Annotated in this window: 51 protein-coding genes, 2 tRNA genes and 3 pseudogenes (1 of these 56 running past the window's edge); 35 read left to right on the forward strand and 21 right to left on the reverse strand. The window is 51.7% G+C overall.

All coding sequences use genetic code 11. The features are described from left to right. Positions 1–161: 161 nt before the first annotated feature. The 3 genes and pseudogenes from ABZJ92_RS02455 to gltB form a co-directional block, all read right to left on the reverse strand. Positions 162–566, reverse strand: a pseudogene (locus ABZJ92_RS02455) (DUF1016 N-terminal domain-containing protein); the annotation flags it as partial. 183 nt (positions 567–749) lie between these two features. Beyond that, entirely contained in the window at positions 750–2168 is a 1419-nt protein-coding gene (gene gltD, locus ABZJ92_RS02460; protein ID WP_000081672.1) for a glutamate synthase subunit GltD, read from the reverse strand. Between the two features lie 12 nt (positions 2169–2180). Next, complete coding sequence (gene gltB / locus ABZJ92_RS02465; protein ID WP_005105927.1) at positions 2181–6641, reverse strand: glutamate synthase large subunit; 4461 nt, start codon at positions 6639–6641, stop codon at positions 2181–2183. A gap of 674 nt (positions 6642–7315) precedes the next feature. Between gltB and ABZJ92_RS02470 the strand changes: the two genes are divergently transcribed. The 4 genes and pseudogenes from ABZJ92_RS02470 to mtgA all read left to right on the forward strand — a co-directional run bounded on the left by ABZJ92_RS02470 (position 7316) and on the right by mtgA (position 12284). After that, complete coding sequence (locus ABZJ92_RS02470) at positions 7316–8245, forward strand: TIGR01212 family radical SAM protein (protein ID WP_005050728.1); 930 nt, start codon at positions 7316–7318, stop codon at positions 8243–8245. 95 nt (positions 8246–8340) lie between these two features. Then, positions 8341–10677: an aerobic respiration two-component sensor histidine kinase ArcB gene (gene arcB / locus ABZJ92_RS02475; RefSeq protein WP_000809774.1), complete on the forward strand. Its 2337-nt coding sequence runs from the start codon at positions 8341–8343 to the stop codon at positions 10675–10677. Positions 10678–10906: 229 nt separating this feature from the next. Then, on the forward strand, positions 10907–11560 hold the full coding sequence (gene elbB / locus ABZJ92_RS02480; RefSeq protein WP_001300411.1) for an isoprenoid biosynthesis glyoxalase ElbB: 654 nt from the start codon (positions 10907–10909) through the stop codon (positions 11558–11560). Then, positions 11557–12284: pseudogene (gene mtgA / locus ABZJ92_RS02485) on the forward strand (monofunctional biosynthetic peptidoglycan transglycosylase). Before elbB ends, mtgA begins: the two are co-directional and overlap by 4 nt. Here the strand turns inward: mtgA and yrbL are convergent. From yrbL to ABZJ92_RS02545, 12 genes are all read right to left on the reverse strand, one after another. Next, positions 12281–12913, reverse strand: coding sequence for a PhoP regulatory network protein YrbL (gene yrbL, locus ABZJ92_RS02490; RefSeq protein WP_000620405.1), 633 nt, complete (start codon positions 12911–12913; stop codon positions 12281–12283). The pseudogene mtgA and the gene yrbL sit on opposite strands and share 4 nt — an antisense overlap. 212 nt (positions 12914–13125) lie before the next feature. Beyond that, positions 13126–13398 (reverse strand): PTS phosphocarrier protein NPr, encoded by a 273-nt coding sequence (npr, locus tag ABZJ92_RS02495; protein ID WP_000216791.1) that lies wholly within the window; start codon positions 13396–13398, stop codon positions 13126–13128. Beyond that, a complete protein-coding gene (gene rapZ / locus ABZJ92_RS02500) occupies positions 13395–14249 on the reverse strand; it encodes an RNase adapter RapZ (protein WP_000243741.1) in 855 nt (284 codons plus the stop codon). Before rapZ ends, npr begins: the two co-directional genes overlap by 4 nt. A gap of 45 nt (positions 14250–14294) precedes the next feature. Then, positions 14295–14786: a PTS IIA-like nitrogen regulatory protein PtsN gene (ptsN, locus tag ABZJ92_RS02505; protein WP_000183676.1), complete on the reverse strand. Its 492-nt coding sequence runs from the start codon at positions 14784–14786 to the stop codon at positions 14295–14297. Between the two features lie 117 nt (positions 14787–14903). Beyond that, positions 14904–15191: a ribosome hibernation promoting factor gene (gene hpf / locus ABZJ92_RS02510; RefSeq protein WP_001176599.1), complete on the reverse strand. Its 288-nt coding sequence runs from the start codon at positions 15189–15191 to the stop codon at positions 14904–14906. A gap of 22 nt (positions 15192–15213) precedes the next feature. After that, positions 15214–16647, reverse strand: coding sequence for an RNA polymerase factor sigma-54 (gene rpoN / locus ABZJ92_RS02515; protein ID WP_000809059.1), 1434 nt, complete (start codon positions 16645–16647; stop codon positions 15214–15216). Positions 16648–16694: 47 nt separating this feature from the next. After that, a complete protein-coding gene (gene lptB, locus ABZJ92_RS02520; RefSeq protein WP_000224099.1) occupies positions 16695–17420 on the reverse strand; it encodes an LPS export ABC transporter ATP-binding protein in 726 nt (241 codons plus the stop codon). A 6-nt stretch (positions 17421–17426) separates the two neighbouring features. Then, positions 17427–17984, reverse strand: a complete 558-nt coding sequence (gene lptA / locus ABZJ92_RS02525) for a lipopolysaccharide ABC transporter substrate-binding protein LptA (protein WP_000669785.1) — start codon at positions 17982–17984, stop codon at positions 17427–17429. Beyond that, the gene (gene lptC / locus ABZJ92_RS02530) at positions 17953–18528 is read right to left on the reverse strand and encodes an LPS export ABC transporter periplasmic protein LptC (RefSeq protein WP_000030537.1); all 576 of its coding nucleotides are present in this window, start codon (positions 18526–18528) and stop codon (positions 17953–17955) included. The genes lptA and lptC overlap by 32 nt, the downstream gene beginning before the upstream one ends. Beyond that, positions 18525–19091 (reverse strand): 3-deoxy-manno-octulosonate-8-phosphatase KdsC, encoded by a 567-nt coding sequence (kdsC, locus tag ABZJ92_RS02535; RefSeq protein ID WP_000030016.1) that lies wholly within the window; start codon positions 19089–19091, stop codon positions 18525–18527. The genes lptC and kdsC overlap by 4 nt, the downstream gene beginning before the upstream one ends. A 20-nt stretch (positions 19092–19111) precedes the next feature. Beyond that, entirely contained in the window at positions 19112–20098 is a 987-nt protein-coding gene (kdsD, locus tag ABZJ92_RS02540; protein WP_005050755.1) for an arabinose-5-phosphate isomerase KdsD, read from the reverse strand. 13 nt (positions 20099–20111) lie between these two features. Continuing rightward, the gene (locus tag ABZJ92_RS02545) at positions 20112–21077 is read right to left on the reverse strand and encodes a calcium/sodium antiporter (RefSeq protein WP_000922884.1); all 966 of its coding nucleotides are present in this window, start codon (positions 21075–21077) and stop codon (positions 20112–20114) included. A 209-nt stretch (positions 21078–21286) separates the two neighbouring features. Here ABZJ92_RS02545 and mlaF point away from each other — a divergent pair, with 209 nt between their 5' ends. From mlaF to murA, 7 genes are all read left to right on the forward strand, one after another. Then, positions 21287–22096: a phospholipid ABC transporter ATP-binding protein MlaF gene (gene mlaF / locus ABZJ92_RS02550; protein WP_000438248.1), complete on the forward strand. Its 810-nt coding sequence runs from the start codon at positions 21287–21289 to the stop codon at positions 22094–22096. 7 nt (positions 22097–22103) lie between these two features. Then, positions 22104–22886 carry a lipid asymmetry maintenance ABC transporter permease subunit MlaE gene (mlaE, locus tag ABZJ92_RS02555; RefSeq protein ID WP_000925795.1) on the forward strand — a complete coding sequence of 261 codons (783 nt, stop codon included), beginning with the start codon at positions 22104–22106 and terminating at the stop codon, positions 22884–22886. Between the two features lie 4 nt (positions 22887–22890). Beyond that, complete coding sequence (gene mlaD / locus ABZJ92_RS02560) at positions 22891–23442, forward strand: outer membrane lipid asymmetry maintenance protein MlaD (protein WP_005050758.1); 552 nt, start codon at positions 22891–22893, stop codon at positions 23440–23442. 18 nt (positions 23443–23460) lie between these two features. After that, a complete protein-coding gene (gene mlaC, locus ABZJ92_RS02565) occupies positions 23461–24096 on the forward strand; it encodes a phospholipid-binding protein MlaC (protein WP_000476487.1) in 636 nt (211 codons plus the stop codon). Next, positions 24096–24389 (forward strand): lipid asymmetry maintenance protein MlaB, encoded by a 294-nt coding sequence (mlaB, locus tag ABZJ92_RS02570; protein WP_000004488.1) that lies wholly within the window; start codon positions 24096–24098, stop codon positions 24387–24389. The genes mlaC and mlaB overlap by 1 nt, the downstream gene beginning before the upstream one ends. 159 nt (positions 24390–24548) lie before the next feature. After that, entirely contained in the window at positions 24549–24803 is a 255-nt protein-coding gene (gene ibaG / locus ABZJ92_RS02575) for a BolA family iron metabolism protein IbaG (protein ID WP_000429656.1), read from the forward strand. A gap of 54 nt (positions 24804–24857) precedes the next feature. After that, positions 24858–26117, forward strand: coding sequence for a UDP-N-acetylglucosamine 1-carboxyvinyltransferase (gene murA, locus ABZJ92_RS02580; protein WP_000357259.1), 1260 nt, complete (start codon positions 24858–24860; stop codon positions 26115–26117). Positions 26118–26164: 47 nt separating this feature from the next. Here murA and sfsB read toward each other — a convergent pair whose 3' ends face one another. Continuing rightward, the gene (sfsB, locus tag ABZJ92_RS02585; RefSeq protein WP_000445413.1) at positions 26165–26443 is read right to left on the reverse strand and encodes a DNA-binding transcriptional regulator SfsB; all 279 of its coding nucleotides are present in this window, start codon (positions 26441–26443) and stop codon (positions 26165–26167) included. Positions 26444–26669: 226 nt separating this feature from the next. After that, the gene (ispB, locus tag ABZJ92_RS02590; RefSeq protein WP_001047336.1) at positions 26670–27641 is read right to left on the reverse strand and encodes an octaprenyl diphosphate synthase; all 972 of its coding nucleotides are present in this window, start codon (positions 27639–27641) and stop codon (positions 26670–26672) included. Between the two features lie 257 nt (positions 27642–27898). Between ispB and rplU the strand changes: the two genes are divergently transcribed. The 4 genes from rplU to cgtA all read left to right on the forward strand — a co-directional run bounded on the left by rplU (position 27899) and on the right by cgtA (position 30768). Then, a complete protein-coding gene (rplU, locus tag ABZJ92_RS02595) occupies positions 27899–28210 on the forward strand; it encodes a 50S ribosomal protein L21 (RefSeq protein WP_000271401.1) in 312 nt (103 codons plus the stop codon). Positions 28211–28230: 20 nt separating this feature from the next. Next, a complete protein-coding gene (rpmA, locus tag ABZJ92_RS02600; RefSeq protein ID WP_000940595.1) occupies positions 28231–28488 on the forward strand; it encodes a 50S ribosomal protein L27 in 258 nt (85 codons plus the stop codon). Positions 28489–28614: 126 nt separating this feature from the next. After that, entirely contained in the window at positions 28615–29580 is a 966-nt protein-coding gene (locus tag ABZJ92_RS02605; RefSeq protein WP_000813037.1) for a DMT family transporter, read from the forward strand. 15 nt (positions 29581–29595) lie between these two features. Then, positions 29596–30768 (forward strand): Obg family GTPase CgtA, encoded by a 1173-nt coding sequence (gene cgtA, locus ABZJ92_RS02610; RefSeq protein WP_000673561.1) that lies wholly within the window; start codon positions 29596–29598, stop codon positions 30766–30768. A gap of 185 nt (positions 30769–30953) precedes the next feature. On the opposite strand, the gene dacB is transcribed toward cgtA, so the two are convergent. After that, positions 30954–32387 (reverse strand): serine-type D-Ala-D-Ala carboxypeptidase, encoded by a 1434-nt coding sequence (gene dacB / locus ABZJ92_RS02620; RefSeq protein WP_001212661.1) that lies wholly within the window; start codon positions 32385–32387, stop codon positions 30954–30956. A gap of 247 nt (positions 32388–32634) precedes the next feature. Here dacB and greA point away from each other — a divergent pair, with 247 nt between their 5' ends. Further along, positions 32635–33111 carry a transcription elongation factor GreA gene (gene greA, locus ABZJ92_RS02625; protein WP_001148001.1) on the forward strand — a complete coding sequence of 159 codons (477 nt, stop codon included), beginning with the start codon at positions 32635–32637 and terminating at the stop codon, positions 33109–33111. Positions 33112–33266: 155 nt separating this feature from the next. Here greA and yhbY read toward each other — a convergent pair whose 3' ends face one another. After that, entirely contained in the window at positions 33267–33560 is a 294-nt protein-coding gene (gene yhbY / locus ABZJ92_RS02630) for a ribosome assembly RNA-binding protein YhbY (RefSeq protein ID WP_001054420.1), read from the reverse strand. A gap of 125 nt (positions 33561–33685) precedes the next feature. On the opposite strand from yhbY, the gene rlmE reads away from it, so the two are divergent. The 7 genes and pseudogenes from rlmE to ABZJ92_RS02665 all read left to right on the forward strand — a co-directional run bounded on the left by rlmE (position 33686) and on the right by ABZJ92_RS02665 (position 41363). Beyond that, a complete protein-coding gene (gene rlmE / locus ABZJ92_RS02635; RefSeq protein ID WP_000145975.1) occupies positions 33686–34315 on the forward strand; it encodes a 23S rRNA (uridine(2552)-2'-O)-methyltransferase RlmE in 630 nt (209 codons plus the stop codon). Positions 34316–34414: 99 nt separating this feature from the next. Next, the gene (ftsH, locus tag ABZJ92_RS02640; protein ID WP_001107467.1) at positions 34415–36349 is read left to right on the forward strand and encodes an ATP-dependent zinc metalloprotease FtsH; all 1935 of its coding nucleotides are present in this window, start codon (positions 34415–34417) and stop codon (positions 36347–36349) included. Between the two features lie 89 nt (positions 36350–36438). Beyond that, positions 36439–37287 (forward strand): dihydropteroate synthase, encoded by an 849-nt coding sequence (gene folP, locus ABZJ92_RS02645; RefSeq protein WP_000764731.1) that lies wholly within the window; start codon positions 36439–36441, stop codon positions 37285–37287. Further along, positions 37280–38617, forward strand: coding sequence for a phosphoglucosamine mutase (gene glmM / locus ABZJ92_RS02650; protein WP_000071134.1), 1338 nt, complete (start codon positions 37280–37282; stop codon positions 38615–38617). The genes folP and glmM overlap by 8 nt, the downstream gene beginning before the upstream one ends. Before the next feature lie 227 nt (positions 38618–38844). After that, positions 38845–39177, forward strand: a complete 333-nt coding sequence (gene secG / locus ABZJ92_RS02655) for a preprotein translocase subunit SecG (protein ID WP_005050778.1) — start codon at positions 38845–38847, stop codon at positions 39175–39177. A gap of 14 nt (positions 39178–39191) precedes the next feature. After that, positions 39192–39278: transfer RNA gene (locus tag ABZJ92_RS02660), tRNA-Leu, on the forward strand. Positions 39279–39736: 458 nt separating this feature from the next. Continuing rightward, positions 39737–41363, forward strand: a pseudogene (locus tag ABZJ92_RS02665) (phosphoethanolamine transferase). Positions 41364–41370: 7 nt separating this feature from the next. On the opposite strand, the gene argG reads toward ABZJ92_RS02665, so the two are convergent. After that, positions 41371–42714: an argininosuccinate synthase gene (argG, locus tag ABZJ92_RS02670; protein ID WP_000207682.1), complete on the reverse strand. Its 1344-nt coding sequence runs from the start codon at positions 42712–42714 to the stop codon at positions 41371–41373. A 347-nt stretch (positions 42715–43061) separates the two neighbouring features. Here argG and ABZJ92_RS02675 point away from each other — a divergent pair. The 12 genes from ABZJ92_RS02675 to mtr all read left to right on the forward strand — a co-directional run bounded on the left by ABZJ92_RS02675 (position 43062) and on the right by mtr (position 56754). Next, positions 43062–43138, forward strand: a tRNA-Met gene (locus tag ABZJ92_RS02675). 206 nt (positions 43139–43344) lie between these two features. Then, the gene (rimP, locus tag ABZJ92_RS02680; protein WP_001300397.1) at positions 43345–43797 is read left to right on the forward strand and encodes a ribosome maturation factor RimP; all 453 of its coding nucleotides are present in this window, start codon (positions 43345–43347) and stop codon (positions 43795–43797) included. Between the two features lie 27 nt (positions 43798–43824). Beyond that, a complete protein-coding gene (gene nusA / locus ABZJ92_RS02685) occupies positions 43825–45312 on the forward strand; it encodes a transcription termination factor NusA (RefSeq protein ID WP_001031057.1) in 1488 nt (495 codons plus the stop codon). 24 nt (positions 45313–45336) lie between these two features. Further along, a complete protein-coding gene (gene infB / locus ABZJ92_RS02690; RefSeq protein ID WP_000133055.1) occupies positions 45337–47985 on the forward strand; it encodes a translation initiation factor IF-2 in 2649 nt (882 codons plus the stop codon). Between the two features lie 163 nt (positions 47986–48148). Then, complete coding sequence (rbfA, locus tag ABZJ92_RS02695; protein WP_001040205.1) at positions 48149–48550, forward strand: 30S ribosome-binding factor RbfA; 402 nt, start codon at positions 48149–48151, stop codon at positions 48548–48550. Next, positions 48550–49494, forward strand: coding sequence for a tRNA pseudouridine(55) synthase TruB (truB, locus tag ABZJ92_RS02700; protein ID WP_000089695.1), 945 nt, complete (start codon positions 48550–48552; stop codon positions 49492–49494). The genes rbfA and truB overlap by 1 nt, the downstream gene beginning before the upstream one ends. A 148-nt stretch (positions 49495–49642) precedes the next feature. Further along, on the forward strand, positions 49643–49912 hold the full coding sequence (rpsO, locus tag ABZJ92_RS02705; protein ID WP_000059466.1) for a 30S ribosomal protein S15: 270 nt from the start codon (positions 49643–49645) through the stop codon (positions 49910–49912). Between the two features lie 246 nt (positions 49913–50158). Continuing rightward, complete coding sequence (gene pnp / locus ABZJ92_RS02710; protein WP_001297425.1) at positions 50159–52294, forward strand: polyribonucleotide nucleotidyltransferase; 2136 nt, start codon at positions 50159–50161, stop codon at positions 52292–52294. Between the two features lie 108 nt (positions 52295–52402). Then, on the forward strand, positions 52403–53287 hold the full coding sequence (gene nlpI, locus ABZJ92_RS02715) for a lipoprotein NlpI (RefSeq protein WP_000802080.1): 885 nt from the start codon (positions 52403–52405) through the stop codon (positions 53285–53287). Positions 53288–53393: 106 nt separating this feature from the next. After that, entirely contained in the window at positions 53394–53474 is an 81-nt protein-coding gene (yrbN, locus tag ABZJ92_RS02720) for a protein YrbN (RefSeq protein ID WP_010723222.1), read from the forward strand. Beyond that, positions 53467–55356 carry an ATP-dependent RNA helicase DeaD gene (gene deaD, locus ABZJ92_RS02725; RefSeq protein ID WP_001295553.1) on the forward strand — a complete coding sequence of 630 codons (1890 nt, stop codon included), beginning with the start codon at positions 53467–53469 and terminating at the stop codon, positions 55354–55356. Before yrbN ends, deaD begins: the two co-directional genes overlap by 8 nt. Positions 55357–55509: 153 nt before the next feature. After that, positions 55510–56754 carry a tryptophan permease gene (mtr, locus tag ABZJ92_RS02730; RefSeq protein WP_000224351.1) on the forward strand — a complete coding sequence of 415 codons (1245 nt, stop codon included), beginning with the start codon at positions 55510–55512 and terminating at the stop codon, positions 56752–56754. Positions 56755–56871: 117 nt separating this feature from the next. Here the strand turns inward: mtr and ABZJ92_RS02735 are convergent, their stop codons facing one another. Continuing rightward, a protein-coding gene (locus ABZJ92_RS02735; protein WP_000130369.1) for a luciferase-like monooxygenase crosses the window boundary here: on the reverse strand, positions 56872–57671 show its 3' portion. 208 nt of this gene lie beyond the right edge of the window; the window shows 800 of its 1008 coding nt (coding positions 209–1008); its start codon lies beyond the right edge, outside the window; it ends in the stop codon at positions 56872–56874.

Genomic DNA, 57671 nt, shown 5'->3' on the forward strand with positions numbered 1-57671 from the left:
TTTTCTGCTCATTATTAGCTCCTTCTGATGCCATTCTATTTCAGGAAGGAGTGTCCGTTAAACTCAGGCTACCTCATTTCCTTCGTTTATTTGCATGAATATACAAACCGAAAATAGGAGATGCAATACAAAAGCTGTGGAAATATCAAACAGCCTCTCAATTTGGCAGACAGCGTCTGCCAAATCTTTGCCGATGGGAATTCTGCAGATGGTGTCTGCGGAATTCCCAATGGTGTTAATTCGCCAGACACTGTCTGGCGAATTTCAACATGTTGAAAAAAGAGGTAAAAAAGCCTCATTTGGCGTAAGTTTTTTGCAGAGACCCCACGTTTATACCGTCGACTTAAATCCTTCGATAGCCGATCAATCAACTGTGCACCATAAGCTGCTCTGGCCTCACCACCTTGTTCAAATTCGACAATCCGTCGGCCAATTTCCCAGTACGTCGCGGTCATCAGCGCGTTAACGCTACGTACCGTTTCCGTTCGGGCGCTATCGACCAGATGAATAATGCCGTTGTGGATTTGCTGGTAGCCTGTTGAGGTTCTCTCTGAGAGCGATTCCATTATCTGTCCCTTTATATGGCGCTGCGTTGAATAATGGAATCAGCTATACGCCGGGCATCTACCGGTAACAATCCAGATGAGCGTATTACATTGGTTTTCTTCAGATTATGCGAGGCGATTTCCAGAAAGAAAGGAGAATTTCAGCGCCGACTCTTTTCTGAGGAGGCGGCGCTGGGACAGAGCTTAAACTTCCAGCCAGTTCATAATGCCGTCTGCCGCTTTGCGACCTTCGGCGATGGCGGTAACGACCAGATCGGAACCACGGACGATATCGCCGCCAGCAAAGATTTTCGGGTTGCTGGTCTGGAAAGCGTTGTCGTTGCCTTCCGGAGCGATGATGCGGCCTTGTGAATCCAGCTCGACGCTGTGTTTTGCCAGCCATTCCATGTTGTGTGGACGGAAACCAAACGCCATGATCACCGCATCTGCCGGAACGATATGTTCGGAACCTGCAACGATCTCCGCGCGGCGACGGCCTTTGGCATCCGGTTCGCCCATTTCGGTACGTACCATTTTTACGCCGCTGACTTTGCCGTTACCGTTCACTTCAATCCCCAGTGGCTGGACGTTGAATTTGAACTCTACGCCTTCTTCCCGCGCGTTTTTCACTTCGCGGCGGGAACCCGGCATGTTCTCTTCATCACGACGATAGGCACAGGTAACGTGCTTTGCCCCCTGGCGTACAGACGTGCGCACGCAGTCCATCGCAGTGTCGCCACCGCCAAGTACTACCACGCGTTTGCCTTCCATGCTGACGAACGGTTCGTCGCGGGTTTCACCAAAGCCCATTAACTGTTTGGTGTTGGCGATAAGGAACGGCAGCGCTGCGTACACGCCATCGGCGTCTTCGTTTTCCAGCCCGCCGCGCATTGACTGATAAGTCCCAACGCCAAGGAACACGGCATCGTAATCACTCAGCAGATCGTCCAGCTGTACGTCGCGGCCCACTTCGGTATTGAGTTTGAATTCAATACCCATGCCGGTGAAGATTTCACGGCGACGCGTCATTACCTCTTTTTCCAGCTTGAAGGCCGGAATACCGAAGGTCAGCAGCCCGCCAATTTCTGGATGACGGTCGAAGACAACGGCTTTTACGCCGTTACGCGTCAGGACATCCGCACACGCCAGACCTGCCGGGCCTGCACCGATAATCGCCACTTTTTTACCGGTTTGCTTCACGCCGGACATATCCGGACGCCAGCCCATTTCGAACGCTTTATCATTGATATAACGCTCAATGTTGCCGATGGTCACCGCACCGAACTCATCGTTCAGGGTGCAGGAACCTTCGCACAGACGGTCTTGCGGGCAGACACGTCCGCATACTTCCGGCAGTGTGTTGGTCTGATGCGACAGTTCTGCCGCTTCAAAAATACGCCCCTCGTTGGCGAGCTTCAGCCAGTTTGGGATGTAGTTGTGTACCGGGCATTTCCACTCGCAGTATGGGTTGCCGCACGACAGACAGCGGTCAGCCTGCGCTTTGGCCTGGCCTTCGGAAAACGGCTCGTAAATTTCAACAAACTCAATTTTACGGATCTTCAGCGGTTTCTTTGGCGGATCAACGCGCTGCAGGTCGATAAATTGATAAACATTCTGACTCATTGTTGCTACCCCTTACTGCGCCTGCACGCGCAACTCTGCTGCGCTACGACTACGGTGACCCAGCAGTGCTTTTACATCACTGGACTTCGGTTTAACCAGCGCGAATTTCGTGGCGAAGGTTGACCAGTTCGCCAGAATCTCTTCACCGCGCTGAGAACCGGTATGCTGAACATGCTCGGTGATAAGACCGCGCAGATGCTCTTCATGGATCGCCAGATCGTCGACGCTTAAGACTTCGACCAGTTCCGGGTTAACGCGTTTGCGGAAATCACCGCTTTCATCGAGAACGTAAGCGAAGCCGCCGGTCATGCCCGCGCCGAAGTTAACGCCGGTTTTACCCAGAATACAGACAATACCGCCCGTCATATATTCACAGCCGTTGTCGCCAATGCCTTCTACCACGGTGATAGCACCGGAGTTCCGCACGCCGAAACGTTCACCCGCGCGGCCTGCGGCATACAGACGACCACCGGTCGCGCCATACAGGCAGGTGTTGCCGATAATGCTTGCTTCATGGCTGCGGAAGGCGGAACCAACCGGAGGACGAATGGCGATTAAGCCGCCCGCCATGCCTTTACCGACATAGTCGTTGGCATCCCCGGTCAGGTACAGTTCCACGCCGCCCGCGTTCCACACACCGAAACTCTGGCCTGCGGTGCCGTTGAAGTACGCTTTGATAGGATCGGCTGCCAGCCCCTGATCGCCGTGCGTCTGGGCGATATAGCCTGAAAGCGACGCGCCGACAGAACGGTCGGTGTTGCGGATATCGAACCAGAAGGTTTTGCTCTGGCGTTCATCGACAAACGGTTTCGCCTGTTGCAGCAACTGCGCGTTCAGTAGGCCGTTATCAAACGGCGGGTTGTTTTCAGTGCAGTAGAGTGACTTACCTGCATGTGGCTCGGCAGTCTCCAGCAGCTTCGACAGCGCCAGTTTCTGCTGTTTGGCGGTGAAACCGTCCAGCTCTTTCAGCAGGTCGGTGCGACCAATCAGATCCACCAGACGCGTTACTCCCAGCTGTGCCATCAGCTCGCGGGTTTCACGGGCGATAAACTCAAAGTAATTAGTCACCTTGAACGGCAGGCCGTGATAGTGATTCTTACGCAGTTTGTCATCCTGAGTTGCTACACCCGTGGCGCAGTTGTTCAGGTGGCAAATACGCAGATATTTACAGCCGAGCGCCACCATTGGGCCAGTGCCGAAGCCGAAGCTTTCTGCGCCGAGAATCGCCGCTTTGATGATATCGACACCCGTTTTCAGGCCGCCATCAACCTGCAAACGAATTTTATGACGCAAGCCGTTGGCAACCAGCGCCTGTTGGGTTTCCACCAGACCGAGTTCCCACGGGCAGCCTGCATATTTCACTGACGACAGCGGGCTTGCGCCGGTGCCGCCGTCATAGCCCGCGATGGTGATCAAGTCCGCATAAGCTTTCGCCACGCCAGTCGCGATGGTGCCAACGCCTGGTTCGGACACCAGCTTAACGGAGATCATCGCTTTCGGGTTAACCTGCTTGAGGTCGAAAATAAGCTGCGCTAAGTCTTCGATAGAGTAGATATCGTGGTGCGGCGGCGGGGAGATCAGCGTCACTCCGGGCACCGAATAGCGCAGTTTGGCGATGTAAGGAGTGACTTTGTCGCCCGGCAACTGACCACCTTCGCCCGGCTTCGCGCCCTGGGCGACTTTAATCTGAATGACGTCGGCATTGACCAGATACGCCGGAGTAACGCCGAAGCGACCAGAAGCCACCTGCTTGATGCGCGACACTTTGTTAGTGCCATAGCGCGCCGGGTCTTCGCCGCCTTCACCGGAGTTCGAGTTACCGCCGATGCTATTCATCGCTTCCGCCAGCGCCTCGTGGGCTTCCGGGCTTAACGCGCCGATAGACATCGCGGCGGTATCAAAGCGTTTAAACAGTTCGCTTGCCGGTTCAACATCAGCAATGTTGACCGCGTTTTCACCCGGCGTAATTGCCAGCAGATCGCGCAGCGTGGTTGCCGGACGCTCATTAACCAGCTTCGCGTATTCCTGATAGTCGCTGTACTCGCCGCTTTGTACCGCCTGTTGCAGCGTGCGCACCACGTCCGGGTTGTAGGCGTGGTATTCGCCGCCGTGGACGTATTTCAGCAGGCCGCCCTGGCTAATCGGCTTGCGCGCCAGCCAGGCACGTTTCGACAGATTCAGCAGATCCTGCTGGAAGTCTTCAAAGCTTGCCCCACCAATGCGGCTGACCGCGCCCTGGAAGCACAGGCCCACTACATCATCGTGTAGACCGACCGCTTCAAACAGTTTCGAGCAGCGGTAAGAGGCGATGGTGGAGATGCCCATTTTGGACATGATTTTGTACAAGCCTTTGTTGATGCCGTTACGGTAGTTGAGCATCACGGTACGATAATCTTTGGCAATCGCGTGGGTGTCTACCAGGCGGCCCAGCGTTTCATAGGCAAGGTACGGATAAATAGCCGTCGCGCCGAAACCCAGCAACACGGCGAAGTGGTGCGGATCGCGGGCGCTGGCGGTTTCGACGATGATGTTGGCATCGCAACGCAGGCTTTGATCGACCAGACGGGTCTGGATCGCGCCAACCGCCATCGGAGCCGGAACCGGCAGGCGATCTTTAGCGATATTCCGGTCGGAGAGCACCAGCAACACGGTGCCGCTACGTACCATTTTTTCGGCTTTGTCGCATAGCTCTTTGACTGTCGCTTCGAGCGTGGTTTTAGTGACGTCAAAGGTGATATCCAGCGTATCTGCGCGGTAGTGCTCCTCTTTCATCGTCGTGAGCTGTTTGAAATCGGAGTAGAGCAGAATCGGCGATTTAAAGCTTAAACGGTGCGCCTGGCCCTCTGCTTCGCAAAAGACGTTCATTTCACGACCGATACTGGTGGCGAGCGACATAACATGCGCTTCACGCAGCGGGTCGATTGGCGGGTTAGTCACCTGGGCAAACTGCTGGCGGAAGTAGTCGTAAATAATGCGCGGCTGACTGGAGAGCACGGCGAATGGGGTATCATCGCCCATCGAACCGACCGCTTCCTGACCGTTTTCGCCCAGTACGCGAATTACGGAGTCCAGCTCTTCCGCGCTGTAGTTAAACTGTTTCTGGTAGCTGGCAAGCGTGTCGTCGTCCAGTTCGCGGCTACCCACTTCTTCATCGGGCAGATCTTCAAACGGTACCAGTCGGCGGACGTTTTTCTCCATCCACTCTTTATAAGGGTGGCGGCTTTTCAGATCGTCATCGGTTTCTGCCGAGTGCAGAATACGCCCACTGCGAGTGTCGATCACCATCAGTTCGCCTGGCCCGACGCGGCCTTTTTCGACCACTTCGTCAGGCTGGTAATCCCAGATACCGACTTCAGAGGCGCAGGTGATGAGCTTGTCTTTGGTAATGACGTAGCGTGCCGGACGCAGACCGTTACGGTCGAGGTTACAGGCAGCGAAGCGACCATCGGACATCACGATGCCCGCCGGACCATCCCACGGCTCCATATGCATGGAGTTAAAGTCAAAGAAGGCACGCAGTTCCGGGTCCATATCCGGGTTGTTCTGCCAGGCGGGTGGCACTAACAGGCGCATGGCGCGGATGATATCCATCCCGCCTGCCAGCAGCAGTTCCAGCATGTTATCCATGGAACTGGAGTCAGAACCGGTTTCGTTGACGAATGGCGCGGCGTCGTGCAGGTCAGGGATCAGCGGCGTCTGGAATTTATAGGTACGCGCACGCGCCCATTGGCGGTTACCGGTGATGGTGTTGATTTCACCGTTATGCGCCAGATAGCGGAACGGTTGCGCCAGCGGCCAGCGCGGTACGGTGTTAGTGGAGAAGCGCTGGTGGAACAGGCAAATGGCCGATTCCAGACGCAGGTCCGCAAGATCCAGATAAAAGCGCGGCAGATCCGCCGGCATACACAGACCTTTATAGATGTTCACCAGATTCGACAGGCTACAGACGTAGAAGTCTTTGTCGGCTTCGAGACGCTTTTCAATGCGGCGGCGGGCGATAAACAGACGGCGCTCCATATCGCGTGGACGCCAGCCTGCCGGGGCGTTCACAAAAATTTGCTCAATGCGTGGCAGAGAGGAGAGGGCGATTTCACCCAGCACGCCTTCGTTAGTGGGGACATCACGCCAGCCCACAATCGACAAGGTTTCGCGTTGCAGTTCTTCTTCAACGATGCGGCGTGCGGCAGCGGCGAGTTCAGGATCTTTATTCAGGAAGAGCATCCCGACAGCGTAGTTTTTTGCTAAACGCCAGCCGCGCTCCTGCGCAACGATGCGAAAAAAGCGATCCGGTTTTTGTAACAGCAAGCCGCAACCGTCGCCGGTTTTACCATCGGCGAGAATCGCGCCACGGTGCTGCATGCGGGCCAGTGCGTGTATTGCAGTACGCACTACCTTGTGGCTAGGTTCGCCTTCTATGTGGGCGATCAGGCCGAAACCACAGTTATCCCTCTCAAGGGATTTATCGTACAACATATCGTGAACCTCCCCCAGGCTCTGCGGGAACCCCACTTCCGAACCGCTGCGCACGGGCACAGAAAGAGCGTGGCGACGGGGTTTGCGTGTCATACGCGCGCCTCGCATTCGCCCCCTTGTTGTCCTTTTCGCATCGGTTAATACGGTGAAGAGGGGATCTCAATTACTGCATAAATATGATGAGCAGGCTGCTCATCCAGAAAGCTTCCAGCGGATTTCCAACTTATCGGGAAAGCTGATACAGGTCAAATGGCAAGCTTATTGGTACAGAAATGTGCTTTAGCGCAAAATTCTTTATTAAATAGCTGAAATTAAAATAGATTTTATCTTTAAGGCTAAAAGGAGAGTCGTTAGAGAAACAGTCAATTCCTGACTGTCATAAAGGCGTGTTAACCCTTATCCTGCCTTGAACTGACGAGAAAACCAGCATTTTATACTGCCTTAATTGGTAATGACGTTTCATGCTACTGTTTTTGCCTAAAATCCATAAGGAGATAAAAAAATCTGACACAAGATAAGCAAAAGTGATTTATGTGATTGTGCATGAAATTTCGGTAATTTTGATTGATTATGCAGTTGATAAAAGCAGGCCGGGACGATTGATCCAGGTCATCGCCGAATTGAGCTAAAAATGGCAGGCTTTGGCCTCTTTTCAAGGCGCGGTCTATCAGATTATGCAGTTACAGAAATTAGTCAATATGTTTGGTGGTGATCTCACCCGTCGTTATGGGCAAAAGGTGCATAAGCTGACGCTGCACGGCGGTTTTAGCTGCCCTAACCGTGACGGTACCATCGGGCGTGGTGGCTGCACATTCTGTAATGTTGCCTCGTTTGCCGATGAAGCGCAGCAGCATCGTTCCATTGCCGAGCAACTGGCGCACCAGGCGAATTTAGTTAACCGCGCTAAACGCTATCTGGCCTACTTTCAGGCGTATACCAGCACCTTTGCGGAAGTTCAGGTGCTGCGTTCTATGTATCAGCAGGCGGTGAGCCAGGCCAATATTGTCGGTTTGTGTGTTGGTACCCGCCCGGACTGCGTGCCGGATGCGGTGCTGGATCTGCTTTGCGAATATAAGGACCAGGGTTACGAAGTGTGGCTGGAGCTGGGGCTACAAACCGCCCACGACAAAACACTGCATCGCATCAACCGCGGCCATGATTTTGCCTGTTATCAGCGTACAACCCAGCTGGCACGTCAGCGCGGGCTGAAGGTGTGTTCCCACTTAATTGTCGGCCTGCCTGGCGAAGGGCAGGCTGAATGTTTGCAAACGCTGGAGCGAGTGGTTGAAACCAGCGTGGACGGCATAAAGCTGCATCCGCTGCATATTGTGAAAGGCAGCATTATGGCGAAAGCCTGGGAAGCGGGGCGTTTGAACGGTATTGAACTGGAGGATTATACGCTCACTGCCGGAGAAATGATTCGCCATACGCCACCGGAAGTGATCTACCACCGCATTTCCGCCAGCGCCCGTCGCCCGACGCTGCTTGCTCCGCTGTGGTGCGAAAATCGATGGACGGGAATGGTCGAGCTGGATCGCTATCTGAATGAACATGGCGTACAGGGATCGGCGCTGGGACGTCCGTGGCTACCTCCAACGGAGTAGGTCGTTGAGGGGAATTCCGCATTTCTCACACAATTTATAACGTAACTGTCAGAATTGGGTATTATTGGGGCAGGTTGTCGTGAAGGAATTCCCTAATGAAGCAAATTCGTCTGCTGGCGCAGTATTATGTTGACCTGATGATGAAGTTAGGTCTGGTGCGCTTCTCAATGTTGCTGGCGCTGGCCCTCGTCGTTCTTGCCATTGTGGTACAAATGGCGGTAACCATGGTGCTGCATGGTCAGGTCGAAAGCATTGATGTTATTCGTTCTATCTTCTTTGGTTTGCTGATTACGCCGTGGGCGGTCTACTTTCTATCGGTGGTCGTCGAGCAACTGGAGGAGTCACGACAACGTCTGTCACGGCTGGTGCAAAAACTGGAGGAGATGCGCGAGCGCGATTTGAGCCTCAACGTTCAGTTAAAAGATAATATTGCCCAGCTAAATCAGGAAATTGCCGTTCGTGAAAAAGCGGAAGCAGAACTGCAGGAAACCTTCGGCCAACTGAAAATTGAAATCAAAGAGCGCGAAGAGACACAAATTCAGCTCGAGCAGCAATCCTCATTCTTACGTTCCTTCCTTGATGCTTCACCCGACTTGGTTTTTTATCGTAACGAAGATAAAGAGTTTTCCGGCTGTAACCGCGCGATGGAGCTGCTGACCGGAAAAAGCGAAAAACAACTGGTTCACCTGAAACCTGCTGATGTTTACTCACCGGAAGCCGCCGCAAAAGTCATTGAAACCGATGAAAAAGTGTTCCGTCATAATGTGTCACTGACCTATGAACAGTGGCTGGATTACCCGGACGGGCGCAAAGCCTGCTTTGAAATCCGTAAAGTGCCGTACTACGACCGCGTGGGTAAACGTCACGGTTTGATGGGCTTTGGTCGCGACATTACCGAGCGTAAGCGGTATCAGGATGCGCTTGAACGCGCCAGCCGCGACAAAACGACGTTTATTTCCACCATCAGTCACGAATTGCGTACACCGCTGAACGGTATCGTCGGCCTGAGCCGCATTCTGCTGGATACCGAACTCACCGCCGAGCAGGAAAAATATCTCAAAACTATCCATGTTTCGGCCGTCACGCTGGGGAATATCTTTAACGATATTATCGACATGGATAAGATGGAACGGCGCAAGGTCCAGCTTGATAATCAGCCGGTTGATTTCACCAGCTTCCTTGCCGATCTGGAAAATCTCTCCGCATTGCAGGCGCAACAAAAAGGATTGCGCTTTAACCTGGAGCCTACGCTGCCATTACCGCATCAGGTCATTACCGACGGGACGCGTTTACGGCAGATCCTGTGGAACCTCATCAGTAACGCCGTCAAATTCACCCAGCAAGGCCAGGTTACCGTGCGCGTGCGCTACGATGAAGGCGATATGCTGCATTTTGAAGTGGAAGATTCTGGTATCGGCATTCCGCAGGATGAGCTGGATAAAATCTTCGCCATGTATTACCAGGTGAAAGACAGTCATGGCGGTAAACCTGCCACCGGCACCGGTATTGGTCTGGCCGTTTCTCGTCGTCTGGCGAAAAATATGGGCGGCGATATTACGGTTACCAGTGAACAGGGCAAAGGTTCAACCTTTACGTTGACGATCCACGCACCGTCGGTGGCAGAAGAGGTCGATGATGCGTTTGATGAAGACGATATGCCTTTACCGGCGCTGAATGTGCTGCTGGTGGAAGACATTGAACTGAACGTGATTGTCGCGCGTTCTGTGCTGGAAAAATTAGGTAACAGCGTTGATGTCGCCATGACCGGCAAGGCGGCGCTGGAGATGTTTAAACCGGGCGAATACGACCTGGTGTTGCTGGATATTCAGTTGCCAGATATGACCGGGCTGGATATCTCTCGTGAACTGACGAAGCGTTATCCGCGCGAGGATTTACCGCCGCTGGTGGCCTTAACCGCTAACGTGCTGAAAGACAAACAAGAGTACCTCAATGCTGGAATGGATGATGTGCTGAGTAAGCCGCTTTCGGTTCCGGCGCTAACCGCGATGATCAAGAAATTCTGGGATACCCAGGATGATGAGGAGAGTACGGTGACGACAGAAGAGAACAGTAAATCAGAAGCATTGCTCGATATTCCCATGCTGGAACAGTATCTCGAACTTGTAGGACCGAAGCTGATCACCGACGGGTTAGCGGTGTTTGAGAAGATGATGCCGGGCTATGTCAGCGTGCTGGAGTCGAATCTGACGGCGCAGGATAAAAAAGGCATTGTTGAGGAAGGACATAAAATTAAAGGTGCGGCGGGGTCAGTGGGGTTACGCCATCTGCAACAGCTGGGTCAGCAAATTCAGTCTCCTGACCTTCCCGCCTGGGAAGATAACGTCGGTGAATGGATTGAAGAGATGAAAGAAGAGTGGCGTCACGACGTAGAAGTGCTGAAAGCGTGGGTGGCAAAAGCCACTAAAAAATGACCCCGGCTAGACCGGGGTGCGCGAATACTGCGCCAACACCAGGGAAATCTTGGCTGCGCCGTAAATTATTATGATGAGTTACAAGGGCACAGCACTGTTTTTCAGGCCGCACGCAGTTAAGATAGCAAAACTTAAATGATTTGTTACATGAATCAGTTAAATGTGTGATGCGTACCATTTTTATTAAAAAAATTAATGTGTTTCAGTCAATTGCGAAAGGATGATCACAATGAAGAAAATTGGCGTAATTCTGAGCGGATGCGGCGTCTATGACGGTTCTGAAATTCATGAAGCGGTGTTGACGTTGTTAGCTATTTCACGCAGCGGTGCGCAGGCGGTCTGCTTTGCACCGGATAAGCAGCAGGTTGATGTTATCAACCATTTAACTGGCGAAGCGATGACGGAAACGCGCAATGTGCTGATTGAAGCGGCACGAATAACGCGCGGTGAAATCCGTCCTCTGGCCCAGGCCGATGCCGCTGAACTGGATGCGTTGATTGTGCCGGGGGGGTTTGGCGCGGCGAAGAATTTAAGCAATTTTGCCAGTCTTGGTAGCGAATGCACCGTTGACCGTGAATTAAAGGCGCTGGCACAAGCGATGCATCAGGCCGGAAAACCGCTTGGTTTTATGTGTATTGCCCCGGCGATGCTGCCGAAAATTTTCGATTTCCCGCTGCGTTTGACCATCGGTACTGATATCGATACCGCAGAAGTGCTGGAAGAGATGGGCGCGGAGCATGTGCCGTGTCCTGTCGATGATATCGTGGTTGATGAAGACAATAAGATTGTCACCACCCCAGCATATATGCTGGCGCAGAACATTGCAGAAGCGGCGAGCGGCATTGATAAGCTGGTTTCCCGCGTGCTGGTTCTGGCTGAATGAGTAAAAGCCGCTTAACGGTGTTTAGTTTCGTTCGCCGTTTTCTTTTGCGGTTAATGGTTGTCCTCGCCGTTTTCTGGGGCGGGGGCATCGCGTTGTTTAGCGTTGCGCCTGTTCCCTTCTCAGCGGTAATGGTCGAGCGACAGGTCAGCGCCTGGCTGCATGGCAATTTTCGTTACGTGGCACATTCTGACTGGGTCAGTATGGATCAAATCTCGCCGTGGATGGGACTGGCGGTGATTGCCGCAGAAGATCAGAAATTTCCTGAGCACTGGGGCTTTGATGTCGCTTCCATTGAGAAAGCCCTGGCGCACAACGAGCGCAATGAAAACCGTATTCGCGGTGCTTCAACGATTTCTCAGCAGACGGCCAAAATCTCTTTTTATGGGATGGGCGTAGCTGGGTACGAAAAGGGCTGGAAGCTGGATTAACGCTGGGGATAGAAACAGTCTGGAGCAAAAAGCGTATCCTGACGGTTTACCTGAATATCGCCGAATTTGGCGACGGTGTGTTTGGCGTCGAAGCTGCGGCACAACGTTATTTCCACAAACCCGCGAGCAAACTTACCCGGTCGGAAGCTGCATTACTGGCAGCTGTATTACCTAATCCACTTCGTTTCAAAGTCTCCTCGCCATCGGGCTACGTGCGTAGCCGTCAGGCGTGGATTTTACGGCAGATGTATCAGTTAGGCGGTGAGCCGTTTATGCAACAACACCAGCTGGATTAAGCTTCGCGCGAAGTGAGGGCCAGCGTTTTGCTCTCACGAGGTTGCAGATCTTTCTGCAGGGCAATAGCCAGCGCCGGTTGGGCGATAAATCGTTTCCATAACCGCTCTTGCTTACGCAGACAACACCACTTCGACCAGGTCGCCAGTGGAATCAATGTGCTTTCACCAATGTTGTCGCAGACGACCGGGATAACCTCTGACTCACTGATGCGGTGACAGAGGATATTCTGCGGCTTCAGCGACATCGTCACGATACGGTTATCCTGCAAATAACGCTTCAGCTGTTTCAGTAGCTGGCGCAGTTGTGCAATGTCTTCTTCGTAACGGCATTGTTCAGCAAATTCGGTCAGCGTAATGGAAGGCTTGCCGTCAAAATCGGCAATCACATCGTAGACATAACCGGTTCCGCAATCCGTCTCAACGGTACCGTGATAGCGCGGTATTCCACTCCAGTCTTTTAACCGGCGACCAAGATGCGCGTAGTACTTTAACTCACGGCGGATCTCTTTATCGCCACCATCGCCACGATGGTAGACAATCTTGATACAGCGTTGGGCATCTTCCGGATGCGCATAACATTTCCGATGTCTTCCGGTGCCCAGGGGACTTTGTTCAGATAAGCGAATCATGCCATCTCCTGGAAATATTTTCTGACGATCTCCAGTATGGTCGATTAACTTAAACAAAACCTAAACAATGCCTCTTAAGGTTTTCTTAAGGTTCTTCTGAAAGTGAAAAGCGCACAAAATGTACAAATGACGTTGATTGAGAACGATTTCAGTACGTGATTTTCTTATTGTCGGGGGAGCTTGAAGGGAGTTGTATGTCAAAGTGATGAAGATTAATCTTCATCAAAACCAGAATTAAAGAGGGCGATAACGGCGGCCAGTGCTTCCTCTTCCTGTGGACCGGTCGCTTCAACTTCAATCTGCCGTCCTTTGGCAGAATCCAACATCAGCAGCGCAATAACGCTGTTGGCTTCAGCCTCGGTGCCTTCGTCATTACGTAACAGCACTTCAGCGTCAAAACCCTGCATTAATTCAAACAGCTTCATTGCAGGCCGGGCATGCATGCCCAGCTTGTTTGTGATTTCAACAGTTTGCTTGACGGTCATGGTTTACGTTTTTCCAGCGTACGATGGCGTGACTGGACGTTTTTACCGCGCGAGCGGAAGTAGTCTGCCAGTTGCTCTGCAATATACACCGAACGGTGCTTCCCGCCGGTACAACCAATGGCGACCGTCAGGTAGCTACGGTTGTTGGTTTCCAGCATAGGTAACCATAGCTCAAGATAGCTTCGCGTCTGGTAGATAAAATTGTGTACTTCTGTGTGGCGGTCGAGGAACGCGGCGACAGGTTTATCAAGACCTGTCATTGGACGCAGTTTCGGATCCCAGTGCGGGTTCGGCAAGAAGCGCACGTCAAAGACGTAATCTGCATCGATAGGGATACCGTGTTTGAAGCCGAAAGACTCAAAGACCATGGTCAGTTCGCGTTCACGTTTACCCAGCAGACGGGTACGCAGCATTTCAGCCAGCTCGTGAACGGACATTTCTGAGGTATCGACAATCAGATCCGCTCGCGAACGCAGAGGCTCCAGCAAATCGCTTTCTTTGTCGATAGCACTTTCCAGCGACAGGTTTTTGCTGGAAAGCGGATGCAGTCGGCGCGTGTCACTGTAACGACGAATTAAGGTATTACGGTCGGCATCCAGGAACAGTAGTTGCGGTGAGAAAGCGTCAGGCAGGTTACTCATCGCCTGTTCGAATATTTCTGGTGACTCCGGCATATTACGAACATCAATGCTGACGGCGGCAGAAATCTCGCGATCGGCCAGAGTTCGAGCCAGATCGGGTAACAACACTACGGGAAGGTTATCCACGCAGTAAAAACCCATATCTTCCAGCGCACGCAGGGCGACAGATTTACCTGAACCTGAACGTCCGCTGACGATCATCAGTACCATGTACTGTTTCTCCTCACAACGTCTAAAAGAGACATTACCGAATAACTACGCTTCATCCGGAGTACCTTCGGTATCCGTAATGATTTGATACAGCTCTTCATCGCTCTGGGCTGCGCGTAAACGGCGGCAGATGGTTTTGTCCGCCAGACGTTTCGCCACCAGCGACAGAGTATGCAGGTGCGTTTTAGTTTGGTCTGCCGGCACCAGCAGGGCAAAAAGTAAGTCCACCGGTTGGTTGTCGATGGCATCGAAAGCTATAGGCGTTTCGAGCTGAACGAAAACGCCAACGGCACGCAGAGTATCTTCTTCAAGTTTGCCATGCGGAATGGCAATACCATTGCCGATACCGGTACTGCCCATTTTTTCCCGCGTCAGGATAGCTTCAAAAACCACCTGAGGCGGCAGGCTAAGTTGTTTCGCCGCCAGCTCGCTGATGATTTCCAGGGCGCGTTTTTTGCTCTGACAGTGGACGCGGCTTCGCGTACATTCCCTGTTAAGAACACTGCTAAGCTGTAGAGTTGTATCATTATTTGTCATAATTTCACCTAAGAACCTGCCCACTCAAACAGTGGAACAGGCTCGGAGCATTAACCGTACAAATGGCCCGTTGTGCCGCACAACAGGCCGCCATGCACATGCTAATTGCCCGGACAATTAGTGTTGTTTCAGTTTATCTTTATGTTTGGTCAACTGGCGTGCCAGCTTATCAATTAAGCCATCAATGGCAGCGTACATGTCCTGACCTTCCGCGCTGGCATGAATTTCACCACCGTTTACATGCAGTGTTGCATCTGAGGTGTGGGTGACTTTCTCCACTTTCAGAACAACATAGACCTGGTTGATTCGGTCAAAATATTGCTCAAGTTTGGCAAATTTAGCTGTAACAAATTCGCGCAGTGCCTCGGTGATCTCGACGTTATTTCCGGTAATGTTGAGCTGCATAGTGTCTTCCTTATCGGTTGGGTCAAACGAGCTGTTTACGCTGGTTTGACGGCGGAATGGATAAAGACTCTCGGTACTTCGCAACAGTGCGGCGTGCCACCATGATACCTTGTTCCGACAGCAAAGAGGTTAACTTGCTGTCGCTCAACGGTTTCGCTGGGTTTTCCGCCGCGATTAATTTCTTCACCAGTGCACGAATCGCCGTGGAGGAAGCTTCGCCGCCGCCCTCGGTATTGACGTGACTGGAAAAGAAATACTTCAGTTCAAAAATGCCTCGTGGACTATGCAGGTATTTTTGCGTGGTCACGCGAGATATCGTCGATTCATGCATTTCGACAGCCTGGGCGATATCGGCCAGTACCATCGGTTTCATATATTCTTCACCTTGCTCAAAGAAGGCTTGCTGCTGTTCAACGATACAGCGACTCACGCGCAGTAGCGTATCGTTACGGCTTTCCAGACTCTTGATCAACCATTTGGCATCCTGCAGATTGCTGCGGATAAACTGGCTGTCACCATCGTTGCGCGCGTTATTGCACATCGAGGCGTAGTGCTGGTTGATTTGCAGACGCGGAATGCTGTCACTGTTGAGTTCTACCGTCCAGTGACCGTTATGCTTACGCACCAGCACATCTGGAATGACATACTCAGGTTCGCCAGTCTGGATCGACTGCCCGGGGCGCGGATCGAGCGACTGGATCAGATTGACGGCTTCTTTCAGCACATCTTCTTTCAGACGCGTGACGCGCATTAAAGTGCGGAAGTCGTGATTGGCTAACAGATCGAGATGATCGCTAATGATCAATCTGGCCTCTTCCAGCCACGGCGTGGTCTTATCGAATTGGGAGAGTTGGATTAGCAGGCAGTCACGCAGATCTTTTGCCGCTACACCGACCGGGTCAAACCGTTGGATCCGCTTAAGGACGGCTTCAACCTCGTCGATGTCGATCTCTTCATCGCCCATACTTTCGAGAATATCTTCCAGCGGGACAGTCAGATAACCGGTTTCATCAACGGCATCGACGATAGAGGTAGCAATAGCGCGGTCAGTGTCGGAAAACGGTGTCAGCTCGACCTGCCACATCAGGTAATCCTGCAAGGTCTGCGTCGTTTCGCCCTGGTAGACCGGCAGCTCGTCGTCAATGTAGTCACCGCTGGTGCCGGATGGTGTACCAGCGGTGTAAATGGTGTCCCAACTGGCATCGAGCGGCAGCTCTTCCGGCATCTCTTTTTGTTCGAGCGCGTCGGCGGTGTCCAGCGTTTCACTGTCTTGCGTTTCGCGGGTGTCGATTTCTTCATGAGTGTCGATTTGCTCAAGCAGCGGATTACTCTCCAGCGCCTGCTGTAGCTCCTGCTGAAGTTCCAGCGTCGACAACTGCAACAGACGAATTGCCTGTTGGAGCTGTGGCGTCATCGCCAGTTGTTGGCTAAGCCTGAGTTGCAAACCTTGCTTCATGTTCAGAATCGTACTCTCCTGCTAAAACGTCGCAAACTTCTACCCTATCAGAGTCTGAAGTCTTCCCCAAGGTATACACGCTTAACGTGTTCGTCTTGTAAGATTTCTGTAGGCGTGCCGTGGGCGATCAAATGCCCCTGACTGACGATATAAGCGCGTTCACAAACCGCCAGTGTTTCACGCACGTTGTGGTCAGTGATCAGCACGCCCAGGCCGCTGTCGCGCAGGTGTTCAATGATGCGTTTAATGTCGATAACCGAGATCGGGTCAACCCCGGCAAACGGTTCGTCGAGCAGAATAAATTTCGGATTCGCAGCCAGTGCGCGGGCAATTTCTACACGGCGACGTTCACCCCCGGAGAGTGACTGCCCCATGCTGTCACGCAGGTGCTCAATGTGAAACTCTTCCATCAGCTCGTTCGCGCGGTCTTCACGTTGTTCAGCAGACAAGTCGTCACGAATTTGCAGTACCGCCATCAGGTTATCGTAAACGCTGAGGCGACGGAAAATGGAGGCTTCCTGTGGCAGATAGCCGATACCGCGGCGCGCGCGTGCATGCAGAGGCAGCAGACTGATATCGTCATCATCAATAATGATGTTGCCCGCATCGCGCGGCACAATGCCTACAACCATGTAGAAAGTGGTGGTCTTACCGGCACCGTTTGGCCCCAGCAGACCGACAATTTCCCCGGAGTTGACGGTCAGGCTGACGTCTTCTACCACGCGACGGCCTTTATAGGCTTTTGCAAGGTTCTTTGCAGTTAATGTTGCCATAACGAATTAATTACCCTTCTTCTGTGCCGGGGTCTGGCCTTTGTTGTTTTTGTCCTGCAGCTGCGACGGCACCAGAACGGTGGTTACGCGCTTGCCTTTGTCGCTGAAAGCCTGCATTTTCTGCTCTTTCACCAGGTAAGTGATCTTATCGCCCTTAATGTTGCTATCGACCTGCTGCAGATAAGCATTACCCGTCAGAACGACAAAATCTTTTGCCAGTTCGTAGTGCATCTGGGAAGCGTGACCTTCAACGGGTTTACCGTTGTCCTGCATCTGGTAGAACGTTGCCGGTTTACCGTATCCGTCAATCACTTCTTTACCTTGTTCGCCGCCCGGACGGGTAACGACCACTTTGTCGGCATTAATTTTGATGGTGCCCTGGGTGACGATGACATTACCGGTAAAGGTAACCACGTTGCCTTGCATATCAAGAGATTGCTGGTCCGATTCAATGTGGATCGGCTGATCAGTGTCTCCGGTTACGGCAAATGCCGGAATGCTGGCGGCCAGAAGTGAGCTGGCAAGCACAAGATTAAGGCTGAGTTTGTTTGTTTTGAATTTCATAGGATGTTCTAACCTTTTCAATCAGCTCGGCGTTCTTGCTGCGTAAGTTGCCGCGCATTTTCAGACCGCTGGAGTTAAATGTTGTTCCGTATAACGTGACGAGGTCTTCAGAGGTAACATCCTGCGTCACCAGATTGATCTGCGCGTTATCCGTCGTGATTCTGCGAAGTTGAGAGTCTGGCACAAGTGCGTTGACTTCAACGTGTCCATATAAATAGAGCATCCGGTCATTGGTCAGCTTGGCTTTATCTGCTTTTACGGACCATGTCGGGATTTTATCCTTATCAAACGTGGTAAGTACCGGCTGCGTAAACCACGAAACGGCCTGATCGGAATAATATTCAACGTGTTGAGCAATCAATCGATAGCTTAGTGCCCCTTCTGGGTTATAGACGAGCGTGTCCGTATGCTCGCTTTTATAGGTGGGATCATTGTTGTTGACGACCACCTGGGCGGTATCGTCTTTTTCGGCCATATTAATGCCGATCATCACCAGAACCGCCAGTGATAGCACAATGATAACCCAACGTCTGGCTTTACTCATATCGATTGCCCTTTGGCTTCATCCAGTTTGCCCTGCGCCAGGAGTAATAAGTCGCAAACTTCGCGCACTGCGCCACGACCGCCAGCAATGCGCGTCACGTAATCGGCGCGCGGGATCAACAGTGGATGCGCATCGGCCACGGCGACGCTTAAACCCACTTTTTCCATTACCGGCCAGTCGATGAGATCATCGCCAACATAAGCCACATTTTCCGGGGCAATCGCCAATTTTTCCAGCAAATCGCTAAAGGCGATCAGTTTGTTTGACTGCCCCTGATACAAGTGAGTGATCCCCAATGTGGCACAACGATCTTCTACCAGTTTAGCCTTTCGCCCGGTAATGATAGCGACTTCAATATCAGAGGTGAGCGCACAACGAATGCCATAACCGTCACGAACATTGAACGCTTTCAGCTCTTCGCCGTTATTGCCCATATAAATCAGGCCATCTGACAGTACGCCATCAACGTCGAGGATCAGCAGACGAATGTTCTCTGCTTTTGCCATAACGTCGGCGCTGACAGGGCCGTAACAGGTCGCAAGCGACGCACCTGCTTTGCTCATTGTTGTTTATCCTTGAATCTTTACACTACGCCTGCACGCAGTAAATCATGCATATGTAACACACCGAGTAAATGGTCGCCATCGGCAACCATCACGGAGGTGATATGGCGGGACTGCATTAAGTTCAGTGCCTCAACGGCCAGAATGCCAGGGCGCACACGTATTCCCCCCGGCGTCATCACATCGGCAATACTTAACTGACGAACATCCACGCCCATATCGAAGACACGGCGTAAATCACCGTCGGTAAAGATGCCTTCAATCATCATATTGTCATCGCAAATGACAGTCATACCAAGATTTTTGCGGGTAACTTCCAGCAATGCGTCACGCAGACTGGCCGTTTTCTTAACATGCGGGATCTCATCGCCCGTATGCATAATATCGTTTACGCGCAGCAGAAGTTTACGACCCAGTGCGCCGCCTGGGTGTGAGAGCGCAAAATCTTCAGCAGTAAAGCCGCGTGCTTTTAACAGCGCGACAGCGAGGGCATCGCCCATAACCAGCGTGGCGGTGGTGCTGCTGGTCGGTGCCAGCCCTAACGGACAGGCTTCTTTCGCTACTTTAACACACAGATGCACATCTGCGGCGCGCGCCATGCTGCTCTCCGGGCGACCGGTGATGCAGATTAACGGTACGTGAAGACGCTTAAGCACTGGAATTAAGGCCGTGATTTCGCTGGATTCACCTGAGTTAGAGATAGCAATCACCACATCCTGTGGGGTGACCATGCCTAAATCACCATGCGCGGCTTCACTAGGATGGACGAAAAATGAAGGTGTACCGGTGCTGGCAAACGTTGCGGCCATTTTGCGCCCGATGTGCCCCGATTTCCCCATCCCCATGACGACAACTTTCCCTTTACACCAGAACATCTTTTCACAGGCAAGCGTGAAATTCTGATTGATGTATTGATCAAGCTCCGCCAGGCATTCACGTTCAATCGCCAGGACTTCTTTACCTGCTTGCTGAAAGTCAAAACCCGGTTGTAACTCTACGTGCGACATAATGCGTTTCCAGTTATTCAACGAGTATTGGCGATAACCAGTACAACATCGCCAGCCATACGATAAATCCGCCAGTTAATAATACCCCTACACCACGGCCCGGTTGCGGGGAGCGCCGCCAGCACAGCAACGCAAAAATAATGCTCACCAGCAACATCACGCTGTAGTCACGACTGTACGCCAGTGGATCAATCTCTCCTGGCGTTATCAGCGCGGGTAAACCCAACACGATGACAATATTAAAAATGTTTGCGCCAATGATATTTCCGACAGCAATGTCGTTTTCACCTTTGCGAACCCCCGCTATTGCGGTTGCCAGTTCCGGCAGACTGGTTCCGATAGCAATTGCCGTCAGAGCCATCGTCAACTCGCTGATGGCAAAGTAATTCGCCAGCACCGTGGCGTTATCAACCACCATCCGCGTGGCCACTGGCATGATGATAAGCGCAATGCCGAGCCATAAAAACGCGACGGGCAATCCGCCGTCACGCGGCAGCTCTGCAAGCTGCTCTCTGGTCAGGCTGTCAGTCCCCTGACGTGCAAGTTTAACAATGAACAGCAGCCATAGCACAGCCAGAAAGAGGAGAAAGATACCATCGCTTCGACTAAGTTGTCCGTCATAGAGTACGGAACCGGCCACCACGCTGACCAACAACATTAAGGGTAATTCACGGCGCAGAACATCGGAATGGACGGTAAAAGGACGAACCAGCGCAGCCAGACCGAGGATCAGCAATATATTGATAATGTTTGAGCCGAGGGCTGTACCAACGGCTAAATCGCGTTGTTCGTGCAGAGACGCGGCAAGCGAGACGATGATTTCTGGTAACGATGTACCAATACTGACCACCGTCATGCCGATGATCAGCGGCGGGATGCCAAAGGTTCGGCAAAGAATAGACGCGGCAAAAACCAGGCGGTCGGCACTGTAAACGACCAAAAGTAAACCAACAATTAACAGTGCCGTAGCTAAAAGCATCTAACGTCCTTTCTTCAGGTATACTCGCCGGTCCGCTGAAGATTTTCAGAAAGCCGTAACGGATTCTTAATTTTGACTTTATGCGGCTAAAAAGTAAAACAAATGCCAGCTTTCGCTAACCACGGCGGGTAATATTCTGTAAATATGTTGGGTTCAAGGTTAAATTGAGCGCCATGCTTAGAAAATCAACGCAAGACGAAGGGTGAATTATGGAGCAGTCTGTGGCGAATTTAGTCGATATGCGCGATGTCAGTTTTACGCGTGGCAATCGCTGCATCTTCGATAATATTTCCCTGACCGTGCCGCGAGGGAAGATCACGGCGATCATGGGGCCATCGGGCATCGGTAAAACGACGCTACTCCGTCTGATTGGCGGGCAAATCGCACCAGATCATGGTGAGATCCTTTTCGATGGTGAGAATATTCCGGCGATGTCTCGTTCGCGCCTGTATACAGTGCGTAAACGGATGAGCATGTTATTTCAGTCCGGGGCGTTGTTCACTGATATGAACGTATTTGACAACGTCGCCTATCCACTGCGCGAACATACCCAACTTCCCGCGCCATTGTTGCATAGTACGGTGATGATGAAGCTGGAGGCCGTGGGGCTGCGTGGAGCGGCTAAACTAATGCCTTCTGAACTTTCCGGTGGGATGGCGCGGCGTGCAGCGCTGGCGCGTGCGATTGCGCTGGAGCCGGATCTCATCATGTTTGATGAACCTTTTGTTGGGCAAGATCCCATCACCATGGGCGTACTGGTGAAGCTGATTTCTGAGCTGAACAGCGCGCTGGGCGTGACTTGTGTGGTGGTTTCTCACGATGTGCCGGAAGTGTTAAGTATTGCGGATCACGCCTGGATCCTGGCGGACAAAAAAATTGTCGCTCATGGCAGTGCCCAGGCGTTGCAGACGAATCCTGATCCGCGCGTACGTCAGTTTCTGGACGGGATAGCTGACGGGCCTGTTCCGTTCCGCTATCCTGCCGGCGATTATCACGCTGATCTTTTACCAGGGAGTTAAGCCACTCATGCTGTTAAATGCGCTGGCGTCGCTCGGACATAAAGGGATTAAAACCCTGAGAACGTTCGGGCGGGCCGGGTTAATGTTATTCAATGCGCTGGTCGGCAAACCGGAATTTCGCAAACATGCGCCGCTGCTGGTGCGCCAGCTCTATAATGTCGGCGTCCTGTCGATGCTGATTATTGTAGTTTCTGGCGTGTTCATCGGAATGGTGTTGGGGCTGCAAGGTTATCTGGTTCTGACCACTTATAGCGCGGAAACCAGTCTGGGTATGCTGGTGGCGTTATCGCTACTGCGTGAACTGGGGCCGGTGGTTGCCGCGCTGTTGTTTGCCGGGCGTGCTGGTTCGGCGTTAACCGCAGAAATCGGCCTGATGCGCGCTACAGAGCAACTCTCCAGTATGGAGATGATGGCGGTGGATCCGCTGCGTCGGGTTATTTCTCCCCGTTTCTGGGCTGGGGTTATTTCATTACCACTGTTGACGGTTATCTTCGTCGCCGTGGGGATCTGGGGCGGATCGCTGGTCGGCGTCAGTTGGAAAGGCATTGATAGCGGGTTCTTCTGGTCGGCAATGCAAAATGCCGTCGACTGGCGTATGGATCTGGTCAACTGTCTGATTAAGAGCGTGGTGTTCGCCATCACGGTGACGTGGATTTCGTTGTTTAACGGCTACGACGCCATCCCGACGTCTGCCGGGATTAGCCGGGCAACCACTCGCACCGTTGTCCACTCGTCTCTGGCTGTTCTGGGGCTGGATTTTGTGCTGACCGCATTGATGTTTGGGAATTGAGTTCATGCAAACGAAAAAAAATGAAATTTGGGTGGGTATCTTTTTATTAGCAGCACTGCTGGCGGCGCTGTTTGTTTGCCTGAAGGCGGCGAACGTGACGTCCATACGTACTGAATCGACCTACACGCTTTATGCGACGTTCGATAACATTGGCGGCCTGAAAGCGCGCTCTCCGGTCAGCATTGGTGGTGTTGTTGTGGGCCGGGTGGCGGATATTACGCTGGACCCGAAAACCTATCTGCCGCGCGTAACGCTGGAAATTGAACAACGTTATAACCACATTCCTGATACCAGTTCGCTGAGCATTCGTACTTCCGGCCTGCTGGGAGAACAATATCTGGCATTAAACGTCGGTTTTGAAGACCCGGAACTGGGGACTGCTATCCTGAAGGATGGCGATACAATTCAGGACACCAAGTCTGCGATGGTGCTGGAAGATCTCATTGGTCAGTTCCTTTACGGTAGTAAAGGCGATGACAATAAGAATAGTGGCGATGCGCCAGCTGCTGCGCCAGGTAATAATGAAACCACTGAACCTGTGGGTACAACGAAATAATTTCAGGAGAACCGACGCATGTTTAAACGTTTAATGATGGTCGCTTTGCTGGTGATTGCACCTCTGAGTGCGGCAACCGCGGCAGACCAGACCAATCCTTATAAGCTGATGGACGAGGCGGCGCAGAAAACGTTCGATCGCCTGAAGAATGAGCAACCGCAAATTCGGGCCAACCCGGATTATCTGCGTACCATTGTTGATCAGGAACTGCTGCCATACGTACAGGTGAAATACGCCGGTGCGCTGGTGCTGGGCCAGTATTACAAGAGTGCGACCCCTGCTCAACGTGAAGCCTACTTTGCCGCTTTCCGTGAGTACCTGAAGCAGGCTTACGGTCAGGCGCTGGCGATGTATCACGGTCAAACCTATCAGATTGCGCCAGAACAGCCGCTGGGCGATAAAACCATTGTGCCTATTCGCGTTACCATTATTGACCCGAATGGCCGTCCGCCGGTGCGTCTGGACTTCCAGTGGCGTAAAAACTCCCAGACGGGAAACTGGCAAGCTTACGACATGATTGCTGAAGGCGTCAGTATGATCACCACCAAACAAAACGAGTGGGGAACGCTGCTGCGTACCAAAGGTATCGACGGCCTGACTGCGCAACTGAAATCGATTTCTCAACAGAAAATCACTCTGGAAGAGAAAAAATAATGAGCGAGTCACTGAGCTGGATGCAGACGGGTGACACGCTGGCGTTATCCGGAGAGCTGGATCAGGACGTTCTGCTACCGCTTTGGGAAATGCGTGAGGAGGCGGTGAAGGGGATTACCTGCATCGATCTTAGCCGTGTGTCCCGCGTGGATACGGGGGGACTGGCACTGCTGCTCCATCTTATCGATCTGGCGAAAAAGCAGGGCAACAACGTGACGCTTCAGGGGGTAAACGACAAAGTGTATACCCTCGCGAAATTGTATAATTTGCCTGCTGATGTTCTGCCTCGTTAAATTTTTTCAGGCCGGATATGGCGTTAACCGCCTGTCCGGCAAACCTGCCTGCAAGTCGAGCCTTGTCTGATTTATCAGCGAGGCTTTTTGCTTATTTATGCCAGCGCAACTTTGCTCTAAGATGTTTCGCTGGTTTATTAACTGATGATTGAAGATCCCATGGAAAATAATGAAATTCAGAGCGTGTTGATGAACGCTCTCTCCCTCCAGGAAGTCCACGTTTCCGGCGATGGCAGCCACTTTCAGGTTATTGCCGTGGGTGAGTTGTTTGACGGTATGAGTCGGGTTAAAAAACAGCAGACGGTCTATGGCCCGCTGATGGAATATATTGCGGATAACCGCATTCATGCTGTGTCGATCAAAGCGTATACCCCTGCGGAGTGGGCGCGCGATCGCAAACTGAACGGCTTTTGAGCTATGGGCGATTCGCCGGTAGCGGATATGAATTGTTAACTGAGAACAAACTAAATGGATAAATTTCGTGTTCAGGGGCCAACGAAGCTCCAGGGCGAAGTCACAATTTCCGGCGCTAAAAATGCTGCTCTGCCTATTCTTTTTGCCGCACTACTGGCGGAAGAACCGGTAGAGATCCAGAACGTCCCGAAACTGAAAGACGTCGATACATCAATGAAACTGCTAAGCCAGCTGGGTGCGAAAGTAGAACGTAATGGTTCTGTGCATATTGATGCCCGCGACGTTAATGTATTCTGCGCACCTTACGATCTGGTTAAAACCATGCGTGCTTCTATCTGGGCGCTGGGGCCGCTGGTAGCGCGCTTTGGTCAGGGGCAAGTTTCACTACCTGGCGGTTGTACGATCGGTGCGCGTCCGGTTGATCTACACATTTCTGGCCTCGAACAATTAGGCGCGACCATCAAACTGGAAGAAGGTTACGTTAAAGCTTCCGTCGATGGTCGTCTGAAAGGCGCACATATCGTGATGGATAAAGTCAGCGTTGGCGCAACGGTGACCATCATGTGTGCTGCAACCCTGGCGGAAGGCACCACGATTATTGAAAACGCAGCGCGTGAACCGGAAATCGTCGATACCGCGAACTTCCTGATTACGCTGGGTGCGAAAATTAGCGGTCAGGGCACCGATCGTATCGTCATCGAAGGTGTGGAACGTTTAGGCGGCGGTGTCTATCGCGTGCTGCCGGATCGTATCGAAACCGGTACTTTCCTGGTGGCGGCGGCGATCTCTCGTGGCAAAATTATCTGCCGTAACGCGCAGCCAGATACTCTGGACGCCGTGCTGGCGAAACTGCGTGATGCTGGAGCGGACATCGAAGTCGGCGAAGACTGGATTAGCCTGGATATGCATGGCAAACGTCCGAAGGCTGTTAACGTACGTACCGCGCCGCATCCGGCATTCCCGACCGATATGCAGGCCCAGTTCACGCTGTTGAACCTGGTGGCTGAAGGGACCGGGTTCATCACCGAAACGGTCTTTGAAAACCGCTTTATGCATGTGCCAGAGCTGAGCCGTATGGGCGCGCACGCCGAAATCGAAAGCAATACCGTTATTTGTCATGGTGTTGAAAAACTTTCTGGTGCACAGGTTATGGCAACCGATCTGCGTGCATCAGCAAGCCTGGTGCTGGCTGGCTGTATTGCGGAAGGGACGACGGTGGTTGATCGTATTTATCACATCGATCGTGGCTACGAACGCATTGAAGACAAACTGCGCGCTTTAGGTGCAAATATTGAGCGTGTGAAAGGCGAGTAATCGTCTGAGAGCTGGCAGCCCCGTTCGCGGGGCTACCGCCAGACCACTCATTTTTTCGGTTTAGTGTAGCTACGCATCAACTGCGTTCTGTCGATAAACTCATGGGTCTGCGGATCATGGTAGCGTGATGGCCAGATAACCCAGGGGTCAGTTCCCAGGGCTTTCGCAATAATCATCTCTCCTTTCGGCCATGGGCGCGATAATGCGTTTGCCAGCGTTGAGGAACTCAAACCATTTCTGCGAGATTCCGCCGCCATTGACGTTCCTTTCTTGCGCAAACCTGCAATGATGTCAGCGGGATGCCAGTCAATGAAATTACTTTCCATCTTTCCTCACTCCTTAAGTTAGTCGCTTTCATTCAGAACACTTCTTCTGTCGGGCATCACTATACTCCTGATGGTCTATTGCGCTAAAAAGTTCCTGTAAAGAGTGTGAATATTCAGAATATATAAAGATTCATCGCCCTTTTTTCAGGTGTTATAGCGCTGAATTAGTGTTTTTATGGAATTTACTGGAATCATCCCGCGCACTGCGCGGGATGAAGGGAGGGGATTAACGATCGCGTTGAACAGCGATGTGCGCGAGGCCGATGAGTGCTTCTCGCCAAGGGGTGTCCGGGAGCACCTGTAACGCTGCGATGGCTTTGTCTGCTTCTTCCTCGGCGCGCTGACGCGTCCATTCAAGAGATCCACAAGCGTTCATTGCTTCCAGAACCGGTTCCAGAAGATGGCGACCGTTACCTTGTTCGATGGCGGTACGGATCATCTGTGCCTGTTCTGGTGTGCCATGATGCATCGCATGCAGCAGCGGCAGCGTCGGTTTACCTTCGTTCAGATCGTCGCCGACGTTTTTACCTAACTGTTCGCCATCGGCATTGTAATCGAGTAAATCGTCGATCAACTGGAAAGCAGTGCCGAGATAGCGCCCATAATCCTGCAGGCCTTTCTCCTCCTCCGGCGTACAGCCAGCCAGAATCCCGGAACACTGCGCGGCAGCCTCAAACAGACGCGCGGTTTTGCTATAGATAACGCGCATGTAGTTTTCTTCAGTGATGTCCGGATCGTTAACGTTCATCAGTTGCAGAACTTCACCTTCTGCGATGACGTTTACAGCTTCTGACATGACTTCCAGCACTTTGAGTGAACCGAGGCTGGTCATCATCTGGAACGCGCGGGTATAAATAAAATCGCCTACCAGCACGCTGGCGGCATTGCCAAATGCGGCGTTGGCGGTAGCTTTACCCCTGCGCATATCTGATTCATCCACAACGTCGTCGTGTAGCAGAGTCGCCGTGTGGATAAACTCGATCAGGGCAGCAATGGTGACATGCGCATTTCCCTCATAGCCAACAGCTCGTGCAGCCAGTACAGCAATCATCGGACGAATACGTTTACCGCCGCCGCTGACGATGTAATAGCCTAACTGATTGATCAGTTGGACGTCGGAATTAAGCTGCTCAAGGATTGCCGCATTAACACCCGCCATATCTTGCGCGGTTAACTCATTGATTTTTTCTAAATTCATCGCAAAAGCCGGGCTTTTCGCCCCGATTACCTTACTGTGAACAAAGGCAACTTAGGGTTTATGGTTAGGAATATAGGGTAATTGTACTGAAAAAATGGCACAGATAAACGTTACCGTACAAGTTGTGTTTTTTTCTTCGTGTATTGACTGTAGCACTTGTCAAAGGCGTGCGTTTTGCGTAATATTCGCGCCCTATTGTGAATATTTATAGCGCACTCTGAATCATTGAAAAGGTGTGCGCGGAAGCGGAGTTTTATATGTACGCGGTTTTCCAAAGTGGTGGTAAACAACACCGAGTAAGCGAAGGTCAGACCGTTCGCCTGGAAAAGCTGGACATCGCAACTGGCGAAACTGTTGAGTTCGCTGAAGTGCTGATGATCGCAAACGGTGAAGAAGTCAAAATCGGCGTTCCTTTCGTTGATGGCGGCGTAATCAAAGCTGAAGTTGTTGCTCACGGTCGTGGCGAGAAAGTTAAAATCGTTAAGTTTCGTCGTCGTAAACACTATCGTAAGCAGCAGGGCCATCGTCAGTGGTTCACTGATGTGAAAATTACTGGCATCAGCGCCTAAGACCTGAGGAGAGATTTCAAATGGCACATAAAAAGGCTGGCGGCTCCACACGTAACGGTCGCGATTCAGAAGCTAAACGCTTGGGCGTTAAGCGTTTCGGTGGCGAATCCGTTCTGGCGGGTAGCATCATCGTTCGTCAACGTGGTACCAAATTCCACGCTGGCGCTAACGTAGGTTGCGGTCGTGACCACACTCTGTTTGCTAAAGCAGACGGTAAAGTGAAATTCGAAGTTAAAGGCCCGAAAAACCGTAAATTTATCAGCATCGAAGCTGAATAAGTTTTTCGCGTCCCGGTAACGGATGAAAGCCCCGCAACACGTTGCGGGGCTTTTTACATTCGATAACCGGTAAAAATGCGCATGGTGCGACGTTAATCCGCAAATGCGCTTTGCAGGGAATACGGTATGAAGCAGCAGGCAGGCATTGGCATTCTTTTGGCGCTTACCACAGCAATTTGCTGGGGGGCGTTGCCAATCGCAATGAAGCAGGTGCTGGAGGTGATGGAACCTCCGACAATCGTGTTTTACCGTTTCTTGATGGCGAGTATTGGCCTTGGTGCCATTCTTGCGGTGAAGAAGAGGTTGCCGCCATTACGCGTGTTTCGTAAGCCACGCTGGTTGATTTTGTTGGCAGTGGCGACCGCCGGGCTGTTTGGGAACTTCATCCTGTTCAGCTCATCCTTGCAATACCTGAGTCCGACCGCTTCGCAGGTGATTGGGCAACTCTCGCCAGTTGGCATGATGGTTGCCAGCGTATTTATCCTGAAAGAGAAAATGCGCAGCACTCAGGTTGTAGGGGCATTGATGCTCCTGAGCGGTCTGGTGATGTTTTTTAACACCAGTCTGGTCGAGATATTTACAAAGCTCACCGATTACACCTGGGGAGTTATCTTTGGGGTCGGTGCGGCGACGGTTTGGGTGAGTTATGGCGTGGCGCAAAAGGTTTTATTGCGTCGGCTGGCCTCACCGCAGATCCTGTTTTTACTGTACACTTTATGTACAATCGCGCTCTTCCCTCTGGCAAAGCCTGGAGTGATAGCGCAGCTTAGCCACTGGCAGCTCGCATGTTTAATTTTTTGCGGACTGAATACCTTGGTAGGATATGGCGCCTTGGCGGAAGCGATGGCTCGCTGGCAGGCAGCGCAGGTGAGCGCGATCATCACGCTCACCCCACTGTTTACGCTGTTTTTTTCAGATCTTTTATCACTGGCCTGGCCCGATTTCTTCGCCAGACCGATGTTAAACCTTTTAGGTTATCTCGGTGCGTTTGTCGTGGTTGCGGGCGCGATGTATTCCGCCATTGGTCATCGTATTTGGGGCGGATTACGTAAGCATACAACGGTGGTATCGCAACCCCGCGCAGGCGAATGATTTACGGAGAATAAAATGAAGTTTGTTGATGAAGCATCGATTCTGGTCGTTGCAGGTGATGGCGGTAATGGTTGCGTGAGCTTCCGCCGCGAAAAGTATATTCCGAAAGGCGGCCCGGATGGCGGCGACGGCGGTGATGGTGGTGACGTATGGATGGAAGCCGACGAGAACCTGAACACGCTTATCGATTATCGTTTTGAAAAATCTTTCCGTGCAGAGCGCGGTCAGAACGGCGCAAGCCGCGATTGTACCGGTAAGCGCGGTAAAGACGTGACGATTAAAGTGCCGGTAGGTACGCGTGTAATCGACCAGGGTACTGGTGAAACCATGGGTGATATGACTAAACACGGTCAGCGTCTGCTGGTTGCTAAGGGCGGCTGGCACGGTCTGGGCAATACCCGTTTCAAATCGTCAGTTAACCGTACACCACGGCAGAAAACTAACGGTACGCCGGGCGATAAGCGTGAGCTGCTGCTGGAGCTGATGCTGCTGGCTGACGTCGGTATGTTGGGGATGCCAAACGCGGGTAAATCGACCTTTATTCGTGCGGTATCGGCGGCTAAACCGAAAGTGGCGGATTATCCGTTTACCACTCTGGTGCCAAGTCTGGGTGTGGTACGAATGGACAACGAAAAGAGCTTCGTTGTTGCCGATATTCCAGGACTGATTGAAGGCGCTGCGGAAGGCGCAGGTCTGGGCATTCGCTTCCTGAAGCACCTGGAACGTTGCCGCGTCCTGTTGCACCTCATCGATATCGATCCGATTGACGGCACCGATCCGGTTGAAAACGCGCGTATTATTATCAGCGAGCTGGAAAAATACAGCCAGGATCTGGCGGCGAAACCGCGTTGGTTAGTCTTCAACAAGATCGATCTGCTGGATAAGGCAGAAGCCGAAGAGAAAGCGAAAGCGATCGCTGAAGCGCTGGGCTGGGAAGATAAATATTATCTGATCTCTGCGGCGAGCGGACTGGGCGTGAAAGATCTCTGCTGGGATGTGATGACCTTTATCATTGAAAACCCGGTCGTGCAGGCTGAAGAAGCGAAACAGCCAGAGAAAGTCGAATTCATGTGGGATGATTATCACCGTCAGCAGCTTGAAGAGATTGCTGAAGAGGATGATGAAGACTGGGATGACGACTGGGACGAAGACGACGAAGAAGGCGTTGAGTTCATTTACAAGCGTTAATCACTAATGACCAATGCCAAATAAGCCTGATGCGCTACACTTATCAGGCCTACAAGATGATTGCAATATATTGAATTTGCACGATTTTGTAGGCCGGATAAGGCGTTCACGCCGCATCCGGCATAAACAAAGCGCACTTTGTCAATAATCTGAAACCCCGGCCATGCGCCGGGGTTTCTTTTTGACTAATTGTTCTGATAAATATCTTTGTACAAACGGCTTTCAAAACGCACTAACGGAATACGGCGATTACGCTGATCCGCGGGTTTTACTGCATAGCCAGAAAGATATTGTACAAATGCCATTCGTTGCCCGCTCGCTGTGGTAATGAATCCCGCCAGGTTATATACCCCCTGCAACGAACCGGTTTTCGCTGAGACTTTGCCATCCACGCCCGCCTGATGCAGACCTGCACGGTACTGCAAAGAGCCGTCATAGCCCGCAAGCGGCAGCATGGAGATAAAGTTAAGTTCATTGTCGTGTTGGGCAATGTATTGCAGCACCTGCATCATGGTGGCGGGGGCAATCAGGTTATGCCGCGAAAGCCCTGAACCATCGGCAATAATGGTGTTACCAATATCGACACCGGCTTGCTGGCGCAGGATCTGACGCACGGCGTCCGACCCAGCCCGCCATGTTCCAGGCACATTGAAGCGCGCATGGCCGATCATGCGGAAAACCGTATCGGCGATCATGTTGTCCGACTTTTTCAGCATAATCTTAAGCAGATCGTGCAGCGGGGCCGACTGTTTACTGGCAACTACCGTTCCAGGTTCGTTAACCTGAGTCTGGCGCAGCAGTGTTCCGCTCCAGGTGATACCCGCCTGTTTTAACTCATCTTTCAGAATTGCACCGGCATAGCTGGCTCCATCCTGCACGGCAAAAGCCAACGGGAGCGGCTCAGAACGTTGTGGCAGGCATCCCGTCAGCGTAAAGCGGTTCAGGTCGCTTGGCACCACATCCAGTTCGCAGTATTGCGCTTCGGCAGAACCACGGGGGAGGGTGCGTACCTGGCTGAACATCGTAACGGGGTAATAAGATGCCACGCGTATAAAAGCCATATCACCAGGCTTTGGGGCACTGTAGAGCGAGACGGAGAAACAGTTGCGGTCAACTATGGCGGCAGCAGGCGGAGCGCTAAAGCATTGTGTCATGTCATTCCATGGCCAGCCGGGGGCTTTATCGTGGCTGGCGAAAATGGAGGTATCTATCAACACATTGCCATCGATTTGGTTGACGCCAGATTTTTTCAAAGTCGCGACCATATTGCGAATATCCTGACGTTTTAACGTCGGATCGGCACCAAATCGCGCCACTAAGTCACCCTTAAGTACGCCGTTTTCCACATTGCCTTTGGTTTCAAGCGTCGTGGTGAAACGAAAATCGGGGCCGAGTTGAATCAACGCCGCCAGCGCAGTAATCACTTTCTGGGTACTGGCGGGCAGCGCCATCTGCTGACTGTGGTAATCAATAGCGGGGGCCGACGCACCGACTTTTTGCACCATCAGGGCAAGGTTGGCACCTGCGGGGAGTTGAGTAACGTACTCATCAACATTCGCGGCCTGAACACTGAACGCTATACAGCTGGTCAATCCGATGATAAATCTGGAAAATCGCATAATCTCGCGCTAACAACCTGGAATCGAGCCGTCATACTACGGCGCAACGCCCTATAAAGTAAACGATGACCCTTCGGGAACTTCAGGGTAAAATGACCATCAAAATGTGAATTGTAGCTGACCTGGGACTTGTACCCGGGTCGGTATTTTTTTGCTTCTGGTCCCGGTGAGGAGTTATGCCGGGCAGGCCGAACAGCCGGGGTGGGTGAAGACTTGCCCCATCAGGAATATTCAAGAGGTATAACAAATGCAAGCTATTCCGATGACCTTACGCGGCGCTGAAAAATTACGCGAAGAGCTGGATTTTCTGAAATCTGTGCGCCGTCCTGAAATCATTGCTGCTATCGCGGAAGCGCGTGAGCATGGCGACCTGAAAGAAAACGCCGAATACCACGCAGCTCGTGAACAGCAGGGCTTCTGCGAAGGCCGTATCAAAGACATCGAAGCCAAGCTGTCAAACGCGCAGGTGATTGATGTCACCAAAATGCCCAACAATGGGCGCGTTATTTTTGGTGCTACCGTAACGGTGCTGAATCTGGATTCTGACGAAGAACAGACTTATCGCATCGTTGGCGATGACGAAGCTGACTTTAAACAAAACCTGATTTCTGTAAACTCGCCTATTGCTCGTGGCCTGATCGGCAAAGAAGAAGATGATGTTGTGGTCATCAAAACGCCGGGCGGCGAAGTAGAATTTGAAGTAATTAAGGTGGAATACCTGTAAGAATTACCCAATACTCAAGATGTTGATGTATTGTAAAGAAAGGAAAAAGGCCGCTCTGCGGCCTTTTATCAACGAACAGAGCGTGGCATTTTGCTCTCCTGCCTGCGGAAAACCCCTCGTTTTACACAGCAAATGTGTGTAACTTTAGGATAATCTTAGCGTGGCAGCGAGATTTTACGTTCTTTAGTTGGGCGATAAAGCACCAGCGTTTTACCGATGACCTGTACATTACAGGCGCCGGTTTCGCGCACGATAGCTTCCACGATCAAGGTTTTTGTTTCGCGATCTTCGGTGGCGATTTTCACCTTGATGAGTTCATGGTGCTCTAACGCTTGTTCAATCTCGGCCAGCACCCCTTCGGTCAAACCATTACTGCCAAGCAGAACAACTGGCTTGAGCGGATGTGCCAGACCTTTCAGGTGCTGTTTTTGTTTAGTACTCAGATTCATCGTATTTTTTGCTTACGTTGGGATTGAAAACGGGTCATTCTACCGCCATCTCCCATATATCACCAAATAGGCGCGTAAAAATTTACGCAATTGGTTACGATGAGTTATCCCCATGGGAAAGTTAAATGACAGGTAAGAAGCGTTCTGCCAGCTCCAGCCGCTGGCTTCAGGAACACTTTAGCGATAAATATGTTCAACAGGCACAGAAAAAGGGATTACGTTCCCGTGCCTGGTTTAAACTTGATGAAATACAGCAAAGTGACAAACTCTTTAAACCGGGAATGACGGTTGTCGACCTTGGTGCTGCTCCGGGTGGTTGGTCACAATATGTGGTCACCCAAATTGGCGGCAAAGGCCGCATCATCGCTTGCGATCTTTTACCTATGGATCCTATCGTTGGTGTGGACTTTCTTCAGGGCGATTTTCGTGATGAACTGGTGATGAAAGCACTGCTGGAGCGCGTTGGCGACAGCAAAGTCCAGGTTGTCATGTCCGATATGGCACCAAACATGAGCGGAACACCGGCGGTGGATATCCCCCGAGCCATGTATCTGGTGGAACTGGCGCTAGAAATGTGTCGTGATGTATTAGCGCCAGGTGGCAGTTTTGTAGTGAAGGTGTTCCAGGGCGAAGGTTTCGATGAGTATCTAAGGGAAATTCGCTCCCTGTTTACGAAGGTCAAAGTTCGTAAGCCGGACTCTTCTCGTGCACGTTCGCGAGAAGTGTATATTGTAGCGACCGGGCGTAAACCCTAACCGGGAGATTTCAGACGAAAGTTTGAAAGATGCTGGATATAGAGTATCCTGACGCTGTTTTTAACACAGTTGTAATAAGAGGTTAATCCCTTGAGTGACATGGCGAAAAACCTAATACTCTGGCTGGTCATTGCCGTTGTGCTGATGTCAGTATTCCAGAGCTTTGGGCCCAGCGAGTCTAATGGCCGTAAGGTGGATTACTCTACCTTCCTACAAGAGGTCAATAACGACCAGGTTCGTGAAGCGCGTATCAACGGACGTGAAATCAACGTTACCAAGAAAGATAGTAACCGTTATACCACTTACATTCCGGTTCAGGATCCGAAATTACTGGATAACCTGTTGACCAAGAACGTCAAGGTTGTCGGTGAACCGCCTGAAGAACCAAGCCTGCTGGCTTCTATCTTCATCTCCTGGTTCCCGATGCTGTTGCTGATTGGTGTCTGGATCTTCTTCATGCGTCAAATGCAGGGCGGCGGTGGCAAAGGTGCCATGTCGTTTGGTAAGAGCAAAGCGCGCATGCTGACGGAAGATCAGATCAAAACGACCTTTGCTGACGTTGCGGGCTGCGACGAAGCAAAAGAAGAAGTTGCTGAACTGGTAGAGTATCTGCGCGAGCCGAGCCGCTTCCAGAAACTCGGCGGTAAGATCCCGAAAGGCGTCCTGATGGTCGGTCCTCCGGGTACCGGTAAAACGTTGCTGGCGAAAGCGATTGCAGGCGAAGCGAAAGTTCCGTTCTTTACTATCTCCGGTTCTGACTTCGTAGAAATGTTCGTCGGTGTGGGTGCATCCCGTGTTCGTGACATGTTCGAACAGGCGAAGAAAGCGGCACCGTGCATCATCTTTATCGATGAAATCGACGCCGTAGGCCGCCAGCGTGGCGCTGGTCTGGGCGGTGGTCACGATGAACGTGAACAGACTCTGAACCAGATGCTGGTTGAGATGGATGGCTTCGAAGGTAACGAAGGTATCATCGTTATCGCCGCGACTAACCGTCCGGACGTTCTCGACCCGGCCCTGCTGCGTCCTGGCCGTTTCGACCGCCAGGTTGTGGTCGGCTTGCCAGATGTTCGCGGTCGTGAGCAGATCCTGAAAGTTCACATGCGTCGCGTACCATTGGCACCCGATATCGACGCGGCAATCATTGCTCGTGGTACTCCTGGTTTCTCCGGTGCTGACCTGGCGAACCTGGTGAACGAAGCGGCACTGTTCGCTGCTCGTGGCAACAAACGCGTTGTGTCGATGGTTGAGTTCGAGAAAGCGAAAGACAAAATCATGATGGGTGCGGAACGTCGCTCCATGGTGATGACGGAAGCGCAGAAAGAATCAACGGCTTACCACGAAGCGGGTCATGCGATTATCGGTCGCCTGGTGCCGGAACACGATCCGGTGCATAAAGTGACGATTATCCCACGCGGTCGTGCGCTGGGTGTGACTTTCTTCTTGCCTGAGGGCGACGCAATCAGCGCCAGCCGTCAGAAACTGGAAAGCCAGATTTCTACGCTGTACGGTGGTCGTCTGGCAGAAGAGATCATCTACGGGCCGGAACATGTTTCTACCGGTGCGTCCAACGATATTAAAGTTGCGACCAACCTGGCACGTAACATGGTGACTCAGTGGGGCTTCTCTGAGAAATTGGGTCCACTGCTGTACGCGGAAGAAGAAGGTGAAGTATTCCTCGGCCGTAGCGTAGCGAAAGCGAAACATATGTCCGATGAAACTGCACGTATCATCGACCAGGAAGTGAAAGCACTGATTGAGCGTAACTATAATCGTGCGCGTCAGCTTCTGACCGACAATATGGATATTCTGCATGCGATGAAAGATGCTCTCATGAAATATGAGACTATCGACGCACCGCAGATTGATGACCTGATGGCACGTCGCGATGTACGTCCGCCAGCGGGCTGGGAAGAACCAGGCGCTTCTAACAATTCTGGCGACAATGGTAGTCCAAAGGCTCCTCGTCCGGTTGATGAACCGCGTACGCCGAACCCGGGTAACACCATGTCAGAGCAGTTAGGCGACAAGTAAGTTCCCGCATCAGATGACTGTATTTGTACCGAAAACCCCGGGGCGTGCTCCGGGGTTTTTTCTTATCAATTCATACCAGGGATAACATAATGAAACTCTTTGCCCAGGGTACTTCACTGGACCTTAGCCATCCTCACGTAATGGGGATCCTCAACGTCACGCCTGATTCCTTTTCGGATGGTGGCACGCATAACTCGCTGATAGATGCGGTGAAACATGCGAATCTGATGATCAATGCTGGCGCGACGATCATTGACGTTGGTGGCGAGTCCACGCGCCCAGGGGCGGCGGAAGTTAGCGTTGAAGAAGAGTTGCAACGTGTTATTCCTGTGGTTGAGGCAATTGCTCAACGCTTCGAAGTCTGGATCTCGGTCGATACATCCAAACCAGAAGTCATCCGTGAGTCAGCGAAAGTTGGCGCTCACATTATTAATGATATCCGCTCCCTTTCCGAACCTGGCGCTCTGGAGGCGGCTGCAGAAACCGGTTTACCGGTTTGTCTGATGCATATGCAGGGAAATCCAAAAACCATGCAGGAAGCTCCGAAGTATGACGATGTCTTTGCAGAAGTGAATCGCTACTTTATTGAGCAAATAGCACGTTGCGAGCAGGCGGGTATCGCAAAAGAGAAATTGTTGCTCGACCCCGGATTCGGTTTCGGTAAAAATCTCTCCCATAACTATTCATTACTGGCGCGCCTGGCTGAATTTCACCATTTCAACCTGCCGCTGTTGGTGGGTATGTCACGAAAATCGATGATTGGGCAGCTGCTGAACGTGGGGCCGTCCGAGCGCCTGAGCGGTAGTCTGGCCTGTGCGGTCATTGCCGCAATGCAAGGCGCGCACATCATTCGTGTTCATGACGTCAAAGAAACCGTAGAAGCGATGCGGGTGGTGGAAGCCACTCTGTCTGCAAAGGAAAACAAACGCTATGAGTAATCGTAAATATTTCGGTACCGATGGGATTCGTGGTCGTGTAGGGGATGCGCCGATCACACCTGATTTTGTGCTTAAGCTGGGTTGGGCCGCGGGTAAAGTGCTGGCGCGCCACGGCTCCCGTAAGATTATTATTGGTAAAGACACGCGTATTTCTGGCTATATGCTGGAGTCAGCACTGGAAGCGGGTCTGGCGGCAGCGGGCCTTTCCGCACTCTTCACTGGCCCGATGCCAACACCGGCCGTGGCTTATCTGACGCGTACCTTCCGCGCAGAGGCCGGAATTGTGATATCTGCATCGCATAACCCGTTCTACGATAATGGGATTAAATTCTTCTCTATCGACGGCACTAAACTGCCGGATGCGGTAGAAGAGGCCATCGAAGCGGAAATGGAAAAGGAGATCAGCTGCGTTGATTCGGCTGAACTGGGTAAAGCCAGCCGTATCGTTGATGCCGCGGGTCGCTATATCGAGTTTTGCAAAGCCACGTTCCCGAACGAACTTAGCCTCAGTGAACTGAAGATTGTGGTGGATTGTGCAAACGGTGCGACTTATCACATCGCGCCGAACGTGCTGCGCGAACTGGGGGCGAACGTTATCGCTATCGGTTGTGAGCCAAACGGTGTAAACATCAATGCCGAAGTGGGGGCTACCGACGTTCGCGCGCTCCAGGCTCGTGTGCTGGCTGAAAAAGCGGATCTCGGTATTGCCTTCGACGGCGACGGCGATCGCGTGATTATGGTTGACCATGAAGGCAATAAAGTCGATGGCGATCAGATCATGTATATCATCGCGCGTGAAGGTCTTCGTCAGGGCCAGCTGCGTGGTGGTGCTGTGGGTACATTGATGAGCAACATGGGGCTTGAACTGGCGCTGAAACAGTTAGGAATTCCATTTGCGCGCGCGAAAGTGGGTGACCGCTACGTACTGGAAAAAATGCAGGAGAAAGGCTGGCGTATCGGTGCAGAGAATTCCGGTCATGTGATCCTGCTGGATAAAACCACTACCGGTGACGGCATCGTTGCTGGCTTGCAGGTGCTGGCGGCGATGGCACGTAACCATATGAGCCTGCACGACCTTTGCAGCGGCATGAAAATGTTCCCGCAGATTCTGGTTAACGTACGTTACACCGCAGGTAGCGGCGATCCGCTTGAGCATGAGTCAGTTAAAGCCGTGACCGCAGAGGTTGAAGCTGCGCTGGGCAACCGTGGACGCGTGTTGCTGCGTAAATCCGGCACCGAACCGTTAATTCGCGTGATGGTGGAAGGCGAAGACGAAGCGCAGGTGACTGAATTTGCACACCGCATCGCCGATGCAGTAAAAGCCGTTTAAAGCGTTAGATAACTGGCTAAAAAGGCGGCGATTGTCGCCTTTTTTCTCGGCGAACACATCGGTTTTGCTGTTTTTTTCCGCAGTTGATACAATGCGATAAAATTGCCCTTGCGAAGGTCATTCGTTTTGGTTAGTATTCACACCCGCTTCAGTGGGAAAGATTAAAAACTCCCGCTTTATTGGTTGAAGCATTGGTACGCGGCAACTCCGCAAGGAACAGGTTGATTATGTACGAAGCTCTTTTAGTAGTTTTCCTTATTGTGGCAATTGGCCTTGTTGGTCTGATCATGCTGCAGCAAGGTAAAGGCGCTGATATGGGAGCCTCCTTCGGAGCAGGCGCTTCCGCTACGCTGTTTGGTTCAAGTGGTTCTGGTAACTTCATGACCCGCATGACGGCGCTGCTGGCAACGTTATTCTTCATCATCAGTCTGGTGCTGGGTAACATCAATAGCAACAAAACCAATAGAGGTAGCGAATGGGAAAATCTGAGTGCACCGGCGAAAACCGAACAAACTCAGCCAGCTGCTCCGGCTAAGCCGACCAGCGATATCCCGAACTAAAAAGTAGTATCCGTGCCGAGGTGGTGGAATTGGTAGACACGCTACCTTGAGGTGGTAGTGCCCAATAGGGCTTACGGGTTCAAGTCCCGTCCTCGGTACCAAATTCCAGAAAAGAGACGCTGAAAAGCGTCTCTTTTCGTTTTGGTCCTGGTCTGATGAATGGTTGTCAGGTATCTGTATCTCGTCCAGTTGCTTTACTCGTAGCTGGTACCTTGAAACGATGGTGCCGGTACGCCTTAGTTATAAACTTTTCCCTACTGCTGACATAATTGGCACTTTATTGTGTCAACTCCAGTTCCGGTACGAATACGGATATGTTTACTTCTCGATAAACCATCCTGCTCCTGTCAGTATAACTACTGATGGCTACGTTCTGCGTAATGTTTAGAGACGCATTGATAATGTTATTTAATTACTGAGAACGCAATGGTCGCATCATTTAAAAAGAAAAAACTAACAGTGTTTCGGTCTGATATGGATCAGAGTTGAAAAACATGTCTGATATAAAATTGAACATTGTTGATAATTGTTTATATTGGTTGTGAACTTGGATTTCTGGATGACAGTATTCAACAAATTTGCTAGAAGATTTTAAATCTCATTGGTTGTTGTATCTTTGTGTTATTGTTTTTGGTATTACGAACTTAGTCGCCTCTTCCGGAGCGCATATGGTTCAGCGATTGCTGTTCTTCGTCCTGACCATCCTGGTTGTTAAACGTATATCATCCCTTCCGCTTCGCCTGCTTGTTGCCGCACCATTTGTGTTACTGACTGCGGCAGACATGAGTATTAGCCTCTATTCATGGTGTACCTTTGGTACAACTTTCAATGATGGATTTGCGATTAGTGTGCTGCAGAGTGATCCGGATGAAGTTGTGAAAATGCTGGGGATGTATATCCCTTATCTATGTGCTTTTGCTTTTTTATCCCTTCTTTTTTTGGCAGTAATAATAAAATATGATGTTTCCTTGCCGACAAAAAAAGTGACAGGAATATTATTGCTGATTGTCATTTCGGGCAGTTTATTTTCCGCTTGTCAATTTGCTTATAAAGATGCAAAAAATAAAAAAGCGTTCAGTCCATATATACTAGCGTCGTGATTTGCTACCTATACGCCGTTTTTCAATCTCAACTATTTTGCTTTAGCAGCGAAAGCGCATCAAAGATTACTCTCAATTGCAAACACGGTGCCGTATTTTCAATTATCAGTCAGGGATACAAGTATTGATACCTACGTGTTGATTGTGGGGGAGTCTGTACGTGTCGACAATATGTCTTTGTATGGATATACACGCTCTACGACACCGCAAGTTGAAGCACAAAGAAAACAGATCAAACTGTTTAATCAAGCAATAAGCGGCGCACCTTACACTGCGCTGTCGGTTCCCCTTTCTTTAACTGCTGATTCTGTTTTGAGTCATGACATTCATAATTACCCCGACAACATTATTAATATGGCTAATCAAGCAGGATTTCAGACTTTCTGGCTAAGCTCGCAATCCGCTTTTCGGCAGAATGGTACAGCAGTTACCAGTATCGCCATGCGCGCCATGGAAACAGTTTATGTCAGAGGATTTGATGAATTGTTGTTGCCGCATTTATCGCAAGCATTACAGCAAAATACGCAGCAAAAGAAACTGATTGTTCTTCATTTAAATGGAAGCCATGAACCGGCTTGTAGCGCCTATCCGCAATCCAGCGCCGTGTTTCAACCGCAGGACGATCAGGATGCCTGCTATGACAACTCCATTCATTACACAGATAGTTTGCTAGGTCAGGTTTTTGAATTATTAAAAGATCGCCGCGCCTCGGTCATGTATTTTGCCGACCACGGCCTGGAACGTGACCCTACGAAGAAGAACGTCTATTTTCATGGAGGCAGGGAGGCTAGCCAGCAGGCATATCATGTCCCGATGTTTATCTGGTATAGCCCCGTTCTTGGGGATGGCGTGGATCGCACAACGGAAAACAATATCTTTTCGACAGCTTACAATAATTACCTTATTAATGCGTGGATGGGGGTAACAAAGCCGGAACAGCCGCAAACGCTTGAGGAAGTGATTGCACACTATAAAGGAGACTCACGGGTTGTGGATGCAAACCATGATGTTTTCGATTATGTGATGCTCAGAAAGGAGTTTACAGAGGATAAGCAAGGTAACCCCACCCCTGAAGGGCAGGGTTGATGTCGAATTACTGGCCTTTGTTTTCCATATTCTCCACCTGCGGCAGGCCTGAAGTGGCAGAGGAGGAAAGCAGGCCAGTTTTGGCATAACCAAAAAGTTTCTCTCGGGTATCAGTGATATCCAGATTACGCATGGTCAATTGACCAATACGATCATCTGGCGAGAACACCGAGTCGCCTTTTTCCATCGTCAGACGCTCTGGCTTGTAGGTCAGGTTCTCTGAGACGGTATTCAGGATTGAATAATCGTTCCCACGGCGCAGCTCCAGGGTAACTTCACCAGTGATCTGGCTGGCAACCCAGCGTTGCAGAGAGTCACGCAGCATCAGCGCCTGGGAGTCAAACCAACGCCCCTGGTACAGCAGACGGCCCAACTGACGACCATGCGCGTGATACTGCTCAATGGTGTCTTCGTTGTGAATACCGGTCAACAGACGTTCATACGCAATGTGCAGCAGTGCCATCCCCGGAGCTTCGTAAATACCACGGCTTTTCGCTTCGATGATACGGTTCTCAATCTGGTCGCTCATGCCCAGGCCGTGACGACCGCCGATGCGGTTAGCTTCCAGCATCATTTCTACGTCGTCGCTAAAGGTTTTACCGTTCAGCGCCACCGGATGACCTTGCTCAAAGCGTACTGTGACTTCTTCTGCCGGGATCTTCACGCTCTCATCCCAGAATTTCACGCCCATAATCGGGTTGACGATTTTGACGCTGGAGTTGAGGTATTCCAGATCCTTCGCTTCATGCGTTGCACCAAGCATGTTGGAGTCTGTGGAGTAGGCTTTTTCGACAGACATTTTGTAGTCGAAACCGCAGGCAATCATAAATTCAGACATCTCATGACGGCCGCCCAGTTCATCAATAAAGTCAGTATCAAGCCACGGTTTGTAAATCTGCAGTTCAGCATTGGTCAGCAGACCATAACGATAGAAACGTTCGATATCGTTTCCTTTATAGGTGCTACCGTCACCCCAGATATTCACGCCATCTTCTTTCATCGCAGCAACCAGCATGGTACCAGTCACGGCGCGGCCCAGCGGCGTCGTGTTGAAATAGGTCAGGCCGCCGGTGGTGTTATGAAATGCGCCACACTGAATAGCGGCAATACCTTCGGCCACCAGTTGTTTGCGGCAGTCGATCAGACGTGCGTTCTCCGCGCCGTATTCCATGGCACGACGAGGGATCGCATCATAATCCTCTTCGTCTGGCTGGCCCAGGTTTGCAGTATATGCATAAGGAACCGCTCCCTTTTGTCGCATCCACAGCAGTGCGGCACTGGTGTCCAGACCGCCGGAAAAAGCGATACCAATACGTTGACCTACCGGGAGATGCTTGAGAATCGTCGTCATAAAATAACACCCTGCTTAATTAACTGATGATGAGCCTGGATTTCCGCTCTCACTGAATTTTTATGCAAAATAAATGAGTTTTCATTTAATCATCTTTTATCGGAGACAGGAAGAGTTTAGTGTGTTTTTTGTAAAATAATGCGCTTAAGGGAGAGCAGGGGAAGGCAAAAGTATTCAACAAATGAAAGTGAACTGGATATTCATTCACGTGATTAGCAATAAACGTTGACAAAATGTGGCATGGATCACTATAATGCCTGCAGATTTTACGTCCCGTCTCGGTACACCAAATCCCAGCAGTATTTGCATTTTTTACCCAAAACGAGTAGAATTTGCCACGTTTCAGGCGCGGGGTGGAGCAGCCTGGTAGCTCGTCGGGCTCATAACCCGAAGGTCGTCGGTTCAAATCCGGCCCCCGCAACCACTTTCCCTTAGAGTCCTTTTTCAAATATACTGTGAAGACTTCGGCCTTCGTAGTGGGATTTGAAAAAATCCTTCTGGAAAGTGCTCCAGACCGCAGTTGCGGTTATAGGGTTCAGTTATATAAAGCCCCGATTTATCGGGGTTTTTTGTTATCTGACTACAGAATAACTGGGCTTTAGGCCCTTTTTTTATGTCTTGGGGGTGGGCTTGTCCACATTAGAGCAAAAATTAACAGAGATGATTACTGCGCCAGTTGAGGCCCTGGGTTTTGAACTGGTAGGCATCGAATTTATTCGCGGTCGCACATCCACACTGCGCATCTATATTGATAGTGAAGATGGCATCAATGTTGATGATTGTGCTGATGTGAGCCACCAGGTAAGTGCTGTGCTGGATGTTGAAGATCCCATCACCGTTGCTTATAACCTGGAAGTCTCCTCACCGGGTCTCGATCGCCCACTGTTCACGGCTGAACACTACGCCCGTTTTGTCGGAGAAGAGGTGACTCTGGTTCTCCGTATGGCGGTACAAAACCGTCGTAAATGGCAGGGCGTTATCAAAGCGGTAGACGGTGAAATGATCACAGTTACCGTCGAAGGTAAAGATGAAGTGTTCGCGCTGAGTAATATCCAGAAGGCGAACCTGGTTCCCCACTTTTAATAGTCTGGATGAGGTGAAAAGCCCGCGATGAACAAAGAAATTTTGGCTGTAGTTGAAGCCGTATCCAATGAAAAGGCGCTACCTCGCGAGAAGATTTTCGAAGCATTGGAAAGCGCGCTGGCGACAGCAACAAAGAAAAAATATGAGCAAGAGATCGACGTCCGTGTACAGATCGATCGCAAAAGCGGTGATTTTGACACCTTCCGTCGCTGGTTAGTTGTTGATGAAGTCACCCAGCCGACCAAGGAAATCACCCTTGAAGCCGCACGTTATGAAGATGAAAGCCTGAACTTGGGCGATTACGTTGAAGATCAGATTGAGTCTGTTACCTTTGACCGTATCACCACCCAGACGGCAAAACAGGTTATCGTGCAGAAAGTGCGTGAAGCCGAACGTGCGATGGTGGTTGATCAGTTCCGTGAACACGAAGGTGAAATCATCACCGGCGTGGTGAAAAAAGTAAACCGCGACAACATCTCTCTGGATCTGGGCAACAACGCTGAAGCCGTGATCCTGCGCGAAGATATGCTGCCGCGTGAAAACTTCCGCCCTGGCGACCGCGTTCGTGGCGTGCTTTATTCCGTTCGCCCGGAAGCGCGTGGCGCGCAACTGTTCGTCACTCGTTCCAAGCCGGAAATGCTGATCGAACTGTTCCGTATTGAAGTGCCGGAAATCGGCGAAGAAGTGATTGAAATTAAAGCAGCGGCTCGCGACCCGGGTTCTCGTGCGAAAATCGCGGTGAAAACCAACGATAAACGTATCGATCCGGTAGGTGCTTGCGTAGGTATGCGTGGCGCGCGTGTTCAGGCGGTTTCTACTGAACTGGGCGGCGAGCGTATCGATATCGTCCTGTGGGATGATAACCCGGCGCAGTTTGTGATTAACGCAATGGCACCGGCAGACGTTGCTTCTATCGTGGTGGATGAAGATAAACACACCATGGATATCGCCGTTGAAGCTGGTAACCTGGCGCAGGCGATTGGCCGTAACGGTCAGAACGTGCGTCTGGCTTCGCAGCTGAGCGGTTGGGAACTCAACGTAATGACCGTTGACGACCTGCAGGCTAAGCATCAGGCGGAAGCGCACGCAGCGATCGACACCTTCACCAAATATCTCGACATCGACGAAGACTTCGCGACTGTTCTGGTAGAAGAAGGTTTCTCGACGCTGGAAGAACTGGCCTATGTGCCGATGAAAGAGCTGTTGGAAATCGAAGGCCTTGATGAGCCGACCGTTGAAGCACTGCGCGAGCGTGCTAAAAATGCACTGGCCACCATTGCACAGGCCCAGGAAGAAAGCCTCGGTGATAACAAACCGGCTGACGATCTGCTGAACCTTGAAGGGGTAGATCGTGATTTGGCATTCAAACTGGCCGCCCGTGGCGTTTGTACGCTGGAAGATCTCGCCGAACAGGGCATTGATGATCTGGCTGATATCGAAGGGTTGACCGACGAAAAAGCCGGAGCACTGATTATGGCTGCCCGTAATATTTGCTGGTTCGGTGACGAAGCGTAATAAACTGTAGCAGGAAGGAACAGCATGACAGATGTAACGATTAAAACGCTGGCCGCAGAGCGACAGACCTCCGTGGAACGCCTGGTACAGCAATTTGCTGATGCAGGTATCCGGAAGTCTGCTGACGACTCTGTGTCTGCACAAGAGAAACAGACTTTGATTGACCACCTGAATCAGAAAAATTCAGGCCCGGACAAATTGACGCTGCAACGTAAAACACGCAGCACCCTTAACATTCCTGGTACCGGTGGAAAAAGCAAATCGGTACAAATCGAAGTCCGCAAGAAACGCACCTTTGTGAAACGCGATCCGCAAGAGGCTGAACGCCTTGCAGCGGAAGAGCAAGCCCGTCGTGAGGCAGAAGAATCGGCTAAACGCGAGGCGCAACAAAAAGCTGAACGTGAGGCCGCAGAACAAGCTAAGCGTGAAGCTGCTGAACAAGCGAAACGTGAAGCTGCGGAAAAAGACAAAGTGAGCAATCAACAAGACGATATGACTAAAAACGCCCAGGCTGAAAAAGCCCGCCGTGAGCAGGAAGCTGCAGAGCTCAAGCGTAAAGCTGAAGAAGAAGCGCGTCGTAAACTCGAAGAAGAAGCACGTCGCGTTGCTGAAGAAGCACGTCGTATGGCGGAAGAAAACAAATGGACTGATAACGCGGAACCGACTGAAGATTCCAGCGATTATCACGTCACTACTTCTCAACATGCTCGCCAGGCAGAAGACGAAAGCGATCGTGAAGTCGAAGGCGGCCGTGGCCGTGGTCGTAACGCGAAAGCAGCGCGTCCGAAGAAAGGCAACAAACACGCTGAATCAAAAGCTGATCGTGAAGAAGCACGCGCAGCAGTACGTGGCGGTAAAGGCGGAAAACGTAAAGGTTCTTCGCTGCAGCAAGGCTTCCAGAAGCCTGCTCAGGCCGTTAACCGTGACGTTGTGATCGGCGAAACTATCACCGTTGGCGAACTGGCGAACAAGATGGCGGTTAAAGGCTCTCAGGTCATCAAAGCGATGATGAAACTGGGCGCAATGGCAACCATCAACCAGGTTATCGATCAGGAAACCGCACAGCTGGTTGCTGAAGAGATGGGCCATAAAGTTATCCTGCGTCGTGAAAACGAGCTGGAAGAGGCGGTAATGAGCGACCGTGACACGGGTGCTGCGGCTGAACCGCGCGCGCCGGTTGTGACCATCATGGGTCACGTTGACCACGGTAAAACCTCTCTGCTGGACTACATTCGTTCAACGAAAGTGGCCTCTGGCGAAGCGGGCGGCATTACCCAGCACATTGGTGCATACCACGTTGAAACTGAAAACGGCATGATCACCTTCCTGGACACCCCGGGGCACGCCGCGTTTACTTCAATGCGTGCTCGTGGTGCGCAGGCAACGGACATCGTAGTCCTGGTTGTTGCTGCCGACGACGGCGTAATGCCGCAGACGATCGAAGCAATCCAGCACGCGAAAGCGGCGCAGGTTCCGGTGGTCGTTGCAGTGAACAAGATCGATAAACCAGAAGCCGATCCGGATCGCGTTAAGAACGAACTCTCCCAGTACGGCATCCTGCCGGAAGAGTGGGGCGGTGAAAGCCAGTTCGTACATGTGTCTGCGAAAGCGGGTACTGGTATCGATGAACTGCTGGACGCTATCCTGCTGCAGGCGGAAGTTCTGGAGCTGAAAGCGGTACGTAAAGGTATGGCGAGCGGTGCGGTTATCGAATCCTTCCTCGATAAAGGTCGTGGTCCGGTTGCTACCGTTCTGGTACGTGAAGGTACTCTGCACAAGGGCGATATCGTTCTGTGTGGCTTCGAATACGGTCGTGTTCGTGCGATGCGTAACGAACTGGGTCAGGAAGTGCTGGAAGCGGGTCCGTCCATTCCGGTGGAAATCCTCGGCCTGTCCGGCGTACCGGCTGCGGGTGATGAAGTTACCGTTGTACGTGACGAGAAGAAAGCGCGTGAAGTTGCACTGTATCGTCAGGGTAAATTCCGCGAAGTTAAACTGGCGCGTCAGCAGAAATCTAAACTCGAGAACATGTTCGCCAACATGACCGAAGGCGAAGTTCACGAAGTGAACATCGTCCTGAAGGCAGACGTACAGGGTTCTGTGGAAGCGATCTCCGACTCCTTGCTGAAACTGTCTACTGACGAAGTTAAAGTGAAGATCATCGGTTCTGGCGTAGGTGGTATCACCGAAACCGACGCCACCCTGGCTGCGGCGTCCAACGCCATCCTGGTTGGCTTCAACGTACGTGCTGATGCCTCTGCACGTAAAGTGATTGAAGCGGAAAGCCTGGATCTGCGTTACTACTCCGTCATCTATAACCTGATTGACGAAGTGAAAGCGGCGATGAGCGGTATGCTGTCTCCGGAACTGAAACAGCAGATTATCGGTCTGGCGGAAGTTCGTGACGTGTTCAAATCGCCGAAATTTGGTGCCATCGCAGGCTGTATGGTTACCGAAGGTGTGGTTAAACGTCACAACCCGATCCGCGTTCTGCGTGACAACGTGGTTATCTACGAAGGCGAGCTGGAGTCCCTGCGCCGCTTCAAAGATGACGTTAACGAAGTCCGTAACGGTATGGAATGTGGTATCGGCGTTAAGAACTACAACGACGTCCGCACTGGCGATGTGATCGAAGTATTCGAAATCATCGAGATCCAACGTACCATCGCTTAAGGTTTTTAGGGTTCCATGCGGGATAAGGCGTTTACGCCGCATCCGGCATGGATTGCCTGATGTGACGCTGGCGCGTCTTATCAGGCCAACGTGAACAGCCCTTCCACCTGAAATTAATTTTAAAAAGGGGCTAACAGCCCCTTTTTTGTCAGGAGAATTTATTATGGCGAAAGAATTTGGTCGCCCGCAGCGCGTAGCGCAGGAAATGCAAAAAGAGATCGCTCTCATCCTGCAGCGTGAAATTAAAGATCCTCGCCTGGGCATGATGACCACCGTTTCCGGTGTCGAAATGTCTCGCGACCTGGCGTATGCCAAAGTATATGTGACGTTCCTCAACGACAAAGATGAAGACGCGGTTAAAGCGGGCATCAAAGCGTTGCAAGAAGCTTCTGGTTTCATCCGCAGCCTGCTGGGGAAAGCGATGCGCCTGCGTATCGTGCCGGAACTGACCTTCTTCTACGACAACTCTCTGGTTGAAGGGATGCGCATGTCAAACCTGGTGACCAGCGTGGTCAAACATGACGAAGAACGTCGTGTTAACCCGGACGACAGCAAGGAGGACTAATGAGTCGTCCTCGTCGTCGCGGTCGCGACATTAACGGCGTTTTGTTGCTGGATAAACCGCAGGGTATGTCCAGCAATGATGCGCTGCAAAAAGTGAAACGGATTTATAACGCCAACCGTGCCGGGCATACCGGTGCGCTGGACCCGCTGGCAACTGGCATGTTGCCAATTTGCCTCGGGGAAGCGACGAAGTTTTCCCAGTATCTGCTGGACTCCGACAAACGCTATCGGGTCATTGCGCGTCTTGGACAGCGTACCGATACTTCTGATGCCGACGGACAAATCGTTGAAGAACGTCCGGTAACCTTTAGCGCAGAGCAACTGGCGGCGGCGCTGGATACTTTCCGTGGCGATATCGAACAGATCCCTTCGATGTATTCAGCACTGAAATATCAGGGTAAAAAACTGTACGAATATGCGCGTCAGGGCATTGAAGTACCGCGTGAAGCGCGCCCGATTACCGTTTATGAATTGCTGTTTATTCGCCACGAAGGCAATGAGCTGGAGCTGGAAATTCACTGCTCAAAAGGCACTTATATCCGCACCATCATTGATGACCTGGGTGAAAAACTCGGTTGTGGCGCGCATGTTATTTACCTGCGTCGTCTGGCGGTAAGTAAATATCCGGTTGAACGGATTGTGACCCTGGAACATCTGCGTGAACTGGTCGAACAAGCCGAACAGCAGGATATTCCGGCTGCGGAGTTACTTGATCCATTACTGATGCCAATGGACAGTCCAGCTTCGGACTACCCGGTGGTGAATCTTCCGTTAACGTCTTCTGTTTACTTCAAAAATGGTAACCCAGTTCGTACATCCGGTGCGCCGCTGGAAGGACTGGTTCGCGTTACAGAAGGTGAGAACGGCAAATTTATCGGTATGGGCGAAATTGACGATGAAGGCCGCGTTGCGCCTCGTCGCCTGGTGGTTGAATACCCGGCGTAATGTTAACCGTCTTGCGATAACAGGTCGCTACGAGTAGAATACTGCCGCTTAACGTCGCGTAAATTGTTTAACACTTTGCGTAACGTACACTGGGATCGCTGAATTAGAGATCGGCGTCCTTTCATTCTATATACTTTGGAGTTTTAAAATGTCTCTAAGTACTGAAGCAACAGCTAAAATCGTTTCTGAGTTTGGTCGTGACGCAAACGACACCGGTTCTACTGAAGTTCAGGTAGCACTGCTGACTGCACAGATCAACCACCTGCAGGGCCACTTTGCAGAGCACAAAAAAGATCACCACAGCCGTCGTGGTCTGCTGCGCATGGTTTCTCAGCGTCGTAAACTGCTCGACTACCTGAAACGTAAAGACGTAGCACGTTACACCCAGCTCATCGAGCGCCTGGGTCTGCGTCGCTAATTCTTGCGAGTTTCAGAAAAGGGGGCCTGAGTGGCCCCTTTTTTCAAGCTGACGGCAGCAATTCACTGGAAACTAATGTATTGTTGCTATGAATGATCTTCCGTTGCAGAGGTTCGCGCGGCTAATGAGAGGCTTTACCCACATAGAGCTGGGTTAGGGTTGTCATTAGTCGCGAGGATGCGCAGAAGATCGGGTATTAACACCAGTGCCGTAAGGTACTGTCTAAGAAAGAGAAAGGATATTACATTGCTTAATCCGATCGTTCGTAAATTCCAGTACGGCCAACACACCGTGACTCTGGAAACCGGCATGATGGCTCGTCAGGCTACTGCCGCTGTTATGGTTAGCATGGATGACACCGCGGTATTTGTTACCGTTGTTGGCCAGAAAAAAGCCAAACCAGGTCAGGACTTCTTCCCACTGACCGTTAACTATCAGGAGCGTACCTACGCTGCTGGTCGTATCCCGGGTAGCTTCTTCCGTCGTGAAGGCCGCCCAAGCGAAGGCGAAACCCTGATCGCGCGTCTGATTGACCGCCCGATTCGGCCGCTGTTCCCGGAAGGCTTCGTCAACGAAGTTCAGGTTATCGCCACCGTGGTTTCTGTTAACCCGCAAGTTAACCCGGATATCGTCGCGATGATTGGTGCTTCCGCAGCACTGTCTCTGTCTGGTATTCCGTTCAATGGTCCGATTGGTGCTGCTCGCGTAGGTTACATCAATGACCAGTACGTACTGAACCCGACTCAGGACGAGTTGAAAGAGAGCAAACTGGATCTGGTTGTTGCCGGTACTGAAGCCGCTGTACTGATGGTTGAATCTGAAGCTGAACTGCTGAGCGAAGACCAGATGCTGGGCGCAGTAGTGTTCGGTCATGAACAACAGCAGGTTGTTATTCAGAACATCAATGAACTGGTGAAAGAAGCCGGTAAACCACGTTGGGACTGGCAGCCGGAGCCGGTAAACGAAGCGCTGAACGCGCGCGTTGCTGCACTGGCTGAAGCTCGCCTGAGCGATGCTTACCGCATCACCGACAAACAAGAGCGTTATGCGCAGGTTGATGTCATCAAATCTGAAACCATCGCGACGCTGCTTGCTGAAGACGAAACCCTGGACGAAAACGAACTGGGTGAAATTCTGCACGCGATCGAGAAAAACGTTGTTCGTAGCCGCGTACTGGCAGGCGAACCGCGTATCGACGGTCGTGAAAAAGATATGATCCGTGGTCTGGATGTGCGTACTGGCGTGCTGCCGCGTACTCACGGTTCTGCGCTGTTCACCCGTGGTGAAACGCAGGCGCTGGTTACCGCAACGCTGGGTACTGCTCGTGACGCGCAGGTTCTTGATGAACTGATGGGCGAACGTACCGATACCTTCCTGTTCCACTACAACTTCCCTCCGTACTCCGTAGGCGAAACCGGCATGGTCGGTTCTCCGAAGCGTCGTGAAATTGGTCACGGTCGTCTGGCGAAGCGCGGCGTGCTGGCAGTCATGCCGGATATGGACAAATTCCCGTACACCGTACGTGTTGTGTCTGAAATCACTGAATCCAACGGTTCCTCTTCTATGGCTTCCGTGTGCGGCGCGTCTCTGGCGCTGATGGACGCAGGTGTGCCGATCAAAGCTGCCGTTGCGGGTATCGCAATGGGTCTGGTGAAAGAAGGCGACAACTACGTTGTACTGTCTGACATTTTGGGCGACGAAGATCACCTGGGCGATATGGACTTCAAAGTTGCGGGTTCCCGCGAGGGTATCTCTGCATTGCAGATGGATATCAAAATTGAAGGTATCACCAAAGAGATCATGCAGGTTGCGCTGAACCAGGCTAAAGGTGCGCGTCTGCATATCCTGGGCGTAATGGAACAGGCGATCAACGCGCCGCGTGGCGATATCTCTGAGTTCGCACCACGTATCCATACCATCAAGATCAACCCGGACAAGATCAAAGACGTTATCGGTAAAGGCGGCTCTGTTATCCGTGCCCTGACCGAAGAAACTGGCACCACCATCGAAATCGAAGATGACGGTACTGTGAAGATTGCAGCGACCGACGGCGAGAAAGCGAAACATGCTATTCGTCGTATCGAAGAGATCACTGCAGAAATCGAAGTGGGCCGCGTCTACACTGGTAAAGTGACCCGTATCGTTGACTTTGGCGCATTTGTTGCCATCGGCGGCGGTAAAGAAGGTCTGGTACACATCTCTCAAATCGCTGACAAACGCGTTGAGAAAGTGACCGATTACCTGCAGATGGGTCAGGAAGTACCGGTGAAAGTTCTGGAAGTTGATCGCCAGGGCCGTATCCGTCTGAGCATTAAAGAAGCGACTGAGCAGTCTCAACCTGCTGCAGCACCGGAAGCTCCGGCTGCTGAACAGGGCGAGTAAGGTTGCCATTTGCCCTCCGCTGCGGCGGGGGGCTTTTAACCGGGCAGGACGCCTTGTTAGCAACCGGGAACAGGACGTTCATTCAACCGTGGTCTTCGGGAGTGGGAAATGAAGCCTTTTTTGCGCTGGTGTTTCGTTGCGACAGCACTTACGCTTGCAGGATGCAGTAATACTTCCTGGCGTAAAAGTGAAGTCCTCGCGGTACCATTGCAACCGACTTTACAGCAGGAAGTGATTCTGGCACGTATGGAACAAATCCTTGCCAGTCGGGCTTTAACCGATGACGAACGCGCACAGCTTTTATATGAGCGCGGAGTGTTGTATGATAGTCTCGGTCTGAGGGCATTAGCGCGTAACGATTTTTCGCAAGCGCTGGCAATCCGACCGGATATGCCTGAAGTATTCAATTACTTAGGCATATATTTAACGCAGGCAGGCAATTTTGATGCTGCCTATGAAGCGTTTGATTCTGTACTTGAGCTTGATCCAACTTACAACTACGCGCACTTGAATCGCGGGATTGCATTATATTACGGCGGTCGTGACAAGTTAGCGCAAGATGATCTGCTGGCGTTTTATCAAGACGATCCCAATGATCCTTTCCGTAGTCTGTGGCTTTATCTCGCCGAGCAGAAGCTCGATGAGAAGCAGGCTAAAGAAGTATTGAAACAGCACTTCGAAAAATCGGATAAGGAACAGTGGGGATGGAACATTGTCGAGTTCTACCTGGGCAACATTAGCGAACAAACGTTAATGGAAAGGCTCAAGGCGGACGCAACGGATAACACCTCGCTCGCTGAGCATCTCAGTGAAACCAACTTCTATTTAGGTAAGTACTACCTAAGTCTGGGGGATTTGGACAGCGCCACGGCACTGTTCAAACTGGCGGTTGCCAACAACGTTCATAACTTTGTTGAGCACCGATACGCATTGTTGGAATTATCGCTCCTGGGCCAGGACCAAGATGACCTGGCAGAATCGGACCAGCAATAGCTGACGTACACATCAGCCCGTAATCTTTTTTGATTGCCATCACCTTAACGGGTGAGGGCGTTGTTGTTCGTTAATACACCTACTTTGAGCCGGTTCACACTTTTCAATGAAAATTGCTGATCAATTTCATGATGAGTTATGTAGACTGGCCGCCATTAATTTTGAGGCACACGTACTACATGGCTGAATTCGAAACCACTTTTGCAGATCTGGGCCTGAAGGCTCCTATCCTTGAAGCCCTTAACGATCTGGGTTACGAAAAACCATCTCCAATTCAGGCAGAGTGTATTCCACATCTGCTGAATGGCCGCGACGTTCTGGGTATGGCCCAGACGGGGAGCGGAAAAACTGCAGCATTCTCTTTACCTCTGCTGCAGAATCTTGATCCTGAGCTGAAAGCACCACAGATTCTGGTGCTGGCACCGACCCGCGAACTGGCGGTACAGGTTGCTGAAGCAATGACGGATTTCTCTAAACACATGCGCGGCGTAAATGTGGTTGCCCTGTACGGCGGCCAGCGTTATGACGTGCAATTACGCGCCCTGCGTCAGGGGCCGCAGATCGTTGTCGGTACTCCGGGCCGTCTGCTGGACCACCTGAAACGTGGCACTCTGGACCTCTCTAAACTGAGCGGTCTGGTTCTGGATGAAGCTGACGAAATGCTGCGCATGGGCTTCATCGAAGACGTTGAAACCATTATGGCGCAGATCCCGGAAGGTCATCAGACCGCTCTGTTCTCTGCAACCATGCCGGAAGCGATTCGTCGCATTACCCGCCGCTTTATGAAAGAGCCGCAGGAAGTGCGTATTCAGTCCAGCGTGACTACCCGTCCTGACATCAGCCAGAGCTACTGGACTGTGTGGGGTATGCGTAAAAACGAAGCACTGGTACGTTTCCTGGAAGCGGAAGATTTTGATGCGGCGATTATCTTCGTTCGTACCAAAAACGCGACTCTGGAAGTGGCTGAAGCTCTTGAGCGTAACGGCTACAATAGCGCCGCGCTGAACGGTGACATGAACCAGGCGCTGCGTGAGCAGACACTGGAACGCCTTAAAGACGGTCGTCTGGACATCCTGATTGCGACCGACGTTGCGGCCCGTGGCCTGGACGTTGAGCGTATCAGCCTGGTGGTTAACTACGATATCCCGATGGATTCTGAGTCTTACGTTCACCGTATCGGTCGTACCGGTCGTGCGGGTCGTGCTGGCCGCGCGCTGCTGTTCGTTGAGAACCGCGAGCGTCGTCTGCTGCGCAACATTGAACGTACTATGAAGCTGACTATTCCGGAAGTAGAACTGCCGAACGCAGAACTGCTGGGCAAACGCCGTCTGGAAAAATTCGCCGCTAAAGTACAGCAGCAGCTGGAAAGCAGCGATCTGGATCAATACCGCGCACTGCTGAGCAAAATTCAGCCGACTGCAGAAGGTGAAGAGCTGGATCTCGAAACTCTGGCTGCGGCACTGCTGAAAATGGCACAGGGTGAACGTACTCTGATTGTTCCGCCAGATGCGCCGATGCGTCCGAAACGTGAATTCCGTGACCGTGATGACCGTGGTCCGCGCGATCGTAACGACCGTGGCCCGCGTGGCGACCGTGAAGATCGTCCGCGTCGTGAACGTCGTGATGTTGGCGATATGCAGCTGTACCGCATTGAAGTGGGCCGCGATGATGGTGTTGAAGTTCGTCATATCGTTGGCGCGATTGCTAACGAAGGCGACATCAGCAGCCGTTACATCGGTAACATCAAGCTGTTTGCTTCTCACTCCACCATCGAACTGCCGAAAGGTATGCCGGGTGAAGTGCTGCAACACTTTACGCGCACTCGCATTCTCAACAAGCCGATGAACATGCAGTTACTGGGCGATGCACAGCCGCATACTGGCGGTGAGCGTCGTGGCGGTGGTCGTGGTTTCGGTGGCGAGCGTCGTGAAGGCGGTCGTAACTTCAGCGGTGAACGCCGTGAAGGTGGTCGTGGTGATGGTCGTCGTTTTAGCGGCGAACGTCGTGAAGGCCGCGCACCGCGTCGTGATGACTCTACCGGTCGTCGTCGTTTCGGTGGTGATGCGTAATCATCGCTGAACAGCGAACACAATCTGTAAAATAATATATACAGCCCCGATTTTAACCATCGGGGCTTTTTTTCTGTCTTTTGTACTCATGTACTGGTACAGTGCAATGCATAACAACGCAGTCGCACTATTTTTCACTGGAGAGAAGCCCTCATGGCAACACTAACCACCACCCAAACGTCACCGTCGCTGCTTGGCGGCGTGGTGATTATCGGCGGCACCATTATTGGCGCAGGGATGTTTTCTCTGCCAGTGGTCATGTCCGGGGCGTGGTTTTTCTGGTCAATGGCAGCGCTGATCTTTACCTGGTTCTGTATGCTGCATTCCGGCTTGATGATTCTGGAAGCTAACCTGAATTACCGAATCGGTTCGAGTTTTGACACCATCACCAAAGATTTGCTGGGCAAAGGCTGGAACGTGGTCAACGGCATTTCCATTGCCTTTGTGCTCTATATCCTGACCTATGCCTATATTTCTGCCAGTGGTTCGATTCTGCATCACACCTTCGCAGAGATGTCGCTAAACGTCCCGGCACGGGCGGCGGGTTTTGGTTTTGCACTGCTGGTAGCGTTTGTGGTGTGGTTGAGTACTAAAGCCGTCAGCCGCATGACGGCGATTGTGCTGGGGGCGAAAGTCATTACCTTCTTCCTCACCTTCGGTAGCCTGCTGGGGCATGTGCAGCCTGCGACATTGTTCAACGTTGCCGAAAGCAATGCATCTTATGCGCCGTATTTGCTGATGACCCTGCCGTTCTGCCTGGCGTCGTTTGGTTATCACGGTAACGTGCCAAGCCTGATGAAGTATTACGGCAAAGATCCGAAAACCATCGTGAAATGCCTGGTGTACGGTACGCTGATGGCACTGGCGCTGTATACCATCTGGTTGCTGGCGACAATGGGCAACATCCCTCGTCCGGAGTTTATCGGCATCGCCGAGAAGGGCGGTAATATTGATGTGTTGGTACAAGCATTAAGCGGCGTGCTGAACAGCCGTAGCCTGGACCTTCTGCTGGTCGTGTTCTCAAACTTTGCGGTAGCGAGTTCGTTCCTTGGCGTAACGCTGGGTTTGTTTGACTATCTGGCAGATCTGTTTGGTTTCGACGACTCGGCTGTGGGCCGCTTGAAAACGGCATTGCTGACCTTTGCCCCGCCTGTTGTGGGTGGTCTGCTGTTCCCGAACGGATTCCTGTATGCCATTGGTTATGCTGGTTTAGCGGCTACCATCTGGGCGGCAATTGTTCCGGCACTGCTGGCCCGCGCATCGCGTAAACGCTTTGGCAGCCCGAAATTCCGCGTCTGGGGTGGCAAGCCGATGATTGCGCTGATTCTGGTGTTTGGCGTCGGCAACGCACTGGTGCATATTTTATCGAGCTTTAATTTACTGCCGGTGTATCAGTAATCAGCGGTGCCTTATCCGACATTTCTGCTGCCTACACAATGCCTGATGCGCTTCGCTTATCAGGCCTACGTAGGACAGCGTTGCCAGCTCGGATAAGGCTTCCCGCGTTAAGACACACTATCCCAACAACTCTTCCTTAACATCCATCGCCAGCTCAAACGAATGCAGGCGCGCCTGGTGGTCGAAAATCTGCCCGTTAACCATAATCTCATCAGCGTCGGTTTCGCGCAGGATCGACTGCAAACCATGACGCACTTTCGCTTTATCGCCTACCAACGACATACTCAGCGCCTGCTGCACGTCATACTGCTCAGACGGTGACCAGAACTGATCCATATTTTGAATCGGCGGCGGCAGTTGCCCGGTTTCGCCACGGCGCAGCTTCACAAAGGCTTGCTGCATTGAGGTAAACAGAAATTCAGCGTCGCGGTTGCTGTCGGCGGCGATAATATTGATGCACACCATCGCGTATGGTTTTTCCAGCCGAGCCGACGGTTTGAAGTTACTGCGATAAAGATGCAGCGCCTGGAACAACATATCCGGCGCGAAGTGTGAGGCAAACGCAAATGGCAGACCAAGCTGCGCCGCCAGTTGTGCACTGTAAAGGCTGGAGCCTAACAACCACACGGGGATTTTCTCGCCATAGCCTGGTACCGGGCGCACATGCGGATTGGGATCGCGGGCGTCAAACCAGTCCACCAGCTCCGCGACATCGCGGGGGAAATTATCAATATCGCCGCTCATATGACGACGTAGCGCCATCATTGTCCGTTGGTCACTACCCGGAGCACGACCCAGCCCCAAATCGATTCGCCCCGGATAGAGCGTATTGAGTGTGCCGAACTGTTCGGCAATGACCAACGGTAAGTGGTTAGGCAACATCACGCCGCCAGACCCCAGATGCAGCGTGGTGGTAT

Source organism: Shigella sp. FJ200513 (assembly GCF_040495915.1).
Lineage (GTDB): Bacteria > Pseudomonadota > Gammaproteobacteria > Enterobacterales > Enterobacteriaceae > ECMA0423.

Coding starts and splice junctions, on each gene's coding strand:
- deaD (WP_001295553.1), top strand. CDS start 53,467: ATGGCTGAATTCGAAACCACTTTTGCAGATCTGGGCCTGAAGGCTCCT.
- gltB (WP_005105927.1), bottom strand. CDS start 6,641: ATGTTGTACGATAAATCCCTTGAGAGGGATAACTGTGGTTTCGGCCTG.
- truB (WP_000089695.1), top strand. CDS start 48,550: ATGAGTCGTCCTCGTCGTCGCGGTCGCGACATTAACGGCGTTTTGTTG.
- hpf (WP_001176599.1), bottom strand. CDS start 15,191: ATGCAGCTCAACATTACCGGAAATAACGTCGAGATCACCGAGGCACTG.
- ftsH (WP_001107467.1), top strand. CDS start 34,415: ATGGCGAAAAACCTAATACTCTGGCTGGTCATTGCCGTTGTGCTGATG.
- arcB (WP_000809774.1), top strand. CDS start 8,341: ATGAAGCAAATTCGTCTGCTGGCGCAGTATTATGTTGACCTGATGATG.
- rapZ (WP_000243741.1), bottom strand. CDS start 14,249: ATGGTACTGATGATCGTCAGCGGACGTTCAGGTTCAGGTAAATCTGTC.
- infB (WP_000133055.1), top strand. CDS start 45,337: ATGACAGATGTAACGATTAAAACGCTGGCCGCAGAGCGACAGACCTCC.
- rbfA (WP_001040205.1), top strand. CDS start 48,149: ATGGCGAAAGAATTTGGTCGCCCGCAGCGCGTAGCGCAGGAAATGCAA.
- secG (WP_005050778.1), top strand. CDS start 38,845: ATGTACGAAGCTCTTTTAGTAGTTTTCCTTATTGTGGCAATTGGCCTT.
- ABZJ92_RS02605 (WP_000813037.1), top strand. CDS start 28,615: ATGAAGCAGCAGGCAGGCATTGGCATTCTTTTGGCGCTTACCACAGCA.
- lptC (WP_000030537.1), bottom strand. CDS start 18,528: ATGAGTAAAGCCAGACGTTGGGTTATCATTGTGCTATCACTGGCGGTT.
- nlpI (WP_000802080.1), top strand. CDS start 52,403: ATGAAGCCTTTTTTGCGCTGGTGTTTCGTTGCGACAGCACTTACGCTT.
- ABZJ92_RS02545 (WP_000922884.1), bottom strand. CDS start 21,077: ATGCTTTTAGCTACGGCACTGTTAATTGTTGGTTTACTTTTGGTCGTT.
- kdsD (WP_005050755.1), bottom strand. CDS start 20,098: ATGTCGCACGTAGAGTTACAACCGGGTTTTGACTTTCAGCAAGCAGGT.
- rpoN (WP_000809059.1), bottom strand. CDS start 16,647: ATGAAGCAAGGTTTGCAACTCAGGCTTAGCCAACAACTGGCGATGACG.
- kdsC (WP_000030016.1), bottom strand. CDS start 19,091: ATGAGCAAAGCAGGTGCGTCGCTTGCGACCTGTTACGGCCCTGTCAGC.
- mtr (WP_000224351.1), top strand. CDS start 55,510: ATGGCAACACTAACCACCACCCAAACGTCACCGTCGCTGCTTGGCGGC.
- mlaD (WP_005050758.1), top strand. CDS start 22,891: ATGCAAACGAAAAAAAATGAAATTTGGGTGGGTATCTTTTTATTAGCA.
- rpsO (WP_000059466.1), top strand. CDS start 49,643: ATGTCTCTAAGTACTGAAGCAACAGCTAAAATCGTTTCTGAGTTTGGT.
- lptA (WP_000669785.1), bottom strand. CDS start 17,984: ATGAAATTCAAAACAAACAAACTCAGCCTTAATCTTGTGCTTGCCAGC.
- rplU (WP_000271401.1), top strand. CDS start 27,899: ATGTACGCGGTTTTCCAAAGTGGTGGTAAACAACACCGAGTAAGCGAA.
- ibaG (WP_000429656.1), top strand. CDS start 24,549: ATGGAAAATAATGAAATTCAGAGCGTGTTGATGAACGCTCTCTCCCTC.
- yrbN (WP_010723222.1), top strand. CDS start 53,394: ATGAAAATTGCTGATCAATTTCATGATGAGTTATGTAGACTGGCCGCC.
- mlaC (WP_000476487.1), top strand. CDS start 23,461: ATGTTTAAACGTTTAATGATGGTCGCTTTGCTGGTGATTGCACCTCTG.
- ispB (WP_001047336.1), bottom strand. CDS start 27,641: ATGAATTTAGAAAAAATCAATGAGTTAACCGCGCAAGATATGGCGGGT.
- npr (WP_000216791.1), bottom strand. CDS start 13,398: ATGACCGTCAAGCAAACTGTTGAAATCACAAACAAGCTGGGCATGCAT.
- argG (WP_000207682.1), bottom strand. CDS start 42,714: ATGACGACGATTCTCAAGCATCTCCCGGTAGGTCAACGTATTGGTATC.
- mlaE (WP_000925795.1), top strand. CDS start 22,104: ATGCTGTTAAATGCGCTGGCGTCGCTCGGACATAAAGGGATTAAAACC.
- ptsN (WP_000183676.1), bottom strand. CDS start 14,786: ATGACAAATAATGATACAACTCTACAGCTTAGCAGTGTTCTTAACAGG.
- glmM (WP_000071134.1), top strand. CDS start 37,280: ATGAGTAATCGTAAATATTTCGGTACCGATGGGATTCGTGGTCGTGTA.
- folP (WP_000764731.1), top strand. CDS start 36,439: ATGAAACTCTTTGCCCAGGGTACTTCACTGGACCTTAGCCATCCTCAC.
- sfsB (WP_000445413.1), bottom strand. CDS start 26,443: ATGGAAAGTAATTTCATTGACTGGCATCCCGCTGACATCATTGCAGGT.
- gltD (WP_000081672.1), bottom strand. CDS start 2,168: ATGAGTCAGAATGTTTATCAATTTATCGACCTGCAGCGCGTTGATCCG.
- greA (WP_001148001.1), top strand. CDS start 32,635: ATGCAAGCTATTCCGATGACCTTACGCGGCGCTGAAAAATTACGCGAA.
- dacB (WP_001212661.1), bottom strand. CDS start 32,387: ATGCGATTTTCCAGATTTATCATCGGATTGACCAGCTGTATAGCGTTC.
- rpmA (WP_000940595.1), top strand. CDS start 28,231: ATGGCACATAAAAAGGCTGGCGGCTCCACACGTAACGGTCGCGATTCA.
- mlaF (WP_000438248.1), top strand. CDS start 21,287: ATGGAGCAGTCTGTGGCGAATTTAGTCGATATGCGCGATGTCAGTTTT.
- cgtA (WP_000673561.1), top strand. CDS start 29,596: ATGAAGTTTGTTGATGAAGCATCGATTCTGGTCGTTGCAGGTGATGGC.
- yhbY (WP_001054420.1), bottom strand. CDS start 33,560: ATGAATCTGAGTACTAAACAAAAACAGCACCTGAAAGGTCTGGCACAT.
- murA (WP_000357259.1), top strand. CDS start 24,858: ATGGATAAATTTCGTGTTCAGGGGCCAACGAAGCTCCAGGGCGAAGTC.
- lptB (WP_000224099.1), bottom strand. CDS start 17,420: ATGGCAACATTAACTGCAAAGAACCTTGCAAAAGCCTATAAAGGCCGT.
- ABZJ92_RS02470 (WP_005050728.1), top strand. CDS start 7,316: ATGCAGTTACAGAAATTAGTCAATATGTTTGGTGGTGATCTCACCCGT.
- mlaB (WP_000004488.1), top strand. CDS start 24,096: ATGAGCGAGTCACTGAGCTGGATGCAGACGGGTGACACGCTGGCGTTA.
- elbB (WP_001300411.1), top strand. CDS start 10,907: ATGAAGAAAATTGGCGTAATTCTGAGCGGATGCGGCGTCTATGACGGT.
- yrbL (WP_000620405.1), bottom strand. CDS start 12,913: ATGATTCGCTTATCTGAACAAAGTCCCCTGGGCACCGGAAGACATCGG.
- rlmE (WP_000145975.1), top strand. CDS start 33,686: ATGACAGGTAAGAAGCGTTCTGCCAGCTCCAGCCGCTGGCTTCAGGAA.
- nusA (WP_001031057.1), top strand. CDS start 43,825: ATGAACAAAGAAATTTTGGCTGTAGTTGAAGCCGTATCCAATGAAAAG.